At 62.0% G+C, this 56,257-nt stretch carries 54 protein-coding genes (1 of these 54 cut by a window edge); 28 read left to right on the top strand and 26 right to left on the bottom strand.

What is annotated here, in order from left to right; all coding sequences use genetic code 11:
* The 5 genes in view from QM649_RS11750 to QM649_RS11730 are tightly spaced (at most 57 nt apart) and all read left to right on the top strand, a layout consistent with a single transcriptional unit that may run on beyond the window.
* On the top strand, positions 1-3,610 hold the 3' portion of the coding sequence (locus QM649_RS11750) for a DEAD/DEAH box helicase (RefSeq protein WP_415199233.1). Its footprint begins 1,196 nt before the window's first position; 3,610 of the gene's 4,806 nt are visible here — the last part of the coding sequence; the start codon falls outside the window, past its left edge; its stop codon occupies positions 3,608-3,610.
* 3 nt (positions 3,611-3,613) lie between these two features.
* Positions 3,614-4,507: a DNA-formamidopyrimidine glycosylase family protein gene (locus QM649_RS11745; protein ID WP_415199232.1), complete on the top strand. Its 894-nt coding sequence runs from the start codon at positions 3,614-3,616 to the stop codon at positions 4,505-4,507.
* Between the two features lie 22 nt (positions 4,508-4,529).
* Positions 4,530-4,865, top strand: coding sequence for an RNA chaperone Hfq (locus QM649_RS11740; RefSeq protein ID WP_415199231.1), 336 nt, complete (start codon positions 4,530-4,532; stop codon positions 4,863-4,865).
* Positions 4,862-5,746 (top strand): inositol monophosphatase family protein, encoded by an 885-nt coding sequence (locus QM649_RS11735; protein WP_415199230.1) that lies wholly within the window; start codon positions 4,862-4,864, stop codon positions 5,744-5,746. The genes QM649_RS11740 and QM649_RS11735 overlap by 4 nt, the downstream gene beginning before the upstream one ends.
* A gap of 57 nt (positions 5,747-5,803) precedes the next feature.
* Positions 5,804-6,115: a putative quinol monooxygenase gene (locus QM649_RS11730; RefSeq protein WP_415199229.1), complete on the top strand. Its 312-nt coding sequence runs from the start codon at positions 5,804-5,806 to the stop codon at positions 6,113-6,115.
* 65 nt (positions 6,116-6,180) lie between these two features.
* Here QM649_RS11730 and QM649_RS11725 read toward each other — a convergent pair whose 3' ends face one another.
* Positions 6,181-7,560 carry an MFS transporter gene (locus tag QM649_RS11725; protein ID WP_415199228.1) on the bottom strand — a complete coding sequence of 460 codons (1,380 nt, stop codon included), beginning with the start codon at positions 7,558-7,560 and terminating at the stop codon, positions 6,181-6,183.
* A 113-nt stretch (positions 7,561-7,673) separates the two neighbouring features.
* Positions 7,674-8,081, bottom strand: coding sequence for a VOC family protein (locus tag QM649_RS11720; RefSeq protein WP_415199227.1), 408 nt, complete (start codon positions 8,079-8,081; stop codon positions 7,674-7,676).
* A 90-nt stretch (positions 8,082-8,171) separates the two neighbouring features.
* Here QM649_RS11720 and QM649_RS11715 point away from each other — a divergent pair, with 90 nt between their 5' ends.
* The 3 genes from QM649_RS11715 (at position 8,172) to cysE (ending at position 10,461) form a co-directional block, all read left to right on the top strand.
* Positions 8,172-8,603 (top strand): DUF1801 domain-containing protein, encoded by a 432-nt coding sequence (locus QM649_RS11715; RefSeq protein ID WP_415199226.1) that lies wholly within the window; start codon positions 8,172-8,174, stop codon positions 8,601-8,603.
* A gap of 104 nt (positions 8,604-8,707) precedes the next feature.
* A complete protein-coding gene (gene cysK, locus QM649_RS11710; RefSeq protein WP_415199225.1) occupies positions 8,708-9,682 on the top strand; it encodes a cysteine synthase A in 975 nt (324 codons plus the stop codon).
* A 14-nt stretch (positions 9,683-9,696) separates the two neighbouring features.
* A complete protein-coding gene (gene cysE, locus QM649_RS11705) occupies positions 9,697-10,461 on the top strand; it encodes a serine O-acetyltransferase (protein ID WP_415199247.1) in 765 nt (254 codons plus the stop codon).
* 102 nt (positions 10,462-10,563) lie between these two features.
* Here cysE and QM649_RS11700 read toward each other — a convergent pair whose 3' ends face one another.
* Positions 10,564-12,069 (bottom strand): SulP family inorganic anion transporter, encoded by a 1,506-nt coding sequence (locus QM649_RS11700; RefSeq protein WP_415199224.1) that lies wholly within the window; start codon positions 12,067-12,069, stop codon positions 10,564-10,566.
* Positions 12,070-12,201: 132 nt separating this feature from the next.
* Between QM649_RS11700 and QM649_RS11695 the strand changes: the two genes are divergently transcribed.
* The 3 genes from QM649_RS11695 to QM649_RS11685 all read left to right on the top strand — a co-directional run bounded on the left by QM649_RS11695 (position 12,202) and on the right by QM649_RS11685 (position 14,639).
* Positions 12,202-12,786: a cupin domain-containing protein gene (locus tag QM649_RS11695; protein ID WP_415199223.1), complete on the top strand. Its 585-nt coding sequence runs from the start codon at positions 12,202-12,204 to the stop codon at positions 12,784-12,786.
* 127 nt (positions 12,787-12,913) lie between these two features.
* On the top strand, positions 12,914-13,885 hold the full coding sequence (locus QM649_RS11690; RefSeq protein WP_415199222.1) for a hypothetical protein: 972 nt from the start codon (positions 12,914-12,916) through the stop codon (positions 13,883-13,885).
* A gap of 85 nt (positions 13,886-13,970) precedes the next feature.
* On the top strand, positions 13,971-14,639 hold the full coding sequence (locus QM649_RS11685) for a TetR/AcrR family transcriptional regulator (protein WP_415199221.1): 669 nt from the start codon (positions 13,971-13,973) through the stop codon (positions 14,637-14,639).
* Positions 14,640-14,663: 24 nt separating this feature from the next.
* On the opposite strand, the gene QM649_RS11680 is transcribed toward QM649_RS11685, so the two are convergent.
* Together QM649_RS11680 and QM649_RS11675 are read right to left on the bottom strand one after the other, a co-directional pair.
* Positions 14,664-15,614 (bottom strand): carotenoid biosynthesis protein, encoded by a 951-nt coding sequence (locus tag QM649_RS11680; protein ID WP_415199220.1) that lies wholly within the window; start codon positions 15,612-15,614, stop codon positions 14,664-14,666.
* Positions 15,615-15,704: 90 nt separating this feature from the next.
* Entirely contained in the window at positions 15,705-17,531 is a 1,827-nt protein-coding gene (locus tag QM649_RS11675; protein WP_415199219.1) for an alpha-L-arabinofuranosidase C-terminal domain-containing protein, read from the bottom strand.
* A 328-nt stretch (positions 17,532-17,859) separates the two neighbouring features.
* Here QM649_RS11675 and QM649_RS11670 point away from each other — a divergent pair, with 328 nt between their 5' ends.
* On the top strand, positions 17,860-18,120 hold the full coding sequence (locus QM649_RS11670; RefSeq protein ID WP_415199218.1) for an indolepyruvate ferredoxin oxidoreductase subunit alpha: 261 nt from the start codon (positions 17,860-17,862) through the stop codon (positions 18,118-18,120).
* A gap of 76 nt (positions 18,121-18,196) precedes the next feature.
* On the opposite strand, the gene QM649_RS11665 is transcribed toward QM649_RS11670, so the two are convergent.
* Positions 18,197-18,943 carry a 3-keto-5-aminohexanoate cleavage protein gene (locus tag QM649_RS11665; RefSeq protein ID WP_415199217.1) on the bottom strand — a complete coding sequence of 249 codons (747 nt, stop codon included), beginning with the start codon at positions 18,941-18,943 and terminating at the stop codon, positions 18,197-18,199.
* A gap of 80 nt (positions 18,944-19,023) precedes the next feature.
* Here QM649_RS11665 and QM649_RS11660 point away from each other — a divergent pair, with 80 nt between their 5' ends.
* On the top strand, positions 19,024-19,689 hold the full coding sequence (locus tag QM649_RS11660) for a pyridoxamine 5'-phosphate oxidase family protein (RefSeq protein WP_415199216.1): 666 nt from the start codon (positions 19,024-19,026) through the stop codon (positions 19,687-19,689).
* Positions 19,690-19,733: 44 nt separating this feature from the next.
* On the opposite strand, the gene QM649_RS11655 is transcribed toward QM649_RS11660, so the two are convergent.
* The 3 genes from QM649_RS11655 to QM649_RS11645 all read right to left on the bottom strand — a co-directional run bounded on the left by QM649_RS11655 (position 19,734) and on the right by QM649_RS11645 (position 23,615).
* Positions 19,734-20,432: a hypothetical protein gene (locus QM649_RS11655; protein ID WP_415199215.1), complete on the bottom strand. Its 699-nt coding sequence runs from the start codon at positions 20,430-20,432 to the stop codon at positions 19,734-19,736.
* Between the two features lie 394 nt (positions 20,433-20,826).
* A complete protein-coding gene (locus tag QM649_RS11650; protein ID WP_415199214.1) occupies positions 20,827-21,804 on the bottom strand; it encodes a GlxA family transcriptional regulator in 978 nt (325 codons plus the stop codon).
* A gap of 380 nt (positions 21,805-22,184) precedes the next feature.
* Positions 22,185-23,615 (bottom strand): glutamine synthetase family protein, encoded by a 1,431-nt coding sequence (locus QM649_RS11645; protein WP_415199213.1) that lies wholly within the window; start codon positions 23,613-23,615, stop codon positions 22,185-22,187.
* 343 nt (positions 23,616-23,958) lie between these two features.
* On the opposite strand from QM649_RS11645, the gene recO reads away from it, so the two are divergent.
* The 7 genes from recO (at position 23,959) to trxA (ending at position 32,295) form a co-directional block, all read left to right on the top strand.
* Entirely contained in the window at positions 23,959-24,690 is a 732-nt protein-coding gene (gene recO, locus QM649_RS11640) for a DNA repair protein RecO (RefSeq protein WP_415199212.1), read from the top strand.
* Positions 24,691-25,030: 340 nt separating this feature from the next.
* Positions 25,031-26,074, top strand: a complete 1,044-nt coding sequence (locus QM649_RS11635) for a glycine--tRNA ligase subunit alpha (protein WP_415199211.1) — start codon at positions 25,031-25,033, stop codon at positions 26,072-26,074.
* A 117-nt stretch (positions 26,075-26,191) separates the two neighbouring features.
* The gene (gene glyS, locus QM649_RS11630; RefSeq protein ID WP_415199210.1) at positions 26,192-28,276 is read left to right on the top strand and encodes a glycine--tRNA ligase subunit beta; all 2,085 of its coding nucleotides are present in this window, start codon (positions 26,192-26,194) and stop codon (positions 28,274-28,276) included.
* 2 nt (positions 28,277-28,278) lie between these two features.
* Positions 28,279-29,307: a UDP-N-acetylmuramate dehydrogenase gene (locus QM649_RS11625; protein ID WP_415199209.1), complete on the top strand. Its 1,029-nt coding sequence runs from the start codon at positions 28,279-28,281 to the stop codon at positions 29,305-29,307.
* A gap of 39 nt (positions 29,308-29,346) precedes the next feature.
* Positions 29,347-30,726 carry a threonine synthase gene (thrC, locus tag QM649_RS11620; protein WP_415199208.1) on the top strand — a complete coding sequence of 460 codons (1,380 nt, stop codon included), beginning with the start codon at positions 29,347-29,349 and terminating at the stop codon, positions 30,724-30,726.
* The gene (gene thrB, locus QM649_RS11615; RefSeq protein ID WP_415199207.1) at positions 30,723-31,652 is read left to right on the top strand and encodes a homoserine kinase; all 930 of its coding nucleotides are present in this window, start codon (positions 30,723-30,725) and stop codon (positions 31,650-31,652) included. The genes thrC and thrB overlap by 4 nt, the downstream gene beginning before the upstream one ends.
* Positions 31,653-31,947: 295 nt before the next feature.
* Positions 31,948-32,295, top strand: a complete 348-nt coding sequence (gene trxA / locus QM649_RS11610; protein WP_415199206.1) for a thioredoxin — start codon at positions 31,948-31,950, stop codon at positions 32,293-32,295.
* Between the two features lie 99 nt (positions 32,296-32,394).
* Here trxA and QM649_RS11605 read toward each other — a convergent pair whose 3' ends face one another.
* Positions 32,395-33,195 (bottom strand): 2-keto-4-pentenoate hydratase, encoded by an 801-nt coding sequence (locus QM649_RS11605; RefSeq protein ID WP_415199205.1) that lies wholly within the window; start codon positions 33,193-33,195, stop codon positions 32,395-32,397.
* Between the two features lie 222 nt (positions 33,196-33,417).
* Between QM649_RS11605 and QM649_RS11600 the strand changes: the two genes are divergently transcribed.
* Entirely contained in the window at positions 33,418-35,553 is a 2,136-nt protein-coding gene (locus tag QM649_RS11600; RefSeq protein WP_415199204.1) for a DUF1800 domain-containing protein, read from the top strand.
* Here QM649_RS11600 and QM649_RS11595 read toward each other — a convergent pair.
* The 4 genes from QM649_RS11595 to rplS all read right to left on the bottom strand — a co-directional run bounded on the left by QM649_RS11595 (position 35,530) and on the right by rplS (position 38,288).
* Positions 35,530-36,045 carry a methylated-DNA--[protein]-cysteine S-methyltransferase gene (locus tag QM649_RS11595; protein ID WP_415199203.1) on the bottom strand — a complete coding sequence of 172 codons (516 nt, stop codon included), beginning with the start codon at positions 36,043-36,045 and terminating at the stop codon, positions 35,530-35,532. The genes QM649_RS11600 and QM649_RS11595 overlap by 24 nt on opposite strands.
* Positions 36,046-36,058: 13 nt before the next feature.
* Entirely contained in the window at positions 36,059-36,817 is a 759-nt protein-coding gene (locus tag QM649_RS11590; protein WP_415199202.1) for a PIG-L deacetylase family protein, read from the bottom strand.
* A 126-nt stretch (positions 36,818-36,943) separates the two neighbouring features.
* On the bottom strand, positions 36,944-37,837 hold the full coding sequence (locus QM649_RS11585; protein WP_415199201.1) for a ribonuclease HII: 894 nt from the start codon (positions 37,835-37,837) through the stop codon (positions 36,944-36,946).
* Positions 37,838-37,934: 97 nt separating this feature from the next.
* Positions 37,935-38,288, bottom strand: a complete 354-nt coding sequence (rplS, locus tag QM649_RS11580; RefSeq protein WP_415199200.1) for a 50S ribosomal protein L19 — start codon at positions 38,286-38,288, stop codon at positions 37,935-37,937.
* Between the two features lie 290 nt (positions 38,289-38,578).
* Here rplS and QM649_RS11575 point away from each other — a divergent pair, with 290 nt between their 5' ends.
* Entirely contained in the window at positions 38,579-41,017 is a 2,439-nt protein-coding gene (locus QM649_RS11575; RefSeq protein WP_415199199.1) for an ABC transporter permease, read from the top strand.
* Between the two features lie 133 nt (positions 41,018-41,150).
* Here the strand turns inward: QM649_RS11575 and trmD are convergent, their stop codons facing one another.
* The 5 genes from trmD to QM649_RS11550 all read right to left on the bottom strand — a co-directional run bounded on the left by trmD (position 41,151) and on the right by QM649_RS11550 (position 44,524).
* Positions 41,151-41,960, bottom strand: coding sequence for a tRNA (guanosine(37)-N1)-methyltransferase TrmD (trmD, locus tag QM649_RS11570; protein WP_415199198.1), 810 nt, complete (start codon positions 41,958-41,960; stop codon positions 41,151-41,153).
* Positions 41,961-42,039: 79 nt separating this feature from the next.
* Complete coding sequence (gene rimM / locus QM649_RS11565) at positions 42,040-42,762, bottom strand: ribosome maturation factor RimM (RefSeq protein ID WP_415199197.1); 723 nt, start codon at positions 42,760-42,762, stop codon at positions 42,040-42,042.
* A gap of 4 nt (positions 42,763-42,766) precedes the next feature.
* Complete coding sequence (locus QM649_RS11560; protein ID WP_415199196.1) at positions 42,767-43,051, bottom strand: KH domain-containing protein; 285 nt, start codon at positions 43,049-43,051, stop codon at positions 42,767-42,769.
* A gap of 245 nt (positions 43,052-43,296) precedes the next feature.
* Positions 43,297-43,548, bottom strand: a complete 252-nt coding sequence (gene rpsP / locus QM649_RS11555; RefSeq protein WP_415199246.1) for a 30S ribosomal protein S16 — start codon at positions 43,546-43,548, stop codon at positions 43,297-43,299.
* 127 nt (positions 43,549-43,675) lie between these two features.
* Positions 43,676-44,524 carry an alpha/beta hydrolase gene (locus tag QM649_RS11550; RefSeq protein WP_415199195.1) on the bottom strand — a complete coding sequence of 283 codons (849 nt, stop codon included), beginning with the start codon at positions 44,522-44,524 and terminating at the stop codon, positions 43,676-43,678.
* Positions 44,525-44,662: 138 nt separating this feature from the next.
* Here QM649_RS11550 and QM649_RS11545 point away from each other — a divergent pair, with 138 nt between their 5' ends.
* The gene (locus QM649_RS11545; protein ID WP_415199194.1) at positions 44,663-45,373 is read left to right on the top strand and encodes an esterase family protein; all 711 of its coding nucleotides are present in this window, start codon (positions 44,663-44,665) and stop codon (positions 45,371-45,373) included.
* A gap of 13 nt (positions 45,374-45,386) precedes the next feature.
* Here the strand turns inward: QM649_RS11545 and QM649_RS11540 are convergent, their stop codons facing one another.
* Entirely contained in the window at positions 45,387-46,337 is a 951-nt protein-coding gene (locus QM649_RS11540; RefSeq protein ID WP_415199193.1) for a VWA domain-containing protein, read from the bottom strand.
* Positions 46,327-46,518, bottom strand: a complete 192-nt coding sequence (locus tag QM649_RS11535; protein WP_415199192.1) for a hypothetical protein — start codon at positions 46,516-46,518, stop codon at positions 46,327-46,329. Before QM649_RS11535 ends, QM649_RS11540 begins: the two co-directional genes overlap by 11 nt.
* Before the next feature lie 284 nt (positions 46,519-46,802).
* On the opposite strand from QM649_RS11535, the gene QM649_RS11530 reads away from it, so the two are divergent.
* Positions 46,803-47,864 carry an ATP-grasp domain-containing protein gene (locus QM649_RS11530; RefSeq protein ID WP_415199191.1) on the top strand — a complete coding sequence of 354 codons (1,062 nt, stop codon included), beginning with the start codon at positions 46,803-46,805 and terminating at the stop codon, positions 47,862-47,864.
* Positions 47,865-47,884: 20 nt separating this feature from the next.
* On the top strand, positions 47,885-48,991 hold the full coding sequence (locus QM649_RS11525) for a carboxylate-amine ligase (RefSeq protein ID WP_415199190.1): 1,107 nt from the start codon (positions 47,885-47,887) through the stop codon (positions 48,989-48,991).
* A 251-nt stretch (positions 48,992-49,242) separates the two neighbouring features.
* On the opposite strand, the gene QM649_RS11520 is transcribed toward QM649_RS11525, so the two are convergent.
* Both QM649_RS11520 and QM649_RS11515 read right to left on the bottom strand, forming a co-directional pair.
* Positions 49,243-49,872 (bottom strand): FKBP-type peptidyl-prolyl cis-trans isomerase, encoded by a 630-nt coding sequence (locus QM649_RS11520; protein WP_415199189.1) that lies wholly within the window; start codon positions 49,870-49,872, stop codon positions 49,243-49,245.
* A 330-nt stretch (positions 49,873-50,202) separates the two neighbouring features.
* Positions 50,203-50,631 (bottom strand): FKBP-type peptidyl-prolyl cis-trans isomerase, encoded by a 429-nt coding sequence (locus tag QM649_RS11515; protein ID WP_415199188.1) that lies wholly within the window; start codon positions 50,629-50,631, stop codon positions 50,203-50,205.
* Positions 50,632-51,220: 589 nt separating this feature from the next.
* Between QM649_RS11515 and QM649_RS11510 the strand changes: the two genes are divergently transcribed.
* Positions 51,221-52,279 carry a glycosyl hydrolase family 18 protein gene (locus QM649_RS11510; protein WP_415199187.1) on the top strand — a complete coding sequence of 353 codons (1,059 nt, stop codon included), beginning with the start codon at positions 51,221-51,223 and terminating at the stop codon, positions 52,277-52,279.
* Positions 52,280-52,310: 31 nt separating this feature from the next.
* Here the strand turns inward: QM649_RS11510 and QM649_RS11505 are convergent, their stop codons facing one another.
* Positions 52,311-52,532 carry a hypothetical protein gene (locus QM649_RS11505; protein WP_415199186.1) on the bottom strand — a complete coding sequence of 74 codons (222 nt, stop codon included), beginning with the start codon at positions 52,530-52,532 and terminating at the stop codon, positions 52,311-52,313.
* Between QM649_RS11505 and QM649_RS11500 the strand changes: the two genes are divergently transcribed.
* Positions 52,531-53,577 carry an aminopeptidase gene (locus QM649_RS11500; protein ID WP_415199185.1) on the top strand — a complete coding sequence of 349 codons (1,047 nt, stop codon included), beginning with the start codon at positions 52,531-52,533 and terminating at the stop codon, positions 53,575-53,577. The two genes, QM649_RS11505 and QM649_RS11500, sit on opposite strands and share 2 nt — an antisense overlap.
* 111 nt (positions 53,578-53,688) lie before the next feature.
* A complete protein-coding gene (locus tag QM649_RS11495; RefSeq protein ID WP_415199184.1) occupies positions 53,689-54,618 on the top strand; it encodes an aldo/keto reductase in 930 nt (309 codons plus the stop codon).
* Between the two features lie 104 nt (positions 54,619-54,722).
* On the opposite strand, the gene QM649_RS11490 is transcribed toward QM649_RS11495, so the two are convergent.
* Entirely contained in the window at positions 54,723-55,247 is a 525-nt protein-coding gene (locus QM649_RS11490; protein ID WP_415199183.1) for a hypothetical protein, read from the bottom strand.
* Positions 55,248-55,250: 3 nt separating this feature from the next.
* On the bottom strand, positions 55,251-56,033 hold the full coding sequence (locus QM649_RS11485; protein ID WP_415199182.1) for a hypothetical protein: 783 nt from the start codon (positions 56,031-56,033) through the stop codon (positions 55,251-55,253).
* Positions 56,034-56,257 lie beyond the last annotated feature (224 nt).

Raw genomic sequence — 56,257 nt, 5'->3', positions numbered from 1 at the left:
GCGTTCGGAGATTGAAGAGCAGCTGAAGGCGGGCAACATCCGCGCGCTTGTTGCCACGTCGTCGCTCGAACTCGGCATCGACATGGGCGCGATCGATCTCGTGATCCAGATTGAAGCGCCGCCCTCGGTCGCCAGCGGCATGCAGCGCATTGGCCGCGCCGGCCATCAGGTGGGAGCCGCGAGCGACGGCATCATCTTTCCGAAGTACCGCGCGGATCTGATTGCCTGCGCCGCCGTCACGCGCGCGATGCATGAAGGGCTGGTCGAGTCTACGCGCTATCTGCGCAATCCTCTCGATGTGCTCGCGCAGCAGATCGTCGCTACCATTGCGCATCCGCCTGCGCTTGCTGTGCCGCGGCGCAAAGGCCAGCCGCCCGCGCCGGCGGAGATCGATGTCGAATCGCTCTTTCGGCTCATGCGCTCGTCCGCGCCGTTTGCTTCGTTGACGCGCGCGTCATTCGAGGGCGTGTTGGATCTGCTCGCAGGCCGCTATCCCTCGGATGAATTCGCAGAGCTGCGTCCGCGCATCACCTGGGATCGCGTCGCCAACACGCTTACGCCGCGTGAAGGTGCGAAGAGCCTTGCCATTCTCAATGGCGGCACGATTCCTGACCGTGGCCTCTACGGTGTCTTCCTCTCCGGTTCGGAGAAGCCGATTCGCGTGGGCGAGCTGGATGAAGAGATGGTGTTCGAGAGCCGCACCGGCGAGGTCTTTGTGCTCGGTGCGTCATCGTGGCGTATCGACGAGATTACGCACGACCGCGTGCTGGTTTCGCCCGCGCCGGGCGAGCCTGGAAAGATGCCTTTCTGGCATGGCGACCAGGCCGGGCGGCCGTTGGAGTTCGGTCGCCGCATCGGAGCGCTGGTCCGCGAACTGCGCGAGTTGCCACGCAACGCCGCGCTCAGCCGGCTCACGCGGGAGCACGATCTTGACCTACAGGCGGCGGAAAATCTGTTGCGCTTTCTCGCGGACCAGGAAATTGTAACCACGGTGGTTCCAGATGACCGCAGCATCGTCATCGAGCGCACCCGCGACGAGCTGGGCGACTGGCGCGTCTGCGTGCTCACCCCATTCGGTGCGCGTGTTCATGCACCGTGGGCCATGGCCATCAACGCGCGGCTCAATGCCGCCGGTGGACCCGATGTCGAGACGATGTGGGCCGATGACGGCTTCGTGATTCGCTTTCCGGATACCGATGCCGCGCCCGACTCCGACATTCTGCTGGTCGATCCTGCGGAAGCAACGGACTTGGTCCTGCGCCAGCTTGGTGCGACTGCACTCTTCGCTGCGAAATTCCGCGAATCCTCGGCGCGCGCATTGCTTTTGCCGAGAAGGAGAGCCCAGGGCCGTGCGCCGCTGTGGGCGCAGCGCAAGCGTGCGTATGACCTGCTCGCCGTCGCCTCACGCTATCCCTCTTTTCCCATGCTGCTTGAGGCGTACCGGGAGTGTCTGCGCGATGTCTTCGACATCCCTGCATTCCTCGAAGTGCTGCGTTCTATCGAGAAGCGCCAGCTTCGCGTGCATGTGGCCGATACGCGCACGCCTTCGCCCTTCGCGTCGTCGCTGCTCTTCAGCTATGTGGCGAATTACATCTATGACGGGGATGCACCGCTGGCCGAGAGGCGCGCGCAGGCGCTCTCCATCGATCAGGATCAGCTGCGCGACCTCCTTGGAGATGCCGACCTGCGTGAGTTGCTCGATGCCGATGCAATCGCAGAGGTCGAAAGCCAGCTACAGCTGCGTGGAGAGTCCTATGTGGTACGCAACGCAGACGGCATCCATGACCTGCTGTTGCGCCTTGGCGATCTTACGCGTGAGGCGATCACGGAACGCCTCGCATCGCCTGATCTTGCATCGGGTATGGATCGGCTGCTTCGGGCGCGCCGCATCCTCGAAGTGAAAATCGCTGGCGAGAAGCGTTTCATCGCCATCGAGGATGCTGCTCGCTATCGCGATGCGCTCGGTATCCCACTGCCGCCTGGCATCGCTGCCTCGCTGCTCGCGCCGGTTGCCGTGCCCGTGCTCGAGCTCGTCCGCCGCTATGCGCGCACGCATGGGCCGTTCACCCTGCCGGAAGTTGCAACACGCTTTGGGCTGGATGCGCGCCTTGTGGAGTCTGCTCTGCATGCGCTGGTGCTCGACAGCCGTATTGTCGAAGGCGGATTCCGTCCCGGCGGGGTTCACCGCGAGTGGTGCGACCTTGATGTGCTGCGCCAGATTCGCAGAAAGTCACTGGCACGGTTACGAAAAGAGATCGAGCCGGTCGATCAGCATCTCCTTTCGCGATTTGCTACGCATTGGCAAGGCGTGCTGCAGCCGCGCCGGGGACTCGATGCGCTCCTGGACGCCATTGAAAATCTGCAGGGTGCGCCGCTGCCTGCTTCCATTCTCGAGTCGTCGATTCTGCCGGCGCGTCTCGCAAGGTATTCGTCGTCCGACCTCGACACGCTTATTGCTGCGGGTGAGGTTGTGTGGTGCGGTCTCGATCCGCTGGGTGAGCACGACGGGCGCATCGCACTTTACTTAGCCGATCGCCTGCCGGACCTGCTTCCTGCACGCCCCGGTCGCGAAACGAATCCGCTCACGGAGAAAGAAGAGAAGATTCTCGATCAGCTGCAGCGCGGCGGTGCCATGTTCTTTGCGCAGCTTCATGACGCCATCGGCGGAGGCTACCCCGGTGAGACGCTCGATGCGCTATGGAGCCTTGTGTGGCGCGGCCTCATCACCAATGACACGCTGCATGCGCTGCGCGCCTATGTCGCCAAACCCTCATCGGCGCGCCCCGCAAAACGCCAACACAACGTGCCTGTCTTTCGCTCGCGCCGCACGACGCCGCCCTCCGCGCAGGGGCGCTGGGCTCTTCTCGCTTCGCCTGACCGCACAACTCCTGCACAGCAGACGGCGTGGTCGCATGCGCTGGCCCTGCAATTGTTGAATCGTCATGGCATCCTCACTCGCGAGACCCTCGCGCAGGAGAATATCCCCGGCGGTTTCAGTGCGGTTTACGATGTTCTTCGCGTCCTTGAGGACTCCGGGCGTGTGCGCCGCGGCTACTTCATCGCGGGTCTCGGTGCGGCTCAGTTCGCATTGCCAGCCGCAGTCGATCTGCTTCGCTCTCTGCGCGCTCAGCCGGATAAAGCGGAGGTGCTTTCACTTGCGGCTACCGATCCAGCCAGTGTTTACGGTGCGATTCTGCGCTGGCCTCAACCCGGATTGAGGCCGGGAGCTGTGTCCGATGCGGAAGAAGAGGCATCGCCCCGTTCGCTCACCCGCAGCGTCGGTGCCTCGGTCATTCTGCGCAATGGAGAACTGCTCGCGTATCTTCGCCGCGGTAATGTAAATATTCAGGTATTTCTCCCTGCAGACGAGCCGGATCGTTCTGCTGCTGCGCGCGATCTCGCACACTTTCTCGCGCGTTCGGCGCAGGCGTCCATGCAGAACGATGCTTCGAGCCATTTCAGCGGTCTGCTGGTTGCGACCATTAACGGCCAGCCGGTGCATGAGCACTTCCTTGCGCGCTTCCTCACCGATGCAGGCTTTGCGCCTGCGCCCAACGGCTTTCATGTGCGCCGCATTCTTCCTCCAGTTCCTGTGCAGGTGGAGGCTTAGCGTATGCCTGAAGGCGATACCATCTTTCGCTCGGCGCGTGCGCTGAACAAGGCTCTCGCAGGGGCGATTGTTACGCGCTTTGAGACGGCCTATGCTCCGCTTGTCTCGGTCGACGACGATACTCCGGTGGCGGGGCGGGTGATTGAGAGGGTGGAAGCTCGCGGCAAGTGGCTGCTTATCCACTTCTCAGGCGACCTCATTCTCGTCACGCACATGCTAATGAACGGCAGCTGGCATATCTATCGCGCAGGAGAGCGGTGGAAGCGCGGGCGCCAGCACATGCGCATCGTAATCACGACCGCGAACTACGAGGCGGTCGCTTTCGATGTGCCGGTGGCGAAGTTTCACACCGCCCGCACACTCGAGCGCCACAGCGCGATTCCGAAACTCGGTCCCGATCTTCTCACCTCCGGCTTCGCTGCCGATGAAGCCGGGGCGCGTCTTCTGGCTCGTCCAGACGAAGAAGTCGCGAATGTGCTACTCAACCAGCAGGTGATGGCTGGTATCGGGAATGTCTTCAAGTCCGAAATCTGCTTTGCCTGCGGTGTGAACCCCTTCCGCCTCGTCGGCTCGCTCACGCCTTCTGAAGTGGATTGCCTGCTGCATACCGCAAAGAAGATGCTTGCGGCGAATGTTCTCGACGGTTCCGGTGACGGCATTGTGACGTACACAGGCGCGCGCAGAACGACATCGAATGCCGATCCTGGCGCCCGCCTCTGGGTATACGGCCGTCGTGGCCGCCCCTGCCGGCGATGTGGCACGCCCATTCTCATGCGCAGGCAAGGGATGGGAGCACGTTCCACCTACTGGTGCCCCGAATGCCAGCCCGCTCCTGCAGGGATCGCGATCACCGGGCTCGATCAGCCGACGCGACGCAGGAAGATCGGCTGCAGCTAATAGGCTTAGGTAGAATCTCCTCATGGCTAACACCGGCGCGACGCGCAAGCGACAGAAGACCCCACCCTCCGGTTCCACCGGGCAGGAAGCTCTCTATCTCCGCTCCCTCAGCGAACGCCAGGTGCCCGTCACGGTCAAGCTCCGCGATGGCGAGTCGGTCACAGGATGGATTGAATACTTCGACGACCGCATGATTCGCATCACTCGCGAGGGTAAGCCGAATCTCTTCATTTACAAACAACAGATTCGCACCATCACCGAGCTTGCCGGCCGGCCCCGCGCTTCGCGCCGCAAGGCTGCAAACGCAACCGCTACGGTTACAGACTCAGCTGCTGCAAACCAGGGGGCCTCAGCATGACCGCTTCTACGAACTTTCTCTTCGTTCCTTCGGCTACTCCGATTGCACGCGAGGCCGGTGCGCTGCTGCGCGAGTACTACCGCCGCGGTGTCGCGACCGAGTATAAGGGCGATGTCGATCTCGTCACCGAGGCCGATCGTGCCAGCGAGAAGCTGATCGTCGAACGCCTGGGCCAGATATTCCCGGATCACGGTGTCTACGGGGAAGAGGGGACGCGCTCGCAGCTTACGAACGAATACCGCTGGTATATCGATCCGCTCGATGGCACCACGAACTTCGCGCATGGTTTCCCGGTCTTCTGTGTCTCCATGGGGCTCGAGCGCCGCTCTGCATCGCTTGCGCCCGAGGCTGATGGCGAGATCGTTGCCGCGATCATCTACGATCCGCTCCGCGATGAACTGTTTACGGCGGAAAAGGGCAACGGCGCGTTTCTCAACGGCGCTCCGATCCACGCCTCACGCACGCCGCACCTCGCTGAAGCGCTGGTTGCCACAGGCTTTCCCAGCCGCAAGCGCCACGACAATCCAAACATTCACTTCTACCAGGAGTTCACGCTGCGCTCGCATGGCGTGCGCCGTGCGGGTTCGGCCGCCATCGACCTCGCTTATGTCGCCTGCGGCCGCCTCGAAGCCTTCTGGGAGTTCAACCTGAACCCGTGGGACACCTCCGCTGGCGCACTGCTCGTGACCGAAGCCGGGGGCTCCATGTCCGGCTTTACCGGTGGCGCCTTCCGCCTCGACAGCAAAGAGGTGCTTGCGACGAATGGACTCATCAAGGATGAGATGGTGAAGCTCTTCGACGATTTATTCGAAGGCCGCATCGTCGATCCGATTCCGACGCCGGCTGAGTTTGCGGCGAAGCGGAAAGCGGCTGCGCAGTAGGTGGATTCCTAAGAATTAATTCCCTAGACCTGAGATTTACGAAGAAAGGCAAAGAGCATGGGTGAAAAAAAGACGGCTTTCGTTGTGATTGCGGAGTTCCACGTGCCCGCAACGCATCGAAGTGAGTTCCTGGATTTATGCCGTTACGATGCTGATCGTTCGGTTGCAGATGAGCCCGGCTGCCGGCAGTTCGACTTGAGCACTTCCGGTGAGGCGCCGGAGACGGTTGTGCTTTACGAGGTCTACGACGACCGCGCCGCGTTCGACTATCACCTCACCACGCCGCATTACGCAAAGTTCGCCGAGGGCGTCGAGCGCTACGGCGTGACGAAGGTCAGCGTGCGCTTCTTCGATCGCCAGCATCCGTAGCGCAGGCGAAGTTTTACGACAGAATTTAGACGAGGAAAATCGCGCGGAAGCGCGATTTTCCTGCTTTAGCGCCGCCCGCTGATTTCACTCCCGATATCCCGCGGCACGCCCATCAGCACCATCGTTCCCGCCAGCGCAATCACAGCGGAGATAGCGAAGGTGTCATGGAAATCGGCAATCGCTACCGCTGTGCTGTGGTGGATTCCCTGGAAGATGCTGATGCAGAGCGCCGCCACGGCGACTCCGGCTGCGGATGCGGCCTGCTGAATCATCGCCATCAGGCTGGAGGCGGTGGAGCGCTCGGTATCCGCTACATCGGCGTAGGCTACCGAGCCGATCGCCGTCATCTGCATGGAGCGCGTGCATCCAGCGAAGAGCAGAATGCTGAACAAGGCAATCTTTGGCAGCCCCGGATGCATCAGCACACAAAGCAGCAAGGACAGCGCGACCAGCGCCGCGTTCGTCACCAGGACGTTCTTAAAGCCGAAGGTGCGCAGGATCCGTGTGGTGACCAGCTTCATGCCGAGGTTGCCGCAGAAGTAGACCAGCACCCATCCGCCTGCTGTCGCAGGAGACATGCCAAAGCCTAGCTGGAAGAGCAGCGGCAGCAGGAACTGCGCCGATGAGAAGATAGCGAGGAAGAATGCGCCCGGTGCGATGGCTGCAATGCGCAGGCTGCGTCGTGTGAGCGGCTTGAGCGAGAGCAGCGGTGTCGCATGCCGCTTCAGGTGACGCACCGCGGAGACCGCGGCCAGGATGCCCACGCCGAGCAGCGCGAATGTCACGCGCCGCTCTGCCGGCCCGAGCGATGCGCGCTGCAGGCCGGCCAGCAGGCAGGTCAGCGCGGTCGCGCAGTAGGCGAAACCCAGCAGGTCGATGGGTCTGCGTGCTTCCTCGCGCTCGTTGGGGATCATGCGCAGTATGGCAATGACGCCAAAGATGCCCACCGGCACATTGAGCCAGAAGTTCCAGCGCCAGCTTGCATGCTCGGTGATGAGGCCGCCGATGACGGGACCGATGATCGGGGCCATCAGCACCGGCCAGATCATGATCGAGGTGATGCGCAGATAGTCGGCCTTGGGCGTAAAGCGAAGCACCAGCGCGCTGCCGACAGGCGCCAGGAGCGCACCACCCATGCCCTGCAGCAGGCGCGAAGCTACGAACATGGCGAGCGTATGACTCGCGCCGCAGCATACGGAGGCCACGGTGAACAACCCGACCGCCAGCGCCAGCACGTTGCGGCTCCCAAAGCGCTGCATCAGCCAGCTGGAGAGCGGGGAAATCGCTGCCACGGCCAGCAGGTAAGAGGTAACGCCGAGAGAGAGCCGCATCGCCGTGACGCCGAACGAGTGCGCCATCTGCGGGAAAGAGGTATTGATGATCGCGGAATCGAGGTTCTGCATGAAGCCAAGGCTGGCAATCAGAAGCGCAATCCGCGTGTACATCGCGCGGGAAACAGGAGCACTTTCAACAGAAACAGGCATCATTCACTACTAGAAGGGATGCAGAGCCCCATGGCCGCGATGCACGCGGAGTGGATGTCAGGTCGAGGTTGCGTTCAAAGATTTACGGGGGTGCCGCCCCAGCTCTCCGGATCGATGTCCGCGATTGTCGCTGTGAAATTCCAGCGATGGCCAAAGAAGTCCACCGCGGTGTAGGCGCGCTCGCCGTAGGGATAATCGTCCGGCTCGGCGACGATCATTGCGCCGGCAGCACGCGCGCGTTCGCAATGGGCCAGCGCATCTTCGATGCGGACCTGAATATGGATCGAATCGTTTGGCCGGACGTCGCCCTCCGCGATGGTGAAGCAGCCCTCGCCGGCGCGCATCTGGATGCGGTGATTCGCGATGCGCAGCCGTACCGTGAATCCGAAGACCTTCTCCAGCCACGCCGCCGCCGCACCGGGGTCCGGGTAGCGAAGAACGGGAATGACGGGGCAGGGCGGAACAGATCTGTTATGGCGCATGGAGCGTCTCCATAGAAAACGCCGCCAGATTAGCACGCTTGCGGGAGCTGCGGTTCGCGGCTAGTCTCATTGCGAACGCAGGAGTGTGCTATGGCTATTCCCGAGACGAATGCATCTGCACGCATCGACCAGAGGATCGAAGAACTAGGCGACTGGCGTGGAAAGACGCTCGCCCACGTGCGGGCTTTGATTCACCAGACGGTTCCCGACATCATCGAAGAGTGGAAGTGGCGAGGCGTGCCGGTCTTCTCGCATCACGGCATTCTTTGTACGGGCGAGACGTACAAGGCCGTCGTTAAGCTCACCTTCGCCAAAGGGGCCGCGCTGAAAGACCCGGCACATCTCTTCAATTCGAGCCTCGAAGGCAACGTCCGCCGCGCTATCGATATTCACGAAGGCGAAACCATCAATGAGACCGCGCTGAAGGCCCTTATCCATCAGGCGGCCGAGCTGAATCTTACGGCGAAGAGCAAGCCTCGAACGGCAAAGAGAACCACGAATGGGGCCGGGAAAAAAGCATAGCCGGCTCGTAAAAGGCTGCATTCAGGCTCTTCTACGCCCACGTCTCTTCAAAGTCCGGCCTATAGTGGAATAGGGACGCTTCCCAAGAGAAGAGAGAGAAGACCTTGAGGATTGCAGCAAGCGTTACAGAACTGATCGGCAACACGCCCCTCGTGCGGCTCAATAAGATCGCCAAGGGTGCTCCGGCACAGGTGGTGGTCAAGCTGGAAAGCGCGAATCCCGCGGCCAGCGTAAAGGACCGCATTGGCTTCGCCATGATCGATGCGGCAGAGCGTGAAGGAAAGATCAAACCGGGCGAAACCGTGCTGATCGAGCCGACCAGCGGCAACACCGGTATCGGCCTGGCGCTGGTGGCGGCGGTCAAGGGCTACAAGCTGATCCTGACCATGCCGGAGACGATGAGCCTGGAACGCCGTGTACTGCTGCTGGCCTACGGCGCGGAGATTGTTCTGACGCCCGGCCCCAATGGCATGAGCGGCGCGATCGCCAAGGCCAAGCAGATCCTGGAGGAGACGCCGAACGGCTACATCCTGCAGCAGTTCGAAAACCCCGCCAATCCTGCGATTCACCTCGCAACCACTGGTCCGGAGATCTGGAATGACACGGACGGCGAGGTCGACATCCTCATCTCGGGCGTAGGCACGGGCGGCACGCTCAGCGGCATCAGCGAGTACATCAAGGCGCGCAAGCCGGGCTTCAAGGCCATCGCGGTCGAGCCGGTCGATAGCCCCGTGCTCTCCGGCGGCAAGCCTGGTCCGCACAAGATTCAGGGCATCGGCGCGGGCTTTGTGCCGAAGGTGCTGCGCACCGATCTGATCGACGAAATCGTGCAGGTCTCGAACGATGACGCGATTGCGACGGCGCGGCGTCTGCCCGCGGAAGAAGGCCTGCTGGTCGGCATCTCTTCCGGCGCGGCGGTGCATGCGGCTCTGCAGGTCGCGCAGCGTCCGGAGAATGCGGGCAAGCTGATTGTTGCGATCCTGCCGAGCTTCGGCGAGCGCTACATCTCGACCGTGCTCTTTGAGAACCTTCGCAACCAGGCGCAGCAGCTCACGGCGCAGCCGATCGAGAAGGCATAGGCGGCGGCTTGCCGATCAGCCTTCTTGCCTCGATTCGCGAGGACATCGAATCGGTCATGGCGCGCGACCCGGCAGCCCGGTCGCGCGCCATGGTGCTGCTCTGCTATCCCGGGTTGTGGGCGGTGTGGCTTCATCGCATCAGCCACAACCTGTGGGTTGCGGGCTGGCCGCTGGCGGCGCGTGTGCTTTCGCAGTGCGTGCGCTTTCTCACTGGCATCGAGATTCATCCTGGCGCAACACTGGGGCGTCGCCTGCTCATCGACCACGGTATGGGTGTAGTCATCGGCGAGACGGCAGTCGTCGGTGACGACGTCACGCTCTACCAGGGCGTGACATTGGGCGGCACCGGCAACGAGAGCGGCAAGCGGCATCCCACGCTGCGGGACGGCGTATTCGTCGGCAACAATGCAAACGTGCTCGGCAATATTACGATCGGCGAGAACTCACGTGTGGGCGCAGGTTCCGTGGTGCTGCAGGATGTGCCTCCGGATTCGACCGTAGTGGGCGTGCCGGCGCATGTGATCTACAAAGACGGGGCGCGTGTGCTCATCACCGATCCATCGCAGATCAAGGATCCGCTGTCCGGTGTGATCAAGGCGCTTGGCGAGGAAGTGCAGCGCCTGCGTGCCCGCGTGGATAGCCTCGATGGCCAGCTGGAGCATGCAACCCGCGAACTGGACAGCGTGCGCTCCTTCGCGACCGAGGAAGAAGAGCGGCAGCAGTATCGCAGCGAAGTTGCCAAGGGCAGCGCTTATGTGAGCATGGGCGAAGGCATCTAGCCCCAGTTTCTGTGTTGCTTTCCCCTTAAGAAGCATTGTCATCTCGACCGCAGGTCCCTCCACTCCGCTTCGCTTCGGTCGGGATGACAGGTCGTGTGGGTGTTATCCCAGCCGGTTGTCCGCGACCGCGTAGGTCGGGTCTTCCGCCGCATTTACTTCGACCATGCCCTTGGCCTTGTCGAGCAGCGCGTAGCAGTCCGGGCTCAGATGGCGCAGGTGCAGCCGCTTGCCGGCCTCACGATATTTCTCCGCCAGCGTCTCAATCGCTTCCAGCGCTGAGTGATCCATCACGCGTGCCTGGCGGAATTCGATAATCACATCTTCCGGGTCTGTCTCAGGGGAGAACAGCGTGCGGAATTGCGCCGCAGAGGCAAAGAAGACTGAGCCTGTCAGCTCGTAGATCTTGCGCCCATCGCAGTCCATGCGGACAGAAACGCTGATCTGCTTGGCGTGCTCCCAGGCAAAGACCAGCGCTGCGATCAGGATGCCCAGTACGACCGCCGTCGCAAGGTCGGTAAAGACCGTGACAACTGTAACCGCAACGATCACAAATGCATCGTGCCGTGGAATTTTGCCCATGATGCGGAAGCTGCCCCAGGCGAAGGTCTTCATCGCGACGACGAACATGAGTCCCACCAGCGCCGCGATCGGAATACGCTCGATTAGCGACGAGCCGAAGAGCACGTAGCTCAGCAGACATAGCCCAGAGAACATGCCGGAGAGCCGCCGCATGCCGCCTGCACCGACGTTGATCATGGTCTGGCCGATCATGGCGCAGCCGCCCATGCCGCCAAAAAATCCGCAGGCAATGTTGCCGATGCCCTGCGCCAGGCTCTCGCGATTCGGCCTGCCGCGTGTGCCGGTCATCTCGTCCACAAGATTGAGCGTGAGCAGCGTTTCGATCAGGCCGACACCGGCGAGGATCAGCGAATAGGGAGCAATGATTTTCAGTGTTTCGAAGGTGAAGGACACGCCCGGTACATGAAAGTGCGGCAGGCTGCCGCGGATCGATGCCATATCGCCCACGGTCTTCGTGTGAATGCCGAGGCCCACTGCGCACAGCGTGACCACGACGATGGCAGCCAGAGATGCAGGGATGGCTTTGGTAAGCCTTGGCAGCGCATAGATCACCACAATGGTCGCCGCCACCAGGGCGAGCATCGTCATGAGCGGCTTGCCGGTCATCCAGTGTTGCGCGCCGTCGGCTGCCTTTACGTGAAAGTGCACCAGCTGTGCCTTCGCGATGATGATGGCGAGGCCGTTCACGAAGCCCAGCATCACCGGGTGGGGCACCATGCGGATGAACTTGCCGAAGCGCAGCAATCCGAAGACCGCCTGCAATACGCCCATCAGCACCAGCGCGGCGAAGAGATACTGCACGCCATGCTGCACGACGAGCGCCACCATCACCACGGCTGTCGATCCCGCAGCGCCGGAGATGAGCCCGGGGCGGCCGCCGAAGGCCGCGGCGATGAAGCACATCAGAAAGGCCGCATACATACCCTGGAGCGGGTTCAGGTGCGCGATCAGCGAGAAGGCGATGGCCTCCGGCACCAGCGCCAGAGATACGGTCACTCCAGAGAGCAGGTTCGTCCTTATCTCGCGCATACTCATTCCGTGGCCGGGCATCCATCCTCCATGCAATTTCGCTGAGTGTTCAGTATAAATGAACACTTCGTGCTGTTCTGATGTACGCCGCGCGGTGTAAAGTTACAGTCGCGAGATCCGGAGAGAGCGGGCATGACATCACACAGCGCAGAGACGGAGCGAGCCGCCGAGCATTCACTCGGGGAGAGCATTCGGCAGCGTCGCGAGCGCCTTGGGCTCTCTGTGCGCACGCTGGCCGCGCGCGCAGGCTTCTCGCCAAGTTTTATCTCGCAGGTGGAGAACGGCCTGGCTTCGCCATCGATCGGCTCACTCGAAAAGCTGGCGTCGTGCCTCGAGGTCAGCCTCTCCGAGCTGTTTCAGAGCAATGCGGAGATCCAGCCCGCGGTGGTCCGGGCAAAGGCGCGCCTGCGGGTGGAGAGCGTCTGGTCGCAGGCAGAGATTGAAAGCCTGCATGCCGGGCGTGGCTCGCGCCTCGAGCCGCTGCTGATCACACTGCAGCCCGGTGGCGCGAGCGGCAAGAAGCCGCATGCGGTTGAGCGCGAGCAGTTTGTCTTTGTCGTGGAAGGCGCGGTGCAGCTGACGCTCGATGACGAGCCACAGGTTCTGCACAAGGGAGATGCCGTCACGGTCCGCTCCGGCCATCCTTCGATGTGGACGAATGCCTCTGCGCGCCCGGTCGTGCTGCTTTTCGTTTCTCCTGCGTCTGCACGTGGCTGAGAACCGCCAATCCTAAAAAAAGCTTTGTGGGTTTTCAGTTCTTTAGGGGCCGCAAAAGGGATTTTTTTTGTATTTATAAAAAATACTGACCAGTAAGTATGTAATATGACGACAAGGAGCCTTTTCCATGACCCACTGGTTTGCCTCTCTTCGCATTACCGGTTTTCTTGTCTTTCTTGCGGCGACCGCAGTCTTCGCAGTTTCAGAGCCTCAGTCGCTTCCGGCAGCCTCTCTCTGGACTGCGCAGAACGTAACCCATGCCTACGGCTTTCCCGAAGTGCACCCGAACCGGAAGGGAACACTTACGCTTGGCGCGGACTCTCTCAGCTTTGTGAATGCCTCGGTGGAGGGATCCATCTCGCGCAGCGCGATTACCGCTGTGAGCACCGGGAACGACAGGGTGGAGCTGTGGGGCACCGGCGGCCGGATCCTCCGCATGGCGATCCCCGAGGGAGGCGGGCTGGCCGCGGCAGCCTTTATGCATCACAAGGTCGGCATGCTCACCGTCGAGTTCCGCGATACGCGTGGCGGGACTCACTATGCCGTCTTCGATCTTCCGCCCGCGGAGGCGCAGCAGGCGGTTGCCGCATTTACGGCTGCGCCCCGGGCTGTTCCGGCGTCCTCTTCGGCAGGATGCGGTCAGCAAACGGTGGAGGCAGGCAGTGTGCTCGTCGACATTCCCGACTGGCAGGCTGTCGAAGTTCCCGCGGCTTACAAGGCGCTGGTTTATGAACATGTGATCGATCGTCTGCAGCATGCCAAGGGTGTAACCCGCGTTTATCGCGGCGCCGAGCAGCTGGCCGCGTGCCCGCAATACCGGGTTCAGATATCGGTGACGTCGTTCAAGCCGGGCAACCAGGTTGTGAGGGCTTCTTCCGGCCCTGTCGGCATGTTTACCTCGGCGACGCAGATCGGCTTCGATGCGCACTTTACTGACCGATCCGGCCGCCTCGATGTGGAGGAGAAGATTCGCGCGTCGGTACGCACGGAGTCCGAGAGCGCTTCGGTCGCGGACAAGTTTGCCAAGGCGCTGACGAAGCGCTATCTCGAGGCAGTCAAGCAGTTCGCCGTTTCCAGCCCCCGGCTGGCCGCCGGGTAAAGGGCAGATCATGCTGTCGAATGACTTGAAACCCTCCCTGGCCGGATACCCGGCGGCTGCGATCGATATCATGGGGCAGAGCAACATGCCCCAGTCCAAGCCAAACAAACACGAAGTTCGTACGCGGGAGACGCGCGAGCGCCTGCTGCGCGCCGCCGAAGAGGTCTTCATTCGGGACGGTTACGAGCAGGCGGATCTCAACGAGATCGCCAAGCTCGCCGGCCGCACCAAGGGCTCGATCTACACGCAGTTCAAGAGCAAGGAAGACATCTTTCTGGCTCTGGTGGAGACGCATTCGCTGCGCCGCCGCGCTGCGATGCGGGAACAGCTTTCAGTCGCCAACGGGACGGAGAGCAATCTTGCCGTGATGCGGGATGCGTTCCTCTCCTTCTCCAGCGATGAAACATGGGCGTTGCTGCTGCTGGAGTTCAAGCTCTACGCGATCCGACATCCCGAATCGAAGGAGCGGCTCCGCGAGGTCTATGCAACGATCACGCCGGAAAACCCCGAGGCGATTTACGCCGCGCTGCTGGGTGAGGCGAAGGGAAAGACCGCTATCCGACGCACGGAGGCCGTGCATGCCGGCTTTTCCATGCTCTCCGGGCTCATCGTGGAAATGCGGTCGGCGAGCCATGTGGGCAGCGAGACTGCGCGCGTGATCGCGGGCCGGCTCTTCGATGTTCTCTTTGAAAACTCGAAGGATGAGGCGCTGGAAGCCGGCAAGGCCACGCGCAAGGCAGCCGCGAAGCGCTGATCGCTGAGCGTTCATAGCTCGGCTTCATGCCTGCTTCCGCCTCTGTTCTCTGAGCGGGAGCAGGTGCATCCCAATGCCGAGCACGATGTTTGCGGCCGCCGCGGCTGTCATCCAGCGGTTCTCGCGGAAGAAGTGAAACCAGGCGAAACAGAAGAAGAAATACAGGTGGAACCAGCAGGGCACCCACAGCGCGATGCCGTCCATCGGTTGCATCGCGCTCTCGCGCCGCTTCCATCCCCATGCGATCAGAGTAGCCATTGCCAGCACGATGAGCAGCAGCCTCGGTCCGCTGGTCAGCCCGGCATGGCGATGCAGGAAGTCCCAGATCCATGTCTCGGTAACGAAAAGCGTGGCCTGCGCGCACACCAGCGCCAGCACGGCGACGACGGGACCGCGCCATGCTCCCGGCTTCTGCGTGATCCTGCGCTCCCATAACCGGCTGTAGAGCGAATAGCAGAAGACCACCGTTGCCCAGCCGACGAAGTTTCCGTACGGAATGCCGAACCACTGCGCGCGCAGCGGATCGAGTCCTGTGCCGTTCCAGTACCAGTGCCACATGTGCAGCCGGTAGGCGACGACGTCCATGCTGAGGTCGATGTTCAGCGCGAGCAGCGTATCGAGTGCGGCAGCGGCGAAGGGCCGCAGCCGCAGCGCGTCGCTGTAGAGCCGGGCGGTGTAGAGAATGATGCCCCAGCCCGCGCCGATGCAGATGGGGATGTCCTTGGGCGCATGGCCCAGCATCAGGTGGAAGCGGCCATAGGTGTAGCTGCCGCTGAGCACCTCGATGTACTCGAGCGCCAGTCCGAAGAGAAAGCCGCCGAGCAGGTAGGACAGCGCCCCGCGGCGCTTGCTGCGTACGGCATGGACCGCGCACAGCACCATCAGAAGGAGCATGCATATCTCGGCAATGGCAAAGGCCCAGCGCGGAGCGCTGCCGTATGGCATGCCGGGAAAAAGAAGAGAGTGAGCGAGCATGTGCTCAATCACTATGAAGCAGAACTGTGTCCGGACGAAAAGGAAAACGGCGCTCCCGAAGGAGCGCCGCTGTTGTATGCGGGAAGACGGTTACTTCGTCTTCAGGCGGATGACCGTAATGGAGTACGGCGCCGTCTCGTAGTTGAAGGTCGTGCCCGCCCGCTCGAAGCGCGACTCTACAGGCAGTACGTTCTTCGGGTCGGCGAGCGTGTTGGTGGCCGAGAGCGTGCGTGCCTTCAGCGTCGTGACGTCGGCGATCTTCTCCACGTGATCCACGCCGTCGAGCTTGACCGTGACCGGCTTCGGATCAGAGGTCGCGTTCACCAGTTTCACGAAGATCTCGCCGGTCTCCGTCTTCTTCGTGATGGAAGAGAAGAAGCGCAGCTCGTCGCCGGTGGTGTCGGTCTTAGGAATCACGTCGCCGTGATAGCTGCCGAACATCACCTGCGCGTAATAGCTGGGGGAAGCGTAGCTGTGCAGCGCGTCGTAGCCGATCAGGTCGCTCTCCCACTGCATGCCACCGGGGTTCACGTTCACGAAGAGGGGCGCGTAGCTGGCCATCACGATGATGTCGCTGTTGCGCTCCATGCCGGTCATCCATGCCGCGTCGCCCAGAGCCGCGCCGAAGTTCGGTGTCGGTGAGCCTTCGCGCGTCGCCCACTCTCCGACGAAAATCTTCGGCCCGTTGCGGTCGGTCTTGTCGTAGTGGTGGACGTCCGCGTAGAACTCTTCGGCCGACTTGTAATAGTGGTCGTCGATTACGTCCGGCTTGATGCTTGTCACCGGGGTCGTCGCGATCAGTTCATACTGCGGATACTTCGCCTTGATCGCCTTGTAGAACTGCTCATAGCGCGCGTCGTAGGACTTCGACTTGTCGAAGAAGTCTTCGTTGCCGATCTCGATGTAGTGCAGCGGGAAGGGCGCGGGGTGTCCGTCCTTCGCGCGCTCCGCGCCCCACTTCGTCGAGGTGTCGCCGGTCACGTATTCGATTTCGTCGAGGGCGTCCTGCACGTAGGGCTCAAGATCCTTGCCCGGGTTCACGTGCTCCTGCTGCAGCGAGTAGCCCGCGTACACCGCCAGCACCGGCTGGATCTTCAGCTCCTCGGTCCACTCCAGGAATTCGAGCAGGCCCATGCCATCGGTCGATTGATAGCCCCAGGGGCCGCGATGCGTCGGACGATCGACCATCGGTCCGATCGTCTTCTTCCAGTCGAAGCGTTCCTTGATGTGGTCGCCTTCCAGGTAATTGCCGCCCGGCATGCGCAGGAAGGTCGGCTTCATCGCCGCCATCATCTCCATCAAGTCCGGCCGGAAGCCGTTCGGATGGTTCTCGTAGGTCGGAGGGAAGAGGCTCACCAGCGAGAACCACACCGAGCCGGGCTTCGCGATCGAGAGCACGAGGTGATTTTTCTCGCCTGCGTTCTCCGCGTGCGAGACCAGCTCATAGCTGTACTGCTTCCAGCCGGTGCCGTCGAGCGTCACGTCGGCCGAGGCCAGCTCCGCGCCGGTTTCATCGTTGGTCACGGCCACATGCACGGTACCGACCGCGCCGTCCGACTTCGCATAGAACGATCCCTTGTACGTCTCATGCGGGTGGATCGGAATACCCCAGTAGCCTTCGTTCTCGAGAGCAGCTGAGCCGCCTGTGCCTGTGCTCTCGAGCGTCAGCTTCATGCTGTGCGGCAGCGCCGCGCTCGGGCCTCCGGTCTTCTCCACGGCGACGGTAGCCTTGGCCTGGCCCTTCGGCACCATGCGCCAGTACGGCGCGCCTTCCCAGTCGGTGAAGAAGGTGCGGTTGCGCACCAGCTCGCCGTACAGGCCGCCGTCGTAGGAGTAGTTGATCTCTTCCGTCATCAGGCCGTGCAGCATGGGACTGGCCTTGGCGGTGGGCTGATCGAAGTGTGCCTCGACTGTCACGGGAGGCGCTGTTTGAGCGAGGCTCTGCGACGCGGTTGTGGAAAGAAGGGCACTCAAAGCAAGGGGAAGAGAACAGGCAAGCCGGGCCGGCACAGATCGCATAACGCTCCAGTCCTACACGTGGGAGTACTGCGGGTGGTCCACAGATGTAGGTAAACGTTATCTCCGCTCGCGAAATACCGTCAACAGAAACCCGCGTAATTTCTTTCTCTTTACGCGGGATCGCCCATTCGAGCGCGGCCTGCCTGCAAATCCCGTCAATCTCCCCTCCCACCTCGGTTACAATAGCTGTGTCTAACCAATTACCAAGAAGTAGAGGACCTTTCTCATGGCTTATGTAATCGCGGAACCCTGCGTTGGCACGAAGGACACGGCTTGTGTCGATGCCTGTCCGGTGGACTGCATCCACCCCAAGAAGGATGAGAACGGCTACAGCGATGCCGATCAGCTCTTCATCGATCCGGTCGAGTGCATTGACTGCGGCGCCTGCGTTCCCGTTTGCCCCGTCTCGGCCATCTATGCTGCCGACGATCTGCCGGAGAACTGGGTCAGCTACGCGGACAAGGCTTCCACGCACTTCGGCCGCTAAGTTGTAGCGGCAACTCCGCTGCGCCCGCTGCAGCGCCGGGAAATGCCGCGAAGATTCACAAGGATAAAGCCGACCTTCAAGGTCGGCTTTCTTGTTTGCGGGAAGCCTGTATGAGCTCGAGAGCAGCGGCCACCAGCGCGGCGTTGTCTCGCGCAGGGCTTCCATCGGGAAGCAGGGTGATGTCCTCGAAGCCGGTGCGAATGCCATGTCCGCGATCGAGCGCGCGCCGGTTTACCTCCCAGCAGGCGATTCCATAGCCGTGGTGAACCTGTTCAAGCTGGATGCCCGCCGCTGTAATGAGTTCTTCCATTGCCGCGGCATGGGCGACCGCCACCTGCGGGGCCAGATCCAGAGGCTCGATGAGCACGCGGCGGCAACGGTCTGCCAGTCCGGAGGCGAGGAAAGCCTTTGCGTCGCTTACGGATAAAAGCCCGGCCTCGATCTCGACACCGCGGGAGAGCAGGAGTTCGCAGAGCTTGACGATGCCTGCTTCTCCCTGATTGGCCGTGACCAGATCGGGCAGCTCCTGCCACTGCTCCACCATGCGCAGGCGCTTGGCGGGATCACTCACGATGCTCGCGGAGGTGGTGAGCGAGATCGGAGTGCCCGGGCAGAGTCTTCGTATCGCGCGAAGGACGTCGCCGCAGGCCTCGGCTTCCAGAGTTTCCCTGCCGTCCTTGTCGAAGGCATGCACATGAACAGAGTCCGCGCCTGCATGCACCGCGTCCCATGCTGCCTGCGCGATCTCTGACGGCGTGCGAGGGGTGCTGGGATGAACCTGATCGCCGTTGAGTGCTACCTGAAGGAAAACCTTGTTCCGCATCCCTCGATACTAGAGAATGCTCTCTCCGGAAGAGTGTGTGCCGCCGCTTTTCCTGTACTTTGGAAGCACCTGAGCCAGCCATGACCGAACCCACACCGCCGCCCAGTCCACGCACCCGCGTTGCCCGCCTGCCCAAGCGCGGCGACTACGACAAGGCCACCATCCACGCGATCCTTGACGAGGCGTTCCTCTGTCATGTCGGCTTCGTGATCGAGGGCCAGCCCTTCGTCATCCCTACGGGCTTTGGCCGTGAGGGCGACACGCTTTACATCCACGGCTCTGCTGCCAGCCGCATGCTGCGCAACCTCGACAAAGGCATAGAGGCGTGCATCACGGTCACGCTGCTCGACGGTCTGGTGCTTGCGCGCTCGGCCTTCAATCACTCGATGAACTACCGGTCCGTCGTGATGCTGGGCACCGCCACTCTGGTCGAAGGTGAAGAGGCAAAGAACCACGCGCTGCGCATCATCTCAGACCAGATTCTCAAAGGCCGCTGGGACGAAGTGCGCCCGCCTACCTCACAGGAGCTCAAGGCAACGACGGTGCTTTCGTTCCCGATCGACGAGGCCTCGGCGAAGATCCGCACCGGGCCCCCGCACGATGACGATGAGGATTACGCGCTCGATGTCTGGGCTGGGGTGCTGCCGTTCCGGACTTCGGTCGAGACTCCTGTGGCGGATCCTTTGTTGAAGGATGGGCTGGGGGAGTTGCCGGGTTCGGTGCGTCGGGTGCTGTGGCGGAAATAGATAACAAGCACTCAGACGACTTAAAACGCCAGACCGATTTTGTCTCAGACGACGAGATGCCTATCATTCGTCCCTGGCTTAAAGAGCCGCCAGTACTCGTCTTCGATTGAGTTGTTAGGCATGATCTCTAAACAGTAGTTCTGATCGAACCAGATATGCAGCGCTCCGGCTAGACCGAGCTCAGCTCTTGTGACTATAAGTTGGTCACTGCCCCTCATGAGATCGCCCATAAGTACATCGCGGCGGCTCGCGCTAGGAATATCCCAGTCAAAGTTGGAACAATCCTCGCTTCCATCAGCGGGATAGTAAAGATCTGAGCTTCCTAACAATACGGAGTCACCACCAACCAGTCTCCACGCACATTGAGGATGGAGCGAGAAATCTGGCTTCTGCCTTATTCCTCGCGGTGTCTGCACATCTCGGACTGTTCCGAAGGAGAACATCGCCATTGCTCCAGCGCGAGTCGCTCCGGTGAGCGGCAAACCAACTAGGGCATTCAATTGGATGGGATGCAGCTTCTCAGCTTGCAGGAAAACATCTCCGTCTTTCCGCACCTCTTCGCAAAGGACAATGGAGCCTGGTCGAAACTCCCACTGCTCATCATTGGAGTCGTAATCAGCCGATGGCAACAGGCTATACGCACCATCCCGCAAATACACGGCTACAGCGGGGCGCGAACAAGGCGTACCTTCATTCAAAAGACGGACGTATACGGTGAAGCGGTTATAAACGCTCTTCAACATGCTCCTACGATATCTGCGAGTGGCTGAGAGTGCCTATCGCTCTGTCAGGATGGAGATGCGGGACCGTCAAGGTTCGTACCTCCCACCCAAGCGGAGCTTGGATGGGGCACCCGGCCGTTCCGGACCGTGGCGCAGCAGCCCATCCCCGATTCGCAGCTGAAGCAGGGGCTTGATGCGCTACCGCCGTCTGTTCTCCGCGCTTTAGACAGGAAGTAGTGCCCCCGGGGCTCTGTCCATCGGGAACCATGTCCCTCGCTTGTGGAAAGAGAACCGCAGGTGCCTCCGCTTCGGTCGGAATGACAAATCCGCTCTGGAGTTCGTGCTACCCCACTCGAGCCAACTGCGGGCTGGAATGGGCCACCATCGAGATTGACGCTCTTCCCTGAGCCCTGAGCTACGCCGGGCTTTGCGGGGCCGTAACCGCGCGTTTGAATCGATCCATATACTCGCTGGGCGTGACGCCGAGCAGGCGTACGAAAGAGCGCCGCATCGCGTCCGCGGTCTGAAAGCCGCAGGCGTCGGCCACCTGCTTGAGTCCCATGGCCGAGCTGTCGATCAGCTGCTGCGCGGCCTCGACGCGCATGCGGTCCACGAACTGCCCCGGGTTCATCTTCGTCTCGCGCAGGCAGACCCGCGTGAGGTGCCTTGCACTCATGCCCATGCGCTCGGCCAGCCGCTCGACTCCGAGGTCGGCGCGCAGGTTCTGCAGCATCCACACCTGCAGCTCGCGCAGCGGCTGCGAGGTGACTGCCTGGTGCGAGAGCATGTGGCTGAACTGTGCCTGCCCTCCCGGGCGCACGAGGAACATCACCAGCTGCCGTGCGACCGCCAGCGCTGCTGCGTGCCCGTGATCTTCTTCCACCAGCGCCAGTGTCAAGTCCATGCCGGCCGTGATGCCGGCCGAGGTGTAGATCGCTCCATGGCGTGAGTCGTCCCGCAAAAAAATGGGCTCGGGATCGACGTGGACAGCAGGAAATTCGCGCGCCAGCCGGTCGCAGAAGTTCCAGTGCGTGACGGCTTTCCGGCCATCGAGCAGCCCGGCTGCGGCCAGCAGGAATGCCCCGGTGCAGATCGCCGCCACGCGCCGCGAGCGCTTTGCCGCGTCGGCAATCCACTGCACGTAGGCTGCATCGTAGCTGCCACTCTCGGCGCCGGGTCCGCCCGCAACCATCAGCGTGTCGATGGGGCCTGTGATCTGGCTCAGCGGCAGCGCGCCGGTCAGTGAGAATCCGCGATTGGTCTTCAACTCGGTGCTGCCATCGCTGGATGCGAGTTGCAGCGTATATCCGGGTGCGTTCGCAAAGACCTCGAGCGGACCCGCGACATCGAGAACCTGAACCGGCGGCGGACCGGTGATGACTATCCTGCGCATGCTTCTAGCTTATGACCATGTCTTGCGGCGTAAATGAAGACAACAGCTCTCTTCACTCCGCGAGACGGTAAGGTTGTCTCTCTCCGGTCGAGGAGGGGAATCTTTTCAGCGCAAGGTCGACAGCACGAGTTGAGGCTCGTGCTCTCCCACGTCTCAAAATCGAGGCGTGGGGCACCCGGGATTCGTGCAGCCCCACTCAAGCCAACAACAGGCTTGAATGGGCCACCGATGAGTCGGAACGCAGAAACGCCCCGGTTGTCCGGGGCGTTTCTGTTTGGTTCATCACCAGCCGAGTTCTGAGGACGCGACCAGCGGGAGCGCCAGTACTGCTTGCACCAGCGAGGAAGGCGCCGAAGGCGCGTGTCGCCGGACGCGCAGTCCTAGAACTGGTTCCAGAGGAACTGGTTGTAGACCTCGTGGTGGAACTGGACTTCCGAGGGCTTGACGTAGGTCCCGAGGAGGCGGGGGCAGCGGTCGGCCGATGCCTGCTTCAGGTCGGCGTAGCGGGCCTTTACGTCCTCGCCCAGCAGGGTCGAGGTCCAGCTGGCGCCGCGGAAGTTCTCGAGCGCGGTATAGATGTTGTCGGGCAGGTAGCGCTCCGCCTGGCGGATGTTCTTGATCTTGGCGAGCTCGCCGTGCAGGCCGCTCTTGAAGATCGAGTACAGGACCAGGTAGGGGTTCGCGTCCGGAGCCACCGAGCGCACTTCGACGCGCGACGACTTCTCGTTGCCGATCGGAATGCGGACCATCGAGCCACGATCGACGGCCGAAGCCTTGATCTGGTTCGGGGCTTCGAAGTGGGGATCGAGGCGGCGATAGGAGTTCACGCTCGGGTTCAGCAGCAGGCAGATGTCATTACCATGCGAGAGGATGCGGTCGACGAACTTCCAGCCGAGGCTGGAGAGCTTCTCTTCGCCCTTCGGATCCCAGAACAGGTTCTTGCCGTTCTTGCTGATCGAGAGGTTGGTGTGCATGCCGCTGCCGTTGACGCCGACAACCGGCTTGGGCAGGAAGGAGGCGGTCATGCCCATCTTGGTGGCTACCTGGCGACAGATCAGCTTGTAGAGCTGGATCTGGTCGGCGGCGGTCAGCACATCGCCGTAGCTGTAGTTGATCTCGAACTGTGAAGGAGCGACTTCCGGGTGGTCCTTCTCGTTCTCGAAGCCGAGTGCGCGCTGCACTTCCGCAGTGGTGTCGATGAAGCTGCGCAGCGGGTCGCCGGGGAGCGAGTGGTAGTAGCCGCCCGTGTTCACGTAATCGAACTTGCCGGTCTCGTGGAACTTCTTCTCGGCGTCGGTGCCGGCGAAGAGGAAGCCCTCGATCTCGTTGGCCGCGTTCAGCACGTAGCCCTGCTCGGTGTAGAGCTGGTTGGCGAAGTTCTTCAGCACGCCGCGCAGGTCGCCGGAGTAGGAGGCACCGTTCTTGTCGATGACTTCGCCAAAGACTAGAGCCTTGCCGGAGCCGAAGATGTCGGCCGGGGCAAAGTAGAACGAGCTCCAGTCGATGCCGAGGCGCAGATCGCTCTCGCGCTGCGCGGTAAAGCCGCGGATCGACGAGCCGTCGAAGGTGAGGTTGTCGAAGCTCTTCACCAGGAACTTCTTGTCGTAGTCCAGCGTGTGCAGCCGGCCTTCGAGGTCGCTGAAGAGGACGGTGACCGCCTTGATGCCCTTCTGGTCGGTCAGGTACTTCAACCGCTCTTCCTGGATGACGTCAGCCGCGACGCGCTTGCGGCGCTGTTCCTTGGCGGACAGGTTCAACTCTTCCAGTTCTTCATACGACAGCTCGAGGAAATTACGAAGTTCGGTGGACATGCTTCTCCTTCAGGTGTTTATCAGGCATTGCAGCCCGCAATCCGGCCGTTCGCGCGGCAAAGGTCCGCGGAACCGGCGCAAAATTGTGGACGTGGCTTCTCGTATTACAGACTAAAGGGCCTGTTCGTAAAGATATCGTCATATTAAAGAAAGTGATTCGGCCTATGAAAGGTGTTTATGGGAGGGCGGCTTTTAGCTGCTAGCTTCTAGCTTTTAGCTAGGTTTTGCTGGAATGGGGGGCGTGCCTTTTTCCGAGAAGTTGTTTTCGCGTCTGGAATGAAGCGAAAAGGCCCGGCACGAGAGCAAATAAGCTAGAAGCTAGGAGCTAGCAGCGAGAAGCTACATGACCGAAGCCCTCATTCTCCGTACCTGGCCGGTCCAGGAGGCCGATCTGATCGTCTCGCTGCTGACGCGGGACCAGGGCCGCCTGAAGGGTATCGCCAAGTCCGGGGCCAAGAGCCGCAAACGCTTCGGGGGCGCGCTCGAGCCGATGACCCACGTCCTCGCCGCCTACGCCGAAAAGCCCCGCCAGGAGCTGGTCCGGCTCGATTCCTGTGAAATCCTCGCCTCGCCGCTCTCCGCGCCCATCGATTACCCGCGCGCGGCGGCGCTGGCTTTCTATGCGGAGGTGTTGGAAGAGACCCTCCCCGAGCGCGATCCGCAGGATGCGGTCTTCCGTCTCGCGCTCGCCGTCCTCGAGCACACCCGCGACGGCCACATCTGGCTGCCGGTGACATATTTCGCCCTCTGGATGCTGCGCCTGATGGGGTGGATGCCGGAGCTCTCGCGCTGCATCGTCTGCGGACGGTCGCTTGCCGGCCAGCCCGCCTGGTATCAGCCGCACGCCGACGGCCTGCTCTGCGTGGACCACCGCCAACTCTCGAGCCGGGCGCTGTCCGCAGCCTCGCTTGAGCTGGCCGGCCGCATCTTCCATACCCCGATCGGCTCGCTCGCGGATGCTCCATGGCAGCCCACCTACGCGGCCGACCTGCGCCGCTTCGCCCTGCAATCGCTCGAGCGGCACCTGGAACGCCGCCTCCGCGCGGCTGCCGCGCTCACCAAGCTCAGCGCCTGAGCCGATATCTTCACTGAGGCAATCTCCCGCCGTTGTCTTCGTCGAAGTTGACGAATCTGTCATTCCGACCGAAGCGAGACGGTTCTTTCGTCTCGCGCAGTGGAGGAACCTGCGGTTCTCTCTTCCCAGATCTCAAATGCGAGATCTGGGGCACCCGGTGGGCTGTCGCCTCTGTCGGAAGAGCAGGGCGTTGATTTACCCGTGCAGGTCGGCATCCTGGTCATTTGAATGCACGGATCACGATAAAATCTCGAAAGACCTTATCCCTGCGCATCGAAACCGCGCCGGGCGTCGCAATTCCCTGACGGAACCAGTCGGAAACAGAGAGACGGAACGCATCGTGCCTTCGACCATCACATCCTCCACCGTGCACACCAAAGCCAGGCCGCTCACCTTTCAGGAGCTGCTTTTCCGCCTCCAGACCTTCTGGGCCGAGCGCGGCTGCGTTCTCCAGCAGCCCTATGACACTGAGGTCGGCGCCGGCACCATGTCGCCCGATACCTTCCTGCGCGTGCTCGGGCCGAAGCCGATCAACATCGCCTATGCGCAGCCTTCGCGCCGCCCCGCTGATGGCCGTTATGGCGAGAATCCGAACCGTCTCTACAAGCATACCCAGCTGCAGGTGATCCTGAAGCCGCCGCCGGAGGACATCCAGGAGCTCTACCTTGCTTCGCTCGAGGCGGTCGGCATCGACCTCTCCGTGCACGACATCAAGTTCGAGGAAGACAACTGGGAGTCGCCCACGCTCGGTGCATGGGGCATCGGCTGGCAGGTGATGCTCGACGGTCTCGAAGTCACGCAGTTCACCTACTTCCAGCAGTGCGGCGGTATCGATCTCGACCCGATCTCGGGCGAGATCACCTATGGTCTCGAGCGCCTCGCTGCTTTTCTGCAGGATGTCGATTCCATCTATGACATCGTGTGGGCGCGCGATCCGCGCACCGGCCGCGAGATCACGTACGGCGAAGTGCGTTTCGAAGAAGAGCTGCAGCTTTCGGTCTACAACTTCGAAGCTGCCGAAGTCGACAAGCTCTGGGAGCACCTGCGGCTTTACGAGGCCGAGTGCCAGGCGCTGATCTCCAGCTATAACGACAGTTTCGGCCCGAAGGCCGCGAAGCAGGGCGAGCGCCACGAGAAGATCCACGACAAGCTCATTCACGATGGCGAGCCTGTGGCTGATGAAGACGTGCGCGTGCAACAGCGCCGCTTCCCGGTGCTGGGCGCTTACGATCTCTGCCTCAAGTGCTCGCACCTGTTCAACCTGCTCGACGCTCGCGGCGCGATCTCGGTGACGGAGCGCGTCGGCGTGATCGCCCGCATCCGCACGCTCGCTGTCGGCGTGGCCAAGGCATACGCGGGGCAGCAGTTAGCTTCTAGCTCCTAGCTACTAGCTTTTAGCTAAAGACGTGGCAACTGCAACTGTTTGTGTGCAGGGCAAGCCATTCCACAGATGTAACAGACCAGCTAGTAGCTAGAAGCTAGTAGCTAGAAGCTAAAAACAATGTCAGCCTTTCTGCTTGAAATCGGACTCGAAGAAATCCCGGCGCGCATGATCGCGCCCGCGCAGGCCGAGCTTGCCCGCCGCGTTGAAGACCTGCTCACCCGCGAACGCCTCATCGACGCTTCGGAGGCGCTCGAGCTGCACAGCTATTCCACGCCCCGCCGCCTCGCCGTGCTGGTGAAGCACGTGCACGAGTCGCAGGCCGATACCGAGGAGCAGCTCACCGGGCCGTCCTGGGCCGTCGCCTTCAAGGATGGCCAGCCCACGCCTGCCGCACAGGCCTTCGCGAAGAAGGCCGGCGTCGAGCTCTCCGCGCTGGTGAAGACTACTACGCCCAAGGGTGAGTACGTTTCCGCGACAGTCGAGCGCAAGGGCCGCACCGCCAGCGAGATCCTCGCCGAGCAGCTGCCGAAGGAGATCGCATCGATCTACTGGCCGAAGAATATGTATTGGCGCGCGGGCAAGCCGGAGCGTTTTGTGCGCCCGCTCAAGTGGCTCGTGGCCATGCTCGGTCACCAGATTGTGCCGGTCGAATTCGCAGGCGTGCGCGCGGCGAATATCAGCCGCGGTCATCGCATTCTGCACGAGGGCTCGATCACCTTCGAGCACGCGGGCGATTATCTCGGCCAGCTTGAGGCCGCGCATGTCACTGCTGACGTCGAGCTGCGCCGTCATCGCATCCGCAAGGCGCTCGATGCAGCCACGCGCCTCATTCCCGGCGCGAAGTGGCGCGAGGATGAGCCGCTAGTCGACACCGTGACACATCTCACCGAGTGGCCGACAGTCCTGCTGGGTGGATTCGATCCGACTTTCCTCACACTGCCCGAAGAAGTGCTGGTCACCGTGATGCGCGATCACCAGAAGTATTTCGCGATCGAAGACGCGGCAGGCAAGCTCGCGCCTTACTTCCTCGCGGTGCTGAACACGCAGCCCGAGGAGCATGGCGACGAGATCATTCGCCACGGCAACGAGCGTGTGCTGCGGGCCCGCTTCAACGATGCCCGCTTCTTTTGGGATGTGGATCAGAAGACGCCGTTGGCTGCGCGTCTCGAGAAGCTGAAGTCTGTGACCTTCCAGAAGGATCTCGGCAGCTACTATGCCAAGACCGAGGCGAATATCGCCGTCGCCGAGCGCATCGCCCGCATTGCGCAGTCGCGCGGAGCCGCCGTCGATACGGTCTCGCTCTTCACCGCCACGCAGTTGGCCAAGACCGATCTTACTGCTGAACTTGTGAAGGAATTCACCGAGCTGCAGGGTATCGTCGGCGGACTCTACGCTCGCGCGCAGCGACTCGGCGAGTCCGTGGCGCAGGCGATCTACTGGCAGTACTCGCCGGCCGGCATCGATGACCCGATCGCGCCGACCTCTGAGGGCCAGCTCCTCGGCCTCGCCGACCGCTTCCAGACCATCCAGGCGATGTTCGGCATCGGCCTCGAACCCTCGGGATCGAAAGATCCTTTCGGCCTGCGGCGCGCCGCCAACGGTATCGTGAAGATCCTCGCGGAGAGCGGTCTTCCGCTGAAGCTGAGCGACCTGCTGGAAGGCGCAGAAGAGAAGTCCGCGGCGAAGCTGACGGCCTTCTTCCGCGAACGCGTGGAGTTCTACCTGCGCGAGGTGAAGGGCTTTGCCTATGACGTGGTGAACGCAGTGCTCGCTGCCGGGTACGAGGACGTTGCCGATGCCATCGCCCGCGCCGAAGCGCTTACTGCCGTGCGCGGTTCGGCCGACTTCATCGCCATCTCCGCTGCGTTCAAGCGCATCAAGAACATCCTGCGCCAGGCAGAAGAGAAGAAGATCGGCGCATCCACGCTGGCCGCTGCGCTCTTCGCCGATGAATCCGAGCGTGGTCTTCACGCACGCATCACAGAGGTCGATCCGCACGTGCGCGCATTCAGTGAGGCACGGCAGTATCGCGAAGCGCTCGAGCGCATCGCCACACTGCGGCCGGATGTCGATCTCTTCTTCGATAAGGTGATGGTGATGGTCGACGACGAAGCGGTGCGCGGCAATCGTCTCGCATTGCTCGGCGAGATTCAGGGCTCGTTCTCCTCGATCGCCGACTTCTCGGAAATCGTCACCGCCTGATCATGAAGTTCCTTGAACATGTACCGCTCGCGCCTTACACGACCTTCGGCATCGGAGGTCCGGCGCGGTGGTTTGCCGAAGCCTCCAGCGAAGACGAAGCCCTCGAGGCTGTCGTCTTCGCGCGTGAGCGCGGCCTGCCGCTCTTCATCCTCGGCGGCGGCAGCAATCTGCTTGTTTCTGATGATGGCTTTCCCGGCCTGGTGCTTCACATCGCAAGTAAAGGGATCGAGCAGGATGGGGATCTCTTCCGTGTCGCTGCGGGCGAGAATTGGGATGCCTTTGTCACGCATGCCGTTGAGCTTGGTTATGCGGGCATCGAATGTCTCGCGGGGATTCCCGGTACGGTCGGTGGCACGCCGGTGCAGAATGTCGGGGCCTACGGGCAGGAGGTTGCGGAGACCATCGTCCGCGTGCGTGCGCTCGATCTCGAGAGCCTTGGCTTCGTCGAGTTTGAAGCTGCGGACTGTGCCTTCGCCTATCGCCGCAGCCTTTTCAATTCGACTGCGCGCGGCCGCTATCTCGTCACTCGTGTGGCTTATCGCCTCACGCATCAAGGCCAGCCGCGGCTCGAATATGCGGATCTGAAAAAGTATTTCGCGAACCCGCCGCATCCATCGCTTGCGGAGGTTGCGGCCGGCGTTCGCGCCATCCGCCGCGAGAAGGGCATGCTGCTCGTCGATGGCGATGCGGATTGCCGCAGCGCCGGCAGCTTTTTCAAGAATCCGATCATCTCCGCGGAGCACTATGCGCGCCTTGTCGCAGCGCATGGAAGCGCGATCCCCAGCTATCCCGCGTCCGATGAACAGGTGAAGCTTCCGGCTGCGTGGCTGCTGGATCAGGCTGGATTTAAAAAAAGTTACAAGCTGGGACGTGCAGGAATTTCCAGCCGCCACACGCTCGCGCTCATTAACCTTGGTAACGCTACCGCATCGGATGTGCTTGCTCTGCGCGATGCGATCATCACCGAGGTCGAGGCGAAATTCGCGATTCATCTTGAGCCGGAGCCAGTGTGGCTGGGGCCTTCCGTTTAGTCGCATCCTGTATGGCGCTGTTACCCTAAGAGCACCGCCATGATGCAAGTCGAACATCAGTTGCGCTGCACCGGCTGCGGCCGTGTCGTCGCACAGGAAGCCCTGAAGGAAGATTTCCGCTGCCCTGAGTGCAGCCATCTTTACGAAGTGGAGTATCCGGCCTGGTCGGCAAACTCTGCTGCCGACTCCGCTGCCCAGAAGCGGAACCTGCCCAACCCCAGCGCTCTGCGCTGGCTCTGGAAAGAACGTCGCACTTCGCCCGAGCACAAGGATCAGAGCGGTGTCTGGCGATTCCGTGACCTTCTTCCCATTCTTCGCGACGAGGCCAATATCGTCACGCTGCGCGAAGGAAACACGCCGCTGTATGAGCTGCCTCGTGCTGCCCGCTCGCTGGGTCTCACGCGTGTCTATGCCAAGCATCAGGGCATGAACCCGACTGGTTCGTTCAAGGATGCCGGCATGACCACGGCACTCTCGGTGGCGCATGAGCTTGGCTTCAACTGGGTCGCCTGCGCTTCCACCGGCAACACCTCCGCTGCGATGGCTGCTTACGCTGCGCGCGCAGGCATGCGCAGCCTGGTGCTTATTCCCGAGGGCAAGATCGCATGGGGCAAGCTTTCGCAGGCGCTCGACTACGGTGCGCTTACCTGCCAGCTGCACACTGATTTCGACGGCTGCGTCCGCGTGCTTGCCGAAGTCGTTCGCCGCGCACCGGTCTATCTGCTGAATTCGGTCAATCCCTATCGCATTGAAGGTCAGAAGACGCCGGCCTTCGAGATCGCGGAATCGCTCGACTGGCAGGTGCCCGATCACCTCATCGTGCCCGGCGGCAACCTCGCCAACAGCTCGGCGCTGGGCAAGGCGTTTCTCGAGATGAAGCAGCTCGGCCTCACCGACCGCGTGCCGCGCATCTCCGTGATCCAGGCCGAAGGCGCGAATCCGCTCGTCCGCACCATGCAGGCGAACGGCGGCACGGAGCTGATCCCGGTCGAAGCCGACACCCGCGCGACGGCCATCCGCATCGGCAATCCTGCCTCGTGGCGCAAGTGCATCAAGGTGATCGAAGCCACCGGCGGCTACGTCGAGCAGGCTTCGGAAGCCGAGATCGCGCTGGCCAAGGCTGAGATCGGCGCCGAAGGCATCGGCTGCGAGCCTGCGTCCGCTGTTACGCTCGTCGGATTGAAGAAGCTTGTGGCGAAGGGCCTCGTGCAGCCGTCCGAGTCGGTCGTGCTGCTGCTCACCGGCCACACCCTCAAGGACTCCGACTACACCATCCGCTACCATCGCGGCGATCTGCTCACGGAAGAAGAGATCGCGCCGTTGCGTCCGGAGATCGAGTTCACGCGCCGCAACACCGTCGAGCTCGATGCCGATGTGGACCAGGTCCTGCGTGCTCTTGAGAAGGCAGTACAGCCGTGAGCTTTTCCATCCAGCTGCCTGCAACCTCTGCGAACCTCGGTCCCGGCTTCGATACACTGGCCGTCGCGCTCGACCGCAATCTTGCGGTCCGCGCGGAGGCGGCTGCGGAGTTTTCGATTGAGGCCACCGGCCGCCACCCCGAGATCTGTGGAGCGCTCGGCCGCAACCTGCTGCTCGATGTCTATCGCAAGACTCTCGCCGCGCATGGCAAGCCAGTGCAGCCGCTCGCACTCCGCGTTCATAACGAGATTCCTCTCGGCATGGGCATGGGATCGTCCGCGGCGGTCCGGCTTGCTGGCGTCGCGCTCGCCGCGCACTTCGGCGAACTCGGATGGGACAGCGACCGCATCCTTGCAGAGGGCGTCCGCCTCGAAGGCCATCCCGATAACGCCGCTGCCTGCTGGTTGGGCGGCTTTGTCGCAGGTTCATGGGATGGAGAGCGGCTCCAGACCGTCTCCTTCCATCTGCCGGAGGCCTGGCGTGCGCTCGTGGTGATCCCGACCGCTCCGCTTGCTACCGTCGCTTCACGCGCCGTGCTGCCGGAGCGCTACACACGCGCCGATGTGGTCTTCAACCTTCAGCGCACGTCACTGCTGACAGCGGCTTTCGCTGCCGGCCGTGCCGACCTGGTTGCCGATGCCATGCGCGATCGCATTCACCAGCCCTACCGTTCCGAGGTCTGCCCGTTGCTGCCTGCGCTCGAGCCTCTGGCTGGAACTCCGGGCGTTCTGGGCGTGGCTCTCAGCGGCGCTGGCCCGGCCATTCTCGTGCTGGTTGAGTCGGAAACTGCCTTCGATGCCGTCGAAGCGGAAATCACGCGCCGGGTAAAGGCCCAGGTCGGTCCGGAAGCCCTGGCCGAGATTCTGCGCTGCCGTTTCGGAGCGGGCGCCGGCGAGGCATCTCGTGTGGAACTCCCACTCCCGTAACCTATAGAAAGCATTACCTTAAAATTACCTAAGATTGCTTGCTGGTCAGGCACAAAAGCTCTACCTTCAGCACGTGGGCAGTTCTGGGGGAGGGCTGCTCTAGCGCCCGGGTTTCCGTTAAGGAGCCCGGGCGCTCTGACGTTCCGGGCTTTTTCCTGCATGGGCTTGGATGTCCCATCCTGCGGCGCAGTGCGCGTCCTGCGACTTTTTCTCATGCTTCCGCATCTATTGATTCGGTAAACTGATGGAACAGTCCATCGGGCGCGAGGGCCAATCGGGCCCCCTAAGGAGGAGCATGGCGGGACAAGGAATTCTTGAGGTAACAGACGCGAACTTCGAGCAGGAAGTACTGCAGTCGGAGCAGCCGGTTCTGGTTGATTTCTGGGCGGCCTGGTGCGGTCCCTGTAAGGCTCTGGCTCCGATCGTCGACGAGCTGGCCACGCAGTATGCAGGCCAGGTAAAGGTCGCCAAGCTGGACGTGGATCGCAACAACGCCACGCCTATGCGCTACGGCATTCGCGGTATCCCCGCGCTGCTGCTCTTCAAGGGCGGCAAGGTCGCCGACCAGATTGTTGGTTATGTCCCCAAGGACACGATCGAGAAGAGCCTCTCCCGTTTCGTCGACCAGCCCACTCAGGCCTAAACCTGCGCGGGGTCCGAAACGCGAAAGCGTCTTGAACTAAGCCCAAGAAAAAGCCCGGTGCCGTGAGGCCCGGGCTTTTCTCTTTCCTAGGTGCGCGGCCTAGAAGCTCATGAACACGCTGCCGAAGGTGGAGAAGCTCACCTCGACGCGCGAGCCCTGGGTCGCCAGCTCCTTGCCCGACCAGCTTCCTGTCGTAATCCACTGGCCTTTAAGCAGGCCGCCCGTGCGTTTGCTACCTTCGTTCGCGAGGTAGCTCACAAGCCGCAGCAGGTCGGTGCCTGCGGTGTTCGATGCCGTGCCTTCAAAGCGCACCGCGCCGTCGACCACGACCTTGACCGATTCCTTTGTGAAGTCCACATTCTGCCAGCCTTCGAGCGCGGGCCCGTAGAGAAAGCCGCCGTTCGATTGCAGATCGCCGATCGTCATGAGGCGTGGTGTCTTGTCCGGATCTTCGAAGGCCGACTCCAGCAGCTCGATCGCAGGATGCGCGCTGGCGATGGCCTCAATGAGCTCCTCACGGGTGTAAGGCGTTTCGCGTGCAGGGAGATCCTTGCCGAGCAGGAAGGCGATCTCGCCCTCGACGCCGCGGACCCGGCGATAGCTGTCCGCCACGAGCGCGCCCGACGGGCTGTAGCCGCCCCAGAGGGGCATGGGTGAGAAGAGAGGCGTCGAATCCGGCGAGGCTGCGCCGACCTTGTAGCCACCCACCGGGCCCAGCGCTTCGGCCAGGATGTCCTGCAACGCATAGGCCTCGTCCAGATCACGGGGCGCTAGCTCTTCCGGGAGGGCCGTAACCGGCTCACACTCCCGCCGCGCGCGCAGCAGGATCTCGGCCGCCTGCCGCAGGCGGTCTCTGTCTTTGGCCGAAAGATGCTTTTCGGCAAGGGCTGAATCGGTCATGCCACGTCTCCACTCAGTTCGTTACTGCAAAGGGATGAAATCCTGATGTGATGGGTTGGAATTTTCCGCTGCGAGGGTACTCTCCGCGCTCTTTTACCGTAACGCGACGGCGCCCGGATGGGGAACAGGAGAGCCATTGTCGCAGTCTGATATCGCAAAATTCCAGCGATACGGCAACCTCCGCCTCCATCCCGGGGTTCTACTGGATGTCGAGGTGAACCCATGCCCTCTCCCCGCGGCGTTGTCTCGTTTCTGAGCGCCGGAGTTTTCTGCACCGGCCTTCTCGCTGCCGCTTTCGCCCATGCCGCCGATACGCCCGCACGTCATGGCCCGGCGCGCCACGCAGCTACCGAAGCGCCCTCCGCTTCGCTCGATAACCGCGAGCTCGCCGCGCAGATGGTGGCTCGATTCACCTTCGGTCCGCAGCCGGGCGAAGTCGATACCGTGGCGAAGATGGGGCCGGATGCCTGGTTCGCCCAGCAGCTGCAACCGGATGCGATCCCCGACCCGGCCGTCGACCACGCCATGGGCAGCTTTCCCTCGCTTTACATGAAGCCGTCCGATCTCCTTGTGCGCTTTCCGTCGAACTTTTTCATCCGGCAAATCTCTGAAGGGAAGCGTCCGCTGCCGACTGATCCTGTGCTGAAGCCGATCTATGAAACGCTCATCTGGAAATACCAGCAGCGGCAGGCGCAGCAGGCGGCCATCGCTGCCGGGACGGCGCAGGAGCCCGCGGACGACCAGAAGAAGCAGCAGCGGCAGGAGTCGACGCGGCAGGCTCAGGTGATTGCCGACCAGATCCTCGCCGTGAATCGTCCGCAGCGCATGCAGGCGATTCTGGCGTTGCCGGTCGAGCAGCGCGGCACGCTGGCTGAGTTCGTTCCCGATCCGCAGAAGGGTCTGCTGCTTCGCGATTTCAATGCGCGGGAAAAGGAACAGTTCGCCGTGTTGGCCGGCGGTCCCGATGCGCTGCACGTCATCGACGGCGAGCTGCAGCAGGCCAAGCTGCTGCGCGCTGTTGCAAGCCAGCGCCAGCTCCTCGAGGTAATGACCGACTTCTGGTACAACCACTTCAACGTCGACATTCGCAAGGACGCGGCGCAGTGGTACACACCCACCTATGAGCGCGATGCCATCCGCGCGCACGCGCTTGGCAAGTTCAGCGATCTGCTGCTCGCCACGGCGCAGCATCCGGCGATGCTCTACTACCTCGACAACTGGTCAAGCGTCGGTCCGGATTCCCGTGCAGGCGGGAAGACGAACAAGAAGGGCGCAGAGCGCGGCCTGAATGAGAATTACGGGCGCGAGGTGATGGAGCTGCATACCGTTGGCGTCGACGGCGGATACACGCAGGCCGACGTGACGAATCTGGCGAAGATTCTCACCGGATGGACGATCGATCAGCCGCAGCAGGGCGGGGGATTTCTCTTTGACGAGCGCCGACATGAACCGGGCTCGGTGGAGTGGTTCGGGCACACGGTGAATGAGACCAGCAACGGTTATGACGAAGGACGGCAGGCGCTGTCGTGGCTTGCCGCGCAGCCGCAGACGGCGCACCATATCAGCTTCCAGCTTGCGCAGCGCTTCGTCGCGGACGATCCGCCGCCTGCGCTGGTCGATCGCATGACGAAGACCTGGCTCGCTACGGGCGGCGATATTCGCGAGGTGCTGCTTGCGATGGTGAGTTCGCCAGAGTTTCGCTCGCACCGCTATACGCACAACCTGGTGAAGACGCCACTCGGCTTTGTGGCCTCGGCGCTGCGTGCCACGGATACGGATGTGGCTGAGAACCCCGGCAGCCTCGGCGCGCTTACGCAGGTCATCGCGCAGATGGGCGAGCCGCTCTACCAGGATCAGCCTCCCACCGGTTATGACACCACCGCCGATCATTGGATGAACACGGCCGCGCTGGTTGCGCGCCTGAACTTCGCGCTGCAATTCACGCAGAGCAAGGTCGGCGGCCTGCATTTCGACGCGCCGCGTCTGCTCGCCGAGGGCCTGCTCGCGCGTCCGGCTCAGGCAGCACACGGGCTGCGCGCCCCTGCATCGCATGCCCAGACGGTCGCGCTCACTGCAAGCGATTTGCCTGGAGGGCAACAGGTAAGCGGTCAGGATGAGGCTCTTACCCTGATGGAGCAGATGCTGCTCGCAGGGCAGGTCTCCGGGAAGACGACAGCAGTGATCCAGCGCGAGCTAAGCACGCCTCAGGCTGAAGAGCCAGCGCCTGGCGCGGGAATGGCCGGAGCAGCGATGACCGGCGCCGCAGCCGCGCCGCAGCCCGCAATGCCCGATGCGACACAGGCGCTCAATACGATCGCAGCGCTGCTGCTTGGATCACCCGAGTTTCAGCTGCATTGATACGGGGATTCTGCCGCGGCTCTCAAAGGCAAGCAGGTGAGCCTTCGCGTCGAGGCCTCCGGCAAATCCGGTCAGGCTGCCGGACGAGCCGATGACGCGATGGCACGGCACGATGATCGAGACCGGGTTGCAGCGGTTCGCAAGGCCTACGGCGCGGCTGGCATTGGGATTGCCGAGCATCCGCGCGAGCTGACCATAGGTGCGTGTCTCCCCGAAAGGAATAGCGAGCAGCGCGCCCCATACCTGTTTCTGGAAGTGGGTTCCCCGCAGGTCCAGCGGAATGGTAAAGATCTCGCGCTCGCCCGCGAAGTACTCGCGGAGTTCGGATTCCGCGCGGAGAAGGACTGGGTGCGCAGCATCCTCTGCAGTGGGGTTCAAGCGCACGCGCAGAGGATCGTCGTTCTCCCAAAGGACGGCGACCAGCCCCTGCTCGCTGGCTACAAGTCTGAGCTGCCCCACGGGGGAATCCACGAATTTGCAGAAGAGGCTCATAGCGCTCTCGGTTCTAGTCGACGATTACGCCCGCAAACAGGCCGGTATCCTCGTGTGCTGCGATCCCTCCGCGTGCGGCCACCAGCAGGTACCGTTCCGTAGCCTTGTGCGGCTCGAGGAAGTCGCGTACCCGCTCGAGCACGCCGGCCTGCGTGGAGTGCAGCGCAAAAGCCTCGGTCTTCCGCTCGCTGAGCTCGCCGAGGTCCAGCGTCAGCGACCAGGGAACCGTCGGCATCGATGCAAGCTCCGGGCAATCGCGCACGCTGATGAACGGCGTGCTGAGGTAGTAAAGCTTCTGCGCTGTCCATGGCGTAAGCCCGCGCCCTTGCTGCTCGGGGAAATAGAGCGCCCGCGCCGCCCAGTGGAAGGCGGCGGTGGTGGCCATGGAGACCACGGTGTGGTCGCGATGCAGGTTCACGTTGCCGTCTCCGCCGAAGGTCAGCACCACGTGCGGCTTCAGCTTGCGAGTCCGCTCCACCAGCACGCCGATCAGCTCGTACATATCCACGCGCAGCAGTTCGCCATCGGGATAGTGCAGGATCTCGAGGCTGGTCACGCCCAGCATGTCACTGGCCGCTTCGAGTTCGGCGCGCCGCAGCCGTCCCAGCTCCGCGCCATCGGCTGCATTGCCGCGATAGTGCGCCGCCTGCCCGTCCGTCAGGCAGATGATGTGAGTCTCCGCGCCCTCGCGGTGCGCGGTGAGCAACGCGCCGCCAAAGGCGCCGCTTTCGTCGTCAGGGTGTGCGGTGATGCAGAGCAGCCGATAAGACAATCAACAATCCTCAAGTCAAGAAATGAAGCGACGATGAATGATGCAACTTTAGCCCAGTTTGAGCCGACAACATCTCCGTATTCAAAACAAGATGCAGGAGCCGATGCAGAGGCTTCACCTTACGCATTACTCCTCGGCCAGGGCTTCTTCCAGGAGTTCTGCCAGCGGTTCGCCGGCCAGTGCCTCGTCCACCACGGCATCTTCGAGTGCGGCCTCGGCCATCAGGGCGGATTCGGCCGTTTCTGCGACTGGCTCGGCGAATTCTGCGTCGTCGAGCAGGGACAACTGTGTCCCGTGATGAATGCTGTCCCAGGGCAGCGAGGCCATGGCCACCGGACGGAAGCTTCGCCTGTGCAGCGGCGTTGGTCCGTGTTTTTCGAGGGCAGCCAGATGCACCGGCGTGCTGTATCCCTTGTGCGCGGCGAGGCCGTACTCCGGATATTGTGCGTCCAGTTCGCACATCAGCTTGTCGCGATAGACCTTCGCCACCACCGAGGCGGCGGCGATCGAAATCGACAGCGAATCACCGTAGATGATGCTGGTTTGCGTGCAGTTGCGTCCCGGGCCAAGCTCGAGCCGCATGGCGTCGATCAACAGATGATCCGGCTCGGGTGAGAGCGCCAGCACTGCCTGTGTCATGGCAAGCTTCGTGGCCTGGTAGATGTTCACCCGGTCGATGGTCTCAGAGTCGATCTCGATGATCGAAACAGCCAGCGCCTTGCGCCGGACAATGTCGGCCAGCCGCTCGCGGTCTTCCTGCGTGAGCTGCTTCGAATCCCGGAGCCCGCGGATCTTCGTCTCGGGAGGCAAAATCACCGCTGCGGCCACGACCGGTCCGAAGAGGCATCCTCGCCCGACCTCGTCCACCCCGGCAATGCGCACCGCGCCCTGTTCACGGGCAGCCTTCTCATACTTGTTGCCGCAGACCAGGGTGCGCAGCATCCGCAGCTTGCGCGTGGCGGCTGAGACCTCGCGTTCTGCTTTTGCAGGCTGGGATGTGAGCTCGAAATTCCGGGGCATCTCTTGCAAGTTTAACGCCGTGCGGCGCACCCGGACGCACAAACGCCCCGGTGCGAAGCCGCAGCCGGGGCGTTTGGAGATGCGTAAAAAGCAGAGCCTACGAGCGCTCGACTTCCTTGAGACGGGCGGCCTTGCCGCGCAGTCCGCGGAGGTAGAAGAGCTTGGCGCGGCGAACCTTGGCCGAGCGGATCTTTTCAACCTTGTCCACAACCTTCGAGTTGAAGGGGAAGATGCGCTCGACGCCATGGCCGAAGCTCATCTTGCGAACCGTGAAGCTGCCCTGGGCGCCGTTCTTCTTGGCAATAACGATGCCTTCGAATGCCTGAAGACGCTCTTTGTCGCCTTCCTTGATCTTGACCTGCACCCGCACCGTATCGCCCGGAACAAACGCGGGCAGGTCGGTGCGATTGAGTTTCTCAGCAAGCCGCTGCATGACGGGATGAATAGACATAGTACTTTCCTGGCGATTGATTCAGAATTTCCAGTGTACCTGAATCCGCGCCCATTTTGTGGCAATCCTGTGGAAGTTTGCCGGGATACGCCGCTGCCTCTCGGCATGGAGCGTACGGGTCCGGGTCGGTCGAGGGTCTCCGCACTGTCCATTTCCGCACAACTAGCGTGGACAGCGGACAGCTTCGGCTCGCCGGGATAAGCCCGCGTCCCTGATTTTACAGGATGATCCGCTCCTTTGCAGCTCTTCCTTTCTGGCCCTCCGATTGCTCCGTATATTCAAACCAAGCCATGTCGACCATACTTCAGGACATTCACTACGCCCTGCGCCAGGCCCGCAAGCAGCCGGGCTTCACGCTGATCGCCGTTCTCACCCTTGCCCTCGGTGTCGGAGCGGCCACGGCCATCTTCAGCGTGGTGGACGCGGTGATCCTCCGCCCGCTGCCCTATGCGCAGCCGGATCGGATCGTGGTGCCCCAGACGATTTCCAAACAGGGGTACACGCAGCCCTTTTCGTGGCTGAGCTTCAAGGATGTCCGTACCCAGAATCACAGCTTTGCAGCGTTCTCGGCCTCCTTTAACTACAACCGCGTGAACCTGCAGACGCCCTCCGGTCCGGTGTCCCTGGGTGCGGTGCAGGGCTCGGATGACTTCTTCACCGTCTTCGGCGTCGCGCCCATCCTTGGCCGCACGTATATGCCCGGCGAAGACCAACCCGGCAAGAACGATGTCGTCGTCCTCAGCTACGAGGTGTGGCAGACCAACTTTGGCGGCCGCTCCGATGTGGTTGGACAGACGGTGCAGCTCGATGGCAAGCCCTACATCTGCATCGGCGTCATGCCGGCCGGATTCCGCTACCCGATGAGCGAGCGCAATGCCGTCTACACGCCGATCCATCTGCCTGTATGGGCGAACCAGGGGCGCGGCTCGCACTTCCTGCAGACGGTTGCGCGACTCAAGCCCGGTGTGACCCGCGAGCAGGCTCAGGCGGAGATGAACGCGTTAATGGCGAACATCGGCAAGGCCTATCCGGATACAGACGGTGGCCGCCGGATGAAGCTGATCGGGATCGGGGACAGTGTCAACGGAGAGGCGCGCAAGTCCGTCTGGACGCTCGCCATTGCCGTGCTGGCCGTGCTCATGATCGGCTGCCTCAATGTGGCCGGCCTGCTGCTCGCCCGTGGTGTGAAGCGTGAGCGCGAGATGGCTCTCCGCGCCGCCATTGGCGCGAGTCGCACGCGCCTCATCCGCCAGATTCTGACCGAAAGCCTGCTGCTCGCCTTCTTCGGCGCGGCGGGTGGCATCGGCCTGGCTGCAGCTCTGCTTGCAGCCATGCGAGTCTTCCTCATCCAGGCCATGCAGCGCGGCGCGGATGCTTCGTTGAACGGCTCCGTTCTTGCCGCCGCTGTCGGGCTCTCGCTGCTGACGAGCATCGCCGCATCGCTGGCCCCGGCGCTGCGCCTCTCGGGATCCGATCCCAACCGTGCGCTCAAGTCTGGCGCGAATGCCGGCACCACGCGCGCCCATCATCGCGTCCGCTCCGGATTCATCATCACGCAGGTGGCGCTTTCGCTGGTACTGCTGGTCGTTGCCGGCGTCCTGCTGCGCTCGATTGAGTCGGATAGCCATCAGGATCTGGGCTTCGACTCCCATCACCTGCTCGCGGTTGAGGTGAATCTATCGCCCGCGCGTTATCAGGGGCGCAATCTCTGGACAGATTTCTATCAGCCGCTCGAAGAGCGCGTCGGGCATCTGCCCGGTGTGCGCGGCGCAGGCCTCATCAACCTGATCCCTGTGCAGGCATACGGCTCCAACCAGGACATTCATATCACCGGTCAGCCGCCCTATCCGCCGGATCAGATCAATCTGGCGGAGATGCGCTTCGTCACGCCGGGCTACTTTAACGCCATGGGCATCCGGCTGATGCGCGGCCGCCAGCTGTCGCCTTCGCTGGATATTTCGGAGAACAAGGCCGGCACAATCGTCGTGAATCAGGCCTTCGTGAAGAAGTACATCCCCGCGTCCCTCGATCCCGCGGTGCAGCATCTCGACGACAACGATGATCTCTCGAAAAAGACGGCCATTGTCGGCGAAGTCTCGAACGTCCACCAGAAGCTCGGTGAGCCGCCGCTCGCGGAGATGGACTGGCTCATCACCGAGATGTCGGCTGCAGACATGGGTTCCATGCTGATGAGTGACAACCTCATCGTCCGCACTGCCGGCGATCCGAAGGCGCAGATTCCTGCCATCCGCGCCATCATTCACGACCTGGACCCGACCGTGCCGGTTCGCGCGCCGGAGACCATGGATGAGGTGATCGCGGACCAGCTGGTGATGGAGCGCATGGCAACCTGGCTCTTCGGCATCTTCGCCGCGCTCGCACTGCTGCTGGCCGTGGTTGGACTCTATGGCCTGATCAGCCACGAGGTGGAGATGGGCACGCGCGACATCGGTGTGCGCATGGCTTTGGGCGCAACCCGCCTCAGCGTGCTCCAGATGATTCTGCGCCGCGTCGTCGTTCTGCTGGTGGCTGGCGTCGGCGGAGGATTGGCTCTGGCCTATGCGACAAAGCAGCTCATCGCTTCGGTGACCGTGATCGACTTCGGCCACCAGGCCTTCCTGCTTGCGGGCCTCGCTGCCACGATGGTCGTGATCGGCCTCGGCGCTGCATTGCTGCCGGCAAGGCGGGCGTCGTCCATCGAGCCGATGCAGGCGCTGCGGACGGAATAAAGAAGGGTAGGGAACAGGGGATAGGATGTAGCGAAAGCGCGGGCGCATCCGGATTCTCGCTGGTCGAGGGAACTGCAGGTTCCTCCGCTGCGGTCAGAATGACAATCGTTCTTAAGCTTCTGCCTGAGCCCTGTTACTTCAGTTTGTCGAGAAACGCCTTGTCCTGCTTGGAGAGCGCTGCTTTTTCGAGCAGGTCCGGACGGTTGCGGAAGGTCTTTTCGAGTGCCCGCTCGCGCCGCCATTTGCGAATGGCCGCGTGATCGCCGCCCGCCAGCACTTCCGGCACAGCCATCCCGCGAAACTCCGGGGGACGTGTGTAGTGCGGGTAATCGAGCAGCCCGCCTGAGCCGTGTGTGGCGCGTGGCGTCGCGCCGCTTCCTCCGCCAGGAGCAGGGAAGTGCTCGTCACCGTCGCCGAAGCTTTCGTAGGCGCTGGAATCCTGGTTGCCGAGCACGCCGGGAATCAGCCGCATGACTGCGTCGATGATGACCGCCGCGCCCAGCTCGCCGCCCGAAAGCACGTAATCGCCGATCGAGAGCTCGCGGTCGCAGGCCAACTCGTTCACGCGTTCGTCCACGCCTTCGTAACGTCCGCAGAGGAAGACGACGCGCTCCAGTCGCGAGAGCTCCCGCGCCACCGGCTGCGTGAACCGCGAACCCTGCGCCGAAAGAAGGACGACCGACTCACGCGCCGGGTCGCGTTCCGGCTTGGGCGCGATGCCGAGCGATTCGACCGCGTCCATCAGCGGCTCCGGCTTGAGCACCATGCCTTCGCCGCCACCGAACGGGCGGTCGTCCACCGTGCGATGCCGGTCGTGGGTGAAGCTGCGCAGGTCGTGCGTGTGTGCCTCGATGAGGCCGTTCGTCATGGCGCGTTTCATGACGCCATGGCCAAAGATGCCGGTGAAAAAATCCGGAAAAATCGTGATGATATCGAAACGCATTTTTGAATGAATGGAGAAAGAGAACTGAGATCAGCTTCGCCCGCGAAGCCGTGGCCTGTCTACTGGCCCAGTGCTGTAGCTATTTGGTTGAGGGCGGCTGGCCTTTGCCGGGAGCTTTTTTCTTCCAGGGCCGATGCTTCGTCCATTTCTTCGGCGCAGCCGGCGCTGGCGCGCCTTCTTCCGCGGAGGCCTGCTGTTGCAGCGTGCGCTCTTCCGCTGTCAGCGGCGCGTTGATCTCGAGCAGCCCTGCCGGGAGGCGCATCTCGATCCGCTTGGCTTCCGTGTCGATCTTTTCGATATAGGCCGAAGCGAAGGGGATCAGCAGTTCCTTGTCTTTGCCGCTCTGGAAGTCCTTTGTCGCTTCCAGCACCAGCAGCGAGGTGAAGCGGTCCACATCGGTCACGGTGCCGATGGTCGGCGCGCCTTCGGAGGCAAGGTCGATGACGGCGCAGTCGATCAGGTCGCTGATGTAGATCGAGCCGTCGGTGAGCTCGGCACGCTCTTCTTTCGGGATGGCTACATGGAAGCCGCGCAGTTTTTCGGCGTCATCGATCGAGTCCACACCTGCGAATTTCAGCACGATGCGGCCCTGGTGCGGCCAGAAATCTTCTAAATCGAATTGGCGGGGGGGCGCCTGAGTTTGAGCCGTGGAAGTGGCTTCAGCGCCGGGAGGAAGCAGGAACAGTCGCCTGCGGTCGGAGAAGCGCTCCGGAAAATCCGTCAAAACATCGGCCAGGATTTCTCCGTGCCGACCTTGTGGGCGCACAAGATGGGCGAGCAGGGCCCATCCCGATATTGCCACGGCGCTACTCGTTGGAGGCCTCGTTCTTGTGCTCTTCGAGGATGTCCAGCGTATAGCGGTGATGGTGCTTCATGCTGACAGCGCCAAGAATGGTTCTCATAGAGCGCGCAGTTCGACCCTGCTTGCCGATGACCTTGCCGACATCGCTGGGGGCGACGCGCAGCCTTAACACCGTGCTCTCTTCTCGCTCAACTGCTTCAACGATTACGGCCGCGGGCTCATCCACAAGTGCGCGCGCGATTTCTGTCACGAGCTCCTGCATATTGTCCGGCCGTTCCTGGTGCGTCATTCTTTTTGCCTCCCTTGAGGACGTGGGTTTTCACTCTCGGGCTCGCGCCATCTTATCAGTAACCGTGTGCAGAGGATAGGGGAAATGCGAACGTGAAAGTTACTCATTCCACTACTCTGTCTTACGGCAACACGCCGCCCGGAAGCGCCCGAAAAGGCGCTCCGAACAGGATGAATCCGGCGCTGAAGAGAACCAGAAGTCAGAAAAAAGTCATCAGGGGGAGAGAGGCCGCAGCTCTCTTGAAACTAGGCTGCGGCGGTCGGTGCGGGGGCGGGGGACTGCGCAACCAGCTTGGCGACGCGGTCCGAATACTGGGCGCCCTTGCTCTTCCAGTAGTCGATGCGGTCATGCTTCAGGCTGATCGAAGCAGGGTTGGTGCGGGGGTTATACGTGCCCACCACCTCGATGGAGCGGCCGTTGCGGGCGCGGTCCTTTTCGATGACAACAACACGGTAGTAGGGCTGCTTACGGGCGCCAACACGCGCCAGGCGAATCATCAACACGGTGAAAATCCTTTCGGGACAACTGAAACTTTGGGACCTGGCTCGTGGAACCCTTCAAGAAGGCTGCATGCACACGGCTTCCCAGCAATCAAGTATAGCAAATCCGTCCGTAACAGGCCGTTCATCTTGCCGGAAACAGAAACCGCAGCATCGGTCCGACCCGTTGCGCCCAGGACGCCTCATCGTGCCGGCCTCCGGGGATGGCCTCGAAGTCCAGGTCCACGTCGTCGCGCCAGCCCGTGGCACGCAGGCGTTCGGCCAGCAGTTCGGCGTTCAGAAGCGTCCGGCTGCCCTCGGCGTCGCCCGCGTCCAGCCAGATGCGCGGCTTCGGCGATACCCGCTCGCCGTTCTCTTCCACGCAGCGGAGGATCCACTTGCGGTCCCACCAGACGGACGGCGAAAGCACAGCCAGCCTTCCAAAGAAGCCGGGGAATTTCAGTCCTAAATACAGGGAAATCAGCGCGCCCATGGAGGAGCCACCCACGCCGGTGTGCTCCGGGCCGGAGAGTACGCGATAGCGCGCGGCGATAAACGGGGCCAGTTCTCGCACCATCATCTGGCCATATCGGTTGCCGTCGCCGCCGCCCATCTCGGGATCGGCCGTGGGGCTATATTCCGCCAGCCGGTGCTCGCCGGTATTTGCAATGCCGACGATCAGCAGCGGCTCGACCTCGCCGGACTCGATCATGGCGTCGGCGGTCTCGGCCACCTGCCAGGTCACGCCGGGAACGAAGGAGATTCTGGGGTCGAAGAGGTTCTGGCCATCCTGCAGGTAGAGCACGGGATAGCGGCGGTCAGCATCGGCTTCATAGCCAGGCGGCAGGTAGACCCAGACATCCCGTTCGCGGCCCAGCCACTGGCTGGGGAAATCGCGGTGCAGCTTTAACCGCGGATGCTCTGGCTCGGGCGTGACCGGTCGTGCGGCGGGAACCGGCTGGGATATGAGCTGAGATGCGGTCTGCGTTGCCAACCTGCGCTGCGTCGTCCTTTTCCGGGAATCTATGCGGGAAACCACGCGGTCGCCGCCGTGGGATGGAATCAGCTTCCTGCCTGTTACAGTACAGGAAAATCAACGCCCGATGAACGAAGGGAGCAGAGGCAGGCCCCAATGCATCGCGAATATCACAGGTGGTGGTCGCCGCGGCTGGGCCGCGACATGGAGCTGCTCGTCTTCGGCCACGCGGGCGTGCCGGTCATCGTTTTTCCCACCTCGCAGGGCAGGTTTTACGAGTTTGAAGACCGCGGGCTCGCCGGTGCGATCGATTACAAGATCGACCGCGGTGAGGTGCAGCTTTACTGCCTCGACAGCGTGGACGCCGAGAGCTGGTACAACCGCAATGTGCCGCCGCGCTGGCGCATCGCCCGCCATGTGCAGTATGAGGATTACGTTCTCCACGAGGTGCTGCCGCTCGTCCGGGTAAAGAATCAGAACCCGTATTGCATCAGCCTCGGTTGCAGCTTCGGGGGCTTCCACGCGATGAACATCGCGCTGCGCCATCCCGACCGCTTCACCGGATGCCTCTCGATGAGCGGAGCCTTCGATATGACCCGCTTTCTGCACGGTCATTATGATGACGATGTCTACTTCCACACGCCCACGCACTTCATCGCGAACCTCAGCGATCCCTGGTATTACGAGCGCTATCGCCGCAATACCTACATCCTCGGTACGGGCTGGGACGACCACTGCCTCGGTGCGAACCAGCATCTCGCAAAGCTGATGGGCGAACGCGGCATTCCGCATCGGTTATGGATATGGGAGACGTATAACAGCCACGACTGGCCGACGTGGGGCGCGATGATGCGGGAGTATTTGTAATCGTAGCTGTGACTTATTTGGCGTAATAGCCCGATCGCGACCGGATGTACACGCCGTCCTTCTTTGGCTCGATAACTACCTTGCGGAATCGCCCATCCAGCTGCTTGTTTGTAGAGTAGTAGCCGATCGAATAGAGCGACCGCAGCTCTTCTCCGATCTGCGTAAAGGCCTGCGGAAGATCGACGTGCAGCGCATCGAAATCGCGGCCGCCTGTCTCTTCGCTGATGTGGCTCAGCGCAGCGATGCCGTGCCGGTTATTCGCTGTCAGCTTGTCGTGCCTGATCTCGGTATAGCGGATCGCGTAAATAAGCGCGTCAGCCTGCTGCGCCGCGGCGATGGTCTCGATTTCGTCGTGCGCGCTGGCGTTCTCTTCGCCGTCCGTGAAGAGGATCAGTGCTTTCTGTCGTCCTGAGACCGGGGCCAGCTTTTCGGTCACGCTTGCATAGATGGCGTCGTACACCGCGCTGCCGCCATCGCGCGTCTCATCGGGTTCGAGTTCGTGGAAGTCGTAATCGCCCTTCTTCACCTTGCTGTAGCGTTCGAGCCCCGCGATAACCTGTGCAGGGTCCGAGGTAGCATCGCTCACCAGCCGCAGGTGATTGCCGAAGCAGAGCGCGAAGACCTGATCCTGAGGCCGCAGAACGCTGCGCAGGAAGGTCTCGATATCGCGCAGGTGCTGCTTGAGAAATTTGTCCTGGCTCGACGATGCGTCCACCACCAGTCCAAGCGTCAGCGGCATCTCCGACTCGCGGGAGAAGAGGCGCAGCTTTTGCGCCACGCCATCTTCGAAGACGGTGAAGTCATCTTGTGAGAGGTTTCCCACCAGTCGTCCGCTTGCATCGCGCGCGCTGAAAGTCAGCGTGACCAGGTGCGTCTCCACGTGCAGCGTGGGGGTTTGCGCACGGAGTGGTGCGCCGGCGGCGAACAGTACCAAGAGCAGGAAGAACGTTGTCTTAAATCGCACGCAGCAGTCGGCCCGGAAGAAACAGAATTGCCGTCACCAGTTCGAGTACGCCGCCCACGGCGATACCTACGATGCGGAAAGGCAACAGCAGCAGCCATACGAACGGGTATGCGATAAGCGCCAGCAGGGCCAGCGGCCAGCACATCACGAAGAGCAGGCACCAGAGAAGCAACTTCAGCATTGCGGTCGAACTCCTTCGCCGGGTTAGGGCCTGCATAGGGATACGCAGGCGGCCGCGAGGAGGTTCCCTGTGCGAGAGGCTTCGGCGGCCCCGAGCCTCGCAGCTGCTTCCTCGCCTCTTTGTTTCACCTCTGCAAATTCTTGGGATATTCCTTTTGCGCCTCGCCACCGGGTGGGCTAAGGTGAGGGGGAGGCCCCGGGTCGCTCTGCCGTACCGGACTTTGTTGTGACGACCCTGGGCGCATCGACCTCGATAGCAGAGGCAGCCCTGATGGCAGAGGTAGCGTGGTGAAGAAAATCGGCGTTCTCTTCGGCATGGAAAACACCTTCCCCGGCGCGCTGGTCGAGCGCATCAACTCCATGAATCTCGACGGCATCAGTGCGGAGTTCGTCGAAACCGGGGCAGTCCGCCTCGATGTTCCGCCGAAGTATGCCGTGATCGTGGACCGGATCTCGCACGACATCCCGTTCTACCGTGCCTTCCTCAAGCACGCCGCGCTGCACGGCACCGCCATCATCAACAACCCGTTCTGGTGGTCGGCCGACGACAAGTTCTTCAATTACGCGCTGGCTGCAAAGCTCGGCGTCGCGGTGCCGCCGACGGTGATCCTGCCGCACAAGCATTTCCCGCAGGGCACGAACGAGCGCTCCATGCGCAACCTCGAGTACCCGCTCAAGTGGGACGAGATCTTCGAATACGTGGGCTTCCCGGCCTTCCTCAAGCCGGTGGATGGCGGGGGCTGGCGCGACGTGCATCATGTGCACAACCGCGAGGAGTTCTTCTGCGCCTATGACCAGAGCCGTGATCTTTGTATGACGCTGCAGCGCGCGGTGCACTTCGATGAATACTTCCGCTGCTACGTGGTCGGGCAGGACAAGGTGCACATCATGCCTTACGATCCGCGCCGTCCACACCACGAGCGCTATCTGCAGGATCCGCCGGCGTACAGTAAGAAGCTCCTGAAGCGTGTAGAAAAGGACGCGCTCGCTCTCTGCCAGGCGCTTGGCTACGACCTCAACACCGTCGAGTTCGCCGTCGAGAAGGGCGTGCCCTACGCCATCGATTTCATGAACCCCGCGCCGGATGCGGACCTGCATTCTGTGGGCGCCGCCAACTTCGAGTGGATCGTCTCGCACGTGGCCGCGCTTGCGGTAAAGAAGGCGAAGAAGGCGCCCGAAGCTCCGGCGCCGCAGGCTTCTGTGCTGCTTGGCGCCTCCGTAAAAACGGTAAAGAAAGCCGCGAAGAAGCCGGTGAAGGCCAAGCCGAAGGCGAAGCCGGATACTGGGAAGGTTCCAGCTGCCGCGGAGACGGTAGAAGTCGCCGATGCACAGCCCGCAGGCAGTTAGAATCGGCAGAGACAAAGCGCATGCGTCCAAGCTTCACCATCGGCATCGAAGAGGAATACCAGACGGTTGACCCCGTCACCCGCGACCTGCGCTCGCACATCTCCACCGAGATGCTGGCCAAGGGCAAGATTCGCCTGGAAGAACGCGTCAAGGCGGAGATGCATCAGTCCGTCGTCGAAGTGGGCACCCGCGTCTGCCGAACCATCGGCGAGGCCCGCACCGATCTTTACGATCTCCGCCGTCAGATGATCTCGCTTGCCCGCGAGCACAACCTGCTGCTCGTTGCCGGCGCTACGCACCCTTTTGCCGACTGGCGCTCGCAGGAGATCTACCCCGACGAGCGTTATGCGCGCGTCGTCGAGGACCTGCAATCGGTCGCCCGCGAGAACCTCATCTTCGGCCTGCACGTGCACGTCGGCATCGAAGACAAGGAAGCGGCCATTCGCGTAATGAACTCGATGCGCTACTTTCTGCCGCACATCCTGGCGCTTTCAACGAACTCGCCCTTCTGGCGCGGCGACAAGACCGGTCTCAAGAGTTATCGCGCGAAGGTCTTCGACAAGTTTCCGCGCACGAATATCCCCGACAGCTTTGCGAGCTACAGCGAGTTCGAGGACTTCGTGAATCTCCTTATCAAGACGAACTGCCTCGATAACGCGAAGAAGATCTGGTGGGATATCCGCCCGCATCCGTTCTTCAGCACGGTTGAGGTGCGTATCTGCGACATCCCGCTACGCGCCGAGGAGACGCTCGCGATTGCAGCGCTGATCCAGGCCACGGCTGCGAAGCTCTATCGCCTGCACGAGCGCAACCAGGACTGGCGGCAGTATTCGCGTGCGCTGATCATGGAGAACAAGTGGCGCGCCGTTCGCTATGGACTGGACGGGAAGCTGATCGACTTCGGCAAGCAGATCGAGGTTCCGGAGCGCGAGCTCATCGTCGAATACATCGACTTCGTGGATGAGGTCGTCGACGAGCTGCAGTGCCGCGACTCCATCGCGTACATCCACACCATCCTGCGCGAAGGCACGGGCGCGGATCGCCAGCTGAGAAAGTTCGAAGAGACGAACGACCTGAAGGCTGTGGTGGATTACATGGCGGAAGAGACGCAGGCGGGGTTGTTTTAGCCGCAGCTTCTGGCTGCTAGCTCTTAGCTTCTAGCTTTGTCCAGGCTTGTTGAGGTATGTGCTTCCCCACTCAAGCCAAAAGAAGGCTTGAATGGGGCACCCGGCATCAGCAAAAAAGCTAAAGGCTAGAAGCTAGCAGCTAAAAGCTACTGCCGGGTGCCCCACGTCTCGAGTTTGAGACGTGGGAATGTACGATCTACAGCACCCGGTAAGAAAAGCTAAGAGCTAGAAGCTAGTAGCTAGGAGCTGCGTTACTGCAGTGTTGCCGGGTCCTTCTGGGCGATGAACTCGATGTCGAAAACCAGGTCGGCCTTGGGCGGGATGGGACCGCGGCCGCGTGCTCCGTAGGCCAGCTGCCAGGGGATGAAGAGACGCCGCTTGCCGCCGACCTTCATGCCGGCGAAGCCTTCGTCCCAGCCGGTGATGACACGATGCGCGCCCTGCGGGAAGTCGAAGGGCTGTCCGCGGTCCACGGACGAATCGAACTTGGTGCCATCCGACGCCAGCCATCCGGTGTAGTGGACGGTATAGTACCAGCCCGGCTGGGCCTCGTCGCCGGTGCCTACCGTGATGTCCTGGTAGCGAAGCGCGAATCCGGTCTGAACGTCGGCGGTGACAGGGGGGATATTGTTGGGCAGCACAGGTACAGTCTCCTTCGGGGTTGGGCAGGGCGCGGGGCGATGCACGGCGGCGCGCCGGGTCGCGGGATGCGCGGTGGTATGAGTCGCAGTCGTGCTCTTCGCGGCGGTCTTTGCCGGTGCCGTTGTCTGCGTGGATGGGGTGGAGGCGGTTTGAGCCATCAGCAGGGATGCAGCCAGTAGCGGAAGTGCCGCTACACCCGCTGCGATCCCGGCTACCGCTCCGGGGCGTCGTACGCGCATGGATATCTCCATAGGGAACTGAGCGAAAGATAACCGCTCGCTCCCTGCCAGTCAAAGGACTGGCCGTCCACAAGGCAATTGCGGGACTGTCGTCCAGGCAACTGCGGGTTCTTCCTCTGTGTGTCCGTAGGAGTGATGAGGTTGGGCTAGGAATTGAGATCGTGCGTACCCAAGCTAACAGCCGACTTGAGTGGGCCACCGTCGATTTTCACGCTGGAAGAGGAGAAACCGCAGGTTCCTCCGCCTCGCTTCCTGCGGTCGCTTCGGTCGGAATGACAACCGAGAAAAAGAAGCACTCTGGTCGGGATGACATGGTCTGCGATCTGAGGGCTACTGAGGCGGTGCCGGCGGAGTTGGCGGCGTGGCGGGTGTGGGAGGAGCCGCTGGTTCGGGTGGGGTGGGAGGCGCTGGTGGCGCATTGGGATTGCTCACCGAGACCAGCTCCACGTCGAAGATGAGGTCGGCCTGCGGCGGGATGTTGCCGTGACTGCTGTCGCCGTAGGCCAGTTGCCAGGGGACATAAATTCTCCGCCGTCCGCCGACGCGCATTCCCACAAAGCCATCTTCCCAGCCGGGGATGACGCGATGCGTGCCCTGCGCGAATTCGAGCGGACCGCCATCGTCGTAGGACGAGCTGAACTTGACTCCGTTTGCCGCGAGCCAGCCGGTGTAGTTCACCCGATAGACCCATCCGGGCTGCGCGATCTGGCCTGTGCCGGGCTGCAGATCCTGGTAGCGGAGCGCGAGACCCGTTTGCATCGCTCCGGAAGCGGGCGGGATATGATCCGGCGCCATACTTGCCGCGATTCCCGCAGCTCCCATGGTTGAAGTGGCAGCGCAGGGCGTGGCAGGCCGCGTGTAGGGGCGTCGCGACATATTTCTGCGTGCCGCGGTCTTTCGTGCTGTCGAGGCGGCAGGCTTTGCAGCAACGGGTTCAGGAGCGGCGGTCAGGCTCGGAACGGGACGTGAGAGTGGCTGGCCCGCAGATGGCTTCGCTGCCGGAGCCGCAGCAGTCTGCACTCCCGAAGTCTGTATTCCGGGAGCCTGACCTGTAGCCGGTTGAGACGCGGCCGTCTGAGACGCCGCAGGCGTAGCCGATGCGCCCTTGCCGCGATGAAGCCATCCGGCGACCGTCTGCCGGAGCTGTTGCGTGCGCCGGGCAATAGCTCCGCTATTTGCAGGAGCGGGAGCATTGGATGGCTGCTGGTTTTGCGCAAGGAACGCCGGTCCGGAGAGTGCGGCTAGCAGCAGAAAGAAGCATGTGCGGCCCGCAAAACGCCGCGCGCCTTTCGGAGAGCATAAAGCTGCGGTGGTATCGTCGAGGCAATCCCTTTTCGTTTGGAGCTCCATGAAGAAGTACCTCTGTCTTGCTGCATTTCTGCTTGGCTTTGCCGGCCTTGGTCTCAGCCAGGCCCAGGCTCAGAACCCGAAGGCGCTGTTCTATCTCACGCGCGATGCCCGTTCCGTTCGCTCCTTCATGGATCACGCCTCGCAGGTCGATATCCTCGTGCCCGCGTGGTATTCGGTCGACGCGGACGGACTGGTAGCGGGCGGCGCGAACCCGATGATCCTGGCAAAGGCGAAGGACGCGCACACGCCGGTGATGCCAATCGTGGCCAACGACGCTTCGTCGGCTGCGCCGTTCCACGCGCTGCTCGGCGATGAGAGTGCGCAGTACAAGATGATCGACCAGCTCATCGAGATCGCGAAGCTCAACGGCTATATCGGCTGGCAGTTCGATTTCGAGAACGTGAACTGGGACGACCGCGACGCGCTTTCGAGGATTGTGGCGCGCACCGCCGAGCGCCTGCACAAGGCAGGTCTGCAGCTCAGCATCGCGACGGTGCCGAATGCTCCGGGCCTCGCTGGCGAAACCGGCTACTCCAAATTCATGTTCTCCGAATGGCGCGGCGCGTACGACCTGGCTGCGCTGGCCAAGTCGGTTGATCTCATCTGCCTGATGACCTACGACCAGCATACCCGCTACACCCCGCCGGGGCCGGTAGGCGGCTGGGGATGGACCAACGAGAACCTCGACTACGCGCTGAAGGTCGTGCCGCCGCAGAAGCTCTCACTCGGCATCGCTATCTACGGCTACCACTGGTTCTCCGGCACGCCGCAGAAGCCGGAAGAGAAGCCGAACCCGACCGCCGAGTACATCAGCGGATCGGATGCTCTCGATCTCGCAAAGGCCTACGGTGGGCAGGTCCAGTGGGATGAGGGCGATAAGACCGCGTGGCTTTGGTTCACCCGCGACGACGAGCGCGAGTGGATCTTCTTCACCGACAAGCGCACCTTCGAGGCTCGCTACAACCTGGCGAAGCAGAAGGGCCTGCAGGGATTCTGCTCCTGGGATCTGGGCGACGAAGACCCCTCGATCTGGTCCGCGCTGCCCAGCCACAAGTAAATTGCAGGAAGAGGAAATACGGGGCGGACCTTCACAGTCCGCCCTTTTTCTTGGCCCGGATCTCCTCGCTCAGTTTTTTCAAGCCGAACAAAACATGCTGCTTGCCCGGATTTCTGCCATGTTCTGATATCGGCCATGCGGCAAAAAGCAGCGGAAACCCGCGAAAAATGGGCTTGCGCCAAAAAATGGGCTGCGCCGGGAAACGAGTTCCGTTACCCTGAAAGCAGCGCTTCGCCCCGCAGACCCCGTACATGCAGACAGAACTTTCATCGCAGGCCCAGGCCCTGCTGGCCACGCCTTTTTCTCCCGATTTCCTTCCCGGAGCCCGCTCCGCCGTCGGCACCTGCCTGCGCGTCGAGGCCTCGGAGAAGGTCACGCTCATCACTGACCGCGTCACCGCGCCCATCGCCGCGTCGCTCGCGCAGGAGCTGGCCGCCAATGGCTGCCGCTGGGATGTCTTCGTGCTCGAAGACCTTGCGCCGCGCCCGCTCGCCGGCATGCCTGCCGAAGTGCTGGCTGATATGGAGACCTCCGACGTAAGCATCTTCGCCGTGGCCGTGCAGCAGAATGAGCTGCTCTCGCGCATGCAGATGACGAACGTGGTGAACCGCCGGCACATCCGCCACGCGCACATGGTCAATATCACTCCGCAGATTATGTGCGAGGGGATGCGCGCCGACTTTTATCGCGTCGACCAGCTCTCGCAGAAGGTGATCGAGAAAGTGCGCAGGGCAAGCGTGATCCGCGCCACAACCCCGGCGGGGACGGACATTCGCGCCGACCTGAATCCCGGCTACCACTGGCTGAAGACGTCGGGGATCATCTCGCGTGACAAGTGGGGTAACCTGCCGGGCGGTGAAATCTTCACCACTCCGGGCGAGGTGAACGGCACCTTTGTGGTCGACGGCGTGGTGGGCGACTACCTCTGCGCGCGTTACGGCCTGCTTGAGGCGAACCCGCTTACCATCGAGATCAGGGGCAATCGCATTGTGAGCTGCGAGAGCGAGAATCGTCAGCTGCGCGACGACTTCTGGGCCTACACGCACACCGACGAGAACTCGGATCGCGTCGGCGAGTTCGCCATCGGCACGAATCTCGGCGTCGAGCGCGTCATCGGCAACATCCTGCAGGACGAGAAGTTCCCCGGCATCCACATCGCTTTTGGGAACCCGTACGGCGAACACACCGGCGCTCCGTGGACCTCGACCACGCACATCGACGTGGTCGGCCTGCGTTTCGACATCTGGGTAGATGACGAGCAGATCATGCAGGGCGGCCGGTTTTTGATCGAAGCATAACTCTGAAGAGCGCGCCTAGCGAAGAGCGCGCGCATCCAAACACTCATGGCTACAACAAAGGTTTCTGCAGAAAAGGCTGGGTCTGAGCTTCGCCGTCTCGGCAACTCGGATATGGATCTAACCGCGATCGGCTATGGCGCGTGGGCGATCGGCGGCGGCAACTGGGAATTCGCCTGGGGCGCCCAGGATGATGACGAGTCGGTTCGCACCATCGAGCGCGCCCTCGACCTTGGCATCAACTGGATCGATACCGCCGCCATCTACGGCCTCGGGCACTCGGAAGAGGTCGTTGCCAAGGCGCTGAAACACGCTTCGCACAAGCCCTATGTCTTCACCAAGTGTTCGATGCGCTGGCATGAGGATCGCTCGATCTACCGCAGCCTGAAGACCGCTTCGCTCGAAGAGGAGATCGAGAACTCGCTTCGTCGTCTCGGCGTCGACACCATCGACCTTTACCAGATCCACTGGCCTAATCCTGAGGCGGAGATTGAAGAGGGCTGGGAGACGCTCGCCCGCTTCCAGGAGCAGGGCAAGGTCCGGTATATCGGCGTGTCCAATTTCTCGGTCGAGCAGATGAAGCGTGCGCAGAAGATCGCGCCCATCACCTCGCTCCAGCCGCCCTATTCACTACTACGCCGCGACATTGAAGCCGAAATCCTGCCCTTTTGCCGGGAGCACAATATCGGCGTGATCAACTACTCGCCGATGGTCTCCGGCCTGCTGACCGGCAAGATGACCGCGGAGCGCATCGCGCAGATGCCTGCCGATGACTGGCGCCGCAAGAGCCCGAACTTCACCGAGCCAAAGCTCTCCCGGAACCTGAAGCTTGTGGAAATTCTGCGGGAGATCGGCAAAGAGCATGGCGTCGAGCCGGGCGTCGTGGCGATCGCCTGGACGCTGCGCAATCCGGCCATTACGGCTGCCATTGTCGGCGCCCGCCGGCCCGATCAGGTTGACGGCGTGCTGCCAGCGTCGACCTTCCGCCTCAGCGATGCGGAGGCAGCCCGGTTGGAGCGCTTCCTCGCTGAGAATCCTGCCTAAGTGGTTCAGAGAAAAGAGCAAAGCCCACGCCGCGAGGCGTGGGCTTTTTTGCATCCGGGGAGGGGCGAAGCAGCGACTACATCTTTTTCGTGTAGAGCAAAACCCTACATTGATTCCAGGAAGCGTGGGAAAAACAACGCGGAGTGCTCCTGGAACAGCATGGTCATGTGGGCCAGCATCGCGCTGTAGGCGCTTGCCGCGCGGTGCGCGTGCACAGAGGCAGCCACACCGGAGCGGGAGAAGCCGTACTTGACCAAAGAAATCAGGACCGCGACACGGAGCTGAAGGGCGTCGCTCCGCAGCTCTTCAATCAGCTGCTCCGGGACGTTTTCTCCATGTTCGCTGGCATAATCGGCAAGCTCGAGCAGGACTCCGGCATTGGTAAACATTGCCCAGAGGCCATTCGCGCCGTCGATGCGGCGCCAGATATCGGCGGGGGTAGCGTTGATCTGGTCGCTGTAAAGGTAGCGTTCGGTGACGTCGGCAAAGCCGAACTCACTGTTCGAACGGAGGCGGGAGACGATGGAATCCCAGTCTTTGGCGCGGCGGCGTGACTGGCTGCGACGCCAGTAAACCGCATAGCCAAGGAGCAGGAGCACAGCACTGATGGTGAGAATGGGCAGAACCATGCGTTACCTGTGTTTCCTAGCAACGATCGACTGCTGCTGCTTTGGGAATGCAGATATTGATATCAAAAATTCCGACATTTTGGAATTAAATTCCTTCCTCGGGGCTTCTTTTCTCAGGAAGGCGTAGGACCAGTAGTAGAGAGCGCAGAGATAACTAAGGATTCGAAGATGATCCCACCGCGCATACTGAGTTGGAAAATCCGGTCCGGCACGGAGGTGACTGTGAACCAGCTCTACCGCCAGGGTCACAAAGGCATAAAAAGCCAGGCCTGTTGTCAGTTGCAATACGTGGTTTTTCCAGCCCAGCCCCAATACCTGTGAAAAACCAGCGATGACCACAAATGTAACCAATCGCAAAATCGCGATCGTTGTATTTAAGACAATCAATGCGCGGGGATGCAGAAGCGTGGCTGCGTTAAGATGTGCGGCGATCCAGAATCCTCCAGCGCCTATCCCCACCATAAGTATGAGGAGGGCAACTAGGATTCCAGCAGGAAGCGACCGCTTAACCGGTCGCAGCACATTTGCTGCAATCTCAAGCAGAACGCAGAGCTCTAAGGTGCTAAGAGCTATAGATTCAACAAAATAGGCTTTGTAGTACGTGAGGGCAGAAGCATGATGAATCAGGATGTAGACCAGAGCTTCGGAGAGGGTATTAAAGATCACCCAGCTCACGAAGAGAGGGAAGTCTCTGTAGTGCTTGCGCATAAGGAGCACGCAAGAGAGAGAGACCTCTCCAAGGATGCCGGCCATCCACAGTAATGTGTCGAGGCTCGTCAGTTTCATACGTCACGCTTCCACCTGAAGGATAGCAGTTGGAAAGCGTGAGCCTTGAGACAAAAGTCGAAACGGGCATAACACTTTTGTCTCAGCAGCTTTAATTCAAAAAGTTAAGAGCTAAGAGCTTAGGCGACGGCCGGCGGCGGAATCGGCGAAGGCGACGCAGGGCTGGCGAAGGCGACGGCCGGCGGCGGAATCGGCGAAGGCGACGCAGGGCTGGCGAAGGCGAC

This window comes from Silvibacterium sp., from assembly GCF_047605705.1.
Lineage (GTDB): Bacteria > Acidobacteriota > Terriglobia > Terriglobales > Acidobacteriaceae > Silvibacterium.
The sequence above is the reverse complement of the archived record's forward strand: the minus strand, read 5'-3'. Positions and strand labels throughout refer to the sequence as shown.

Coding starts and splice junctions, on each gene's coding strand:
- recO (WP_415199212.1), top strand. CDS start 23,959: ATGACCGAAGCCCTCATTCTCCGTACCTGGCCGGTCCAGGAGGCCGAT.
- QM649_RS11745 (WP_415199232.1), top strand. CDS start 3,614: ATGCCTGAAGGCGATACCATCTTTCGCTCGGCGCGTGCGCTGAACAAG.
- QM649_RS11510 (WP_415199187.1), top strand. CDS start 51,221: ATGAAGAAGTACCTCTGTCTTGCTGCATTTCTGCTTGGCTTTGCCGGC.
- QM649_RS11730 (WP_415199229.1), top strand. CDS start 5,804: ATGGGTGAAAAAAAGACGGCTTTCGTTGTGATTGCGGAGTTCCACGTG.
- QM649_RS11585 (WP_415199201.1), bottom strand. CDS start 37,837: ATGCCCCGGAATTTCGAGCTCACATCCCAGCCTGCAAAAGCAGAACGC.
- rplS (WP_415199200.1), bottom strand. CDS start 38,288: ATGTCTATTCATCCCGTCATGCAGCGGCTTGCTGAGAAACTCAATCGC.
- QM649_RS11740 (WP_415199231.1), top strand. CDS start 4,530: ATGGCTAACACCGGCGCGACGCGCAAGCGACAGAAGACCCCACCCTCC.
- QM649_RS11670 (WP_415199218.1), top strand. CDS start 17,860: ATGGCTTATGTAATCGCGGAACCCTGCGTTGGCACGAAGGACACGGCT.
- QM649_RS11645 (WP_415199213.1), bottom strand. CDS start 23,615: ATGTCCACCGAACTTCGTAATTTCCTCGAGCTGTCGTATGAAGAACTG.
- QM649_RS11700 (WP_415199224.1), bottom strand. CDS start 12,069: ATGCGCGAGATAAGGACGAACCTGCTCTCTGGAGTGACCGTATCTCTG.
- QM649_RS11680 (WP_415199220.1), bottom strand. CDS start 15,614: ATGCTCGCTCACTCTCTTCTTTTTCCCGGCATGCCATACGGCAGCGCT.
- QM649_RS11715 (WP_415199226.1), top strand. CDS start 8,172: ATGGCTATTCCCGAGACGAATGCATCTGCACGCATCGACCAGAGGATC.
- QM649_RS11525 (WP_415199190.1), top strand. CDS start 47,885: ATGCGTCCAAGCTTCACCATCGGCATCGAAGAGGAATACCAGACGGTT.
- QM649_RS11595 (WP_415199203.1), bottom strand. CDS start 36,045: ATGAGCCTCTTCTGCAAATTCGTGGATTCCCCCGTGGGGCAGCTCAGA.
- trxA (WP_415199206.1), top strand. CDS start 31,948: ATGGCGGGACAAGGAATTCTTGAGGTAACAGACGCGAACTTCGAGCAG.
- QM649_RS11560 (WP_415199196.1), bottom strand. CDS start 43,051: ATGACGCACCAGGAACGGCCGGACAATATGCAGGAGCTCGTGACAGAA.
- QM649_RS11690 (WP_415199222.1), top strand. CDS start 12,914: ATGACCCACTGGTTTGCCTCTCTTCGCATTACCGGTTTTCTTGTCTTT.
- QM649_RS11650 (WP_415199214.1), bottom strand. CDS start 21,804: ATGCGCAGGATAGTCATCACCGGTCCGCCGCCGGTTCAGGTTCTCGAT.
- rpsP (WP_415199246.1), bottom strand. CDS start 43,548: ATGATTCGCCTGGCGCGTGTTGGCGCCCGTAAGCAGCCCTACTACCGT.
- QM649_RS11665 (WP_415199217.1), bottom strand. CDS start 18,943: ATGCGGAACAAGGTTTTCCTTCAGGTAGCACTCAACGGCGATCAGGTT.
- QM649_RS11495 (WP_415199184.1), top strand. CDS start 53,689: ATGGATCTAACCGCGATCGGCTATGGCGCGTGGGCGATCGGCGGCGGC.
- QM649_RS11515 (WP_415199188.1), bottom strand. CDS start 50,631: ATGCAAACGGGTCTCGCGCTCCGCTACCAGGATCTGCAGCCCGGCACA.
- QM649_RS11695 (WP_415199223.1), top strand. CDS start 12,202: ATGACATCACACAGCGCAGAGACGGAGCGAGCCGCCGAGCATTCACTC.
- trmD (WP_415199198.1), bottom strand. CDS start 41,960: ATGCGTTTCGATATCATCACGATTTTTCCGGATTTTTTCACCGGCATC.
- glyS (WP_415199210.1), top strand. CDS start 26,192: ATGTCAGCCTTTCTGCTTGAAATCGGACTCGAAGAAATCCCGGCGCGC.
- QM649_RS11520 (WP_415199189.1), bottom strand. CDS start 49,872: ATGCGCGTACGACGCCCCGGAGCGGTAGCCGGGATCGCAGCGGGTGTA.
- QM649_RS11485 (WP_415199182.1), bottom strand. CDS start 56,033: ATGAAACTGACGAGCCTCGACACATTACTGTGGATGGCCGGCATCCTT.
- QM649_RS11735 (WP_415199230.1), top strand. CDS start 4,862: ATGACCGCTTCTACGAACTTTCTCTTCGTTCCTTCGGCTACTCCGATT.
- QM649_RS11575 (WP_415199199.1), top strand. CDS start 38,579: ATGTCGACCATACTTCAGGACATTCACTACGCCCTGCGCCAGGCCCGC.
- QM649_RS11720 (WP_415199227.1), bottom strand. CDS start 8,081: ATGCGCCATAACAGATCTGTTCCGCCCTGCCCCGTCATTCCCGTTCTT.
- QM649_RS11605 (WP_415199205.1), bottom strand. CDS start 33,195: ATGACCGATTCAGCCCTTGCCGAAAAGCATCTTTCGGCCAAAGACAGA.
- QM649_RS11625 (WP_415199209.1), top strand. CDS start 28,279: ATGAAGTTCCTTGAACATGTACCGCTCGCGCCTTACACGACCTTCGGC.
- QM649_RS11660 (WP_415199216.1), top strand. CDS start 19,024: ATGACCGAACCCACACCGCCGCCCAGTCCACGCACCCGCGTTGCCCGC.
- QM649_RS11685 (WP_415199221.1), top strand. CDS start 13,971: ATGCCCCAGTCCAAGCCAAACAAACACGAAGTTCGTACGCGGGAGACG.
- QM649_RS11490 (WP_415199183.1), bottom strand. CDS start 55,247: ATGGTTCTGCCCATTCTCACCATCAGTGCTGTGCTCCTGCTCCTTGGC.
- QM649_RS11500 (WP_415199185.1), top strand. CDS start 52,531: ATGCAGACAGAACTTTCATCGCAGGCCCAGGCCCTGCTGGCCACGCCT.
- QM649_RS11600 (WP_415199204.1), top strand. CDS start 33,418: ATGCCCTCTCCCCGCGGCGTTGTCTCGTTTCTGAGCGCCGGAGTTTTC.
- QM649_RS11655 (WP_415199215.1), bottom strand. CDS start 20,432: ATGTTGAAGAGCGTTTATAACCGCTTCACCGTATACGTCCGTCTTTTG.
- thrC (WP_415199208.1), top strand. CDS start 29,347: ATGATGCAAGTCGAACATCAGTTGCGCTGCACCGGCTGCGGCCGTGTC.
- QM649_RS11725 (WP_415199228.1), bottom strand. CDS start 7,560: ATGTACACGCGGATTGCGCTTCTGATTGCCAGCCTTGGCTTCATGCAG.
- QM649_RS11505 (WP_415199186.1), bottom strand. CDS start 52,532: ATGTACGGGGTCTGCGGGGCGAAGCGCTGCTTTCAGGGTAACGGAACT.
- QM649_RS11545 (WP_415199194.1), top strand. CDS start 44,663: ATGCATCGCGAATATCACAGGTGGTGGTCGCCGCGGCTGGGCCGCGAC.
- QM649_RS11535 (WP_415199192.1), bottom strand. CDS start 46,518: ATGCTGAAGTTGCTTCTCTGGTGCCTGCTCTTCGTGATGTGCTGGCCG.